The 57,671-nt window shown below is 53.9% G+C and carries 49 protein-coding genes (1 of these 49 running past the window's edge); 19 read left to right on the top strand and 30 right to left on the bottom strand.

Features of this window, described 5'->3' with window-relative positions; all coding sequences use genetic code 11:
- The 5 genes from EHN13_RS12420 to fbpC all read left to right on the top strand — a co-directional run.
- Positions 1-1,432 carry the 3' portion of an MASE1 domain-containing sensor histidine kinase gene (locus EHN13_RS12420; RefSeq protein WP_124021481.1) on the top strand. It extends 110 nt beyond the left edge of the window, so only the last 1,432 of its 1,542 coding nucleotides appear in the window; its start codon lies beyond the left edge, outside the window; it ends in the stop codon at positions 1,430-1,432.
- A gap of 84 nt (positions 1,433-1,516) precedes the next feature.
- Positions 1,517-2,809, top strand: a complete 1,293-nt coding sequence (gene uhpC / locus EHN13_RS12415) for an MFS transporter family glucose-6-phosphate receptor UhpC (protein ID WP_124021480.1) — start codon at positions 1,517-1,519, stop codon at positions 2,807-2,809.
- Positions 2,806-3,837: an ABC transporter substrate-binding protein gene (locus EHN13_RS12410; protein WP_101742682.1), complete on the top strand. Its 1,032-nt coding sequence runs from the start codon at positions 2,806-2,808 to the stop codon at positions 3,835-3,837. Before uhpC ends, EHN13_RS12410 begins: the two co-directional genes overlap by 4 nt.
- A gap of 69 nt (positions 3,838-3,906) precedes the next feature.
- Positions 3,907-5,985, top strand: a complete 2,079-nt coding sequence (locus tag EHN13_RS12405) for an ABC transporter permease (protein WP_124021479.1) — start codon at positions 3,907-3,909, stop codon at positions 5,983-5,985.
- Between the two features lie 11 nt (positions 5,986-5,996).
- The gene (gene fbpC, locus EHN13_RS12400) at positions 5,997-7,043 is read left to right on the top strand and encodes a ferric ABC transporter ATP-binding protein (RefSeq protein WP_124021478.1); all 1,047 of its coding nucleotides are present in this window, start codon (positions 5,997-5,999) and stop codon (positions 7,041-7,043) included.
- A 108-nt stretch (positions 7,044-7,151) separates the two neighbouring features.
- Here the strand turns inward: fbpC and mmuM are convergent, their stop codons facing one another.
- The 9 genes from mmuM to EHN13_RS12355 form a co-directional block, all read right to left on the bottom strand.
- Positions 7,152-8,084, bottom strand: coding sequence for a homocysteine S-methyltransferase (gene mmuM, locus EHN13_RS12395; RefSeq protein WP_124021477.1), 933 nt, complete (start codon positions 8,082-8,084; stop codon positions 7,152-7,154).
- A complete protein-coding gene (mmuP, locus tag EHN13_RS12390) occupies positions 8,071-9,474 on the bottom strand; it encodes an S-methylmethionine permease (protein WP_124021476.1) in 1,404 nt (467 codons plus the stop codon). The genes mmuM and mmuP overlap by 14 nt, the downstream gene beginning before the upstream one ends.
- Positions 9,475-9,749: 275 nt before the next feature.
- Positions 9,750-10,964 (bottom strand): 3-(3-hydroxy-phenyl)propionate transporter MhpT, encoded by a 1,215-nt coding sequence (gene mhpT, locus EHN13_RS12385; protein WP_101742739.1) that lies wholly within the window; start codon positions 10,962-10,964, stop codon positions 9,750-9,752.
- A gap of 68 nt (positions 10,965-11,032) precedes the next feature.
- The gene (mhpE, locus tag EHN13_RS12380) at positions 11,033-12,046 is read right to left on the bottom strand and encodes a 4-hydroxy-2-oxovalerate aldolase (RefSeq protein ID WP_115600878.1); all 1,014 of its coding nucleotides are present in this window, start codon (positions 12,044-12,046) and stop codon (positions 11,033-11,035) included.
- Positions 12,043-12,993 carry an acetaldehyde dehydrogenase gene (gene mhpF / locus EHN13_RS12375; protein ID WP_003838629.1) on the bottom strand — a complete coding sequence of 317 codons (951 nt, stop codon included), beginning with the start codon at positions 12,991-12,993 and terminating at the stop codon, positions 12,043-12,045. The genes mhpE and mhpF overlap by 4 nt, the downstream gene beginning before the upstream one ends.
- Positions 12,990-13,799: a 2-keto-4-pentenoate hydratase gene (gene mhpD, locus EHN13_RS12370; RefSeq protein ID WP_101742697.1), complete on the bottom strand. Its 810-nt coding sequence runs from the start codon at positions 13,797-13,799 to the stop codon at positions 12,990-12,992. The genes mhpF and mhpD overlap by 4 nt, the downstream gene beginning before the upstream one ends.
- A gap of 9 nt (positions 13,800-13,808) precedes the next feature.
- Positions 13,809-14,675: a 2-hydroxy-6-oxonona-2,4-dienedioate hydrolase gene (mhpC, locus tag EHN13_RS12365; protein WP_048212488.1), complete on the bottom strand. Its 867-nt coding sequence runs from the start codon at positions 14,673-14,675 to the stop codon at positions 13,809-13,811.
- Positions 14,676-14,703: 28 nt separating this feature from the next.
- Complete coding sequence (gene mhpB, locus EHN13_RS12360) at positions 14,704-15,648, bottom strand: 2,3-dihydroxyphenylpropionate/2,3-dihydroxicinnamic acid 1,2-dioxygenase (protein WP_124021475.1); 945 nt, start codon at positions 15,646-15,648, stop codon at positions 14,704-14,706.
- 1 nt (position 15,649) lies between these two features.
- Positions 15,650-17,314, bottom strand: a complete 1,665-nt coding sequence (locus EHN13_RS12355; RefSeq protein ID WP_124021474.1) for a bifunctional 3-(3-hydroxy-phenyl)propionate/3-hydroxycinnamic acid hydroxylase — start codon at positions 17,312-17,314, stop codon at positions 15,650-15,652.
- A 192-nt stretch (positions 17,315-17,506) separates the two neighbouring features.
- Here EHN13_RS12355 and EHN13_RS12350 point away from each other — a divergent pair, with 192 nt between their 5' ends.
- From EHN13_RS12350 to catA, 3 genes are all read left to right on the top strand, one after another.
- The gene (locus EHN13_RS12350; RefSeq protein ID WP_124021473.1) at positions 17,507-18,319 is read left to right on the top strand and encodes a DNA-binding transcriptional regulator; all 813 of its coding nucleotides are present in this window, start codon (positions 17,507-17,509) and stop codon (positions 18,317-18,319) included.
- A 135-nt stretch (positions 18,320-18,454) separates the two neighbouring features.
- Positions 18,455-18,766, top strand: a complete 312-nt coding sequence (locus EHN13_RS12345; RefSeq protein ID WP_061067382.1) for a putative quinol monooxygenase — start codon at positions 18,455-18,457, stop codon at positions 18,764-18,766.
- Between the two features lie 148 nt (positions 18,767-18,914).
- Positions 18,915-19,592, top strand: coding sequence for a type A chloramphenicol O-acetyltransferase (gene catA / locus EHN13_RS12340; RefSeq protein WP_048212492.1), 678 nt, complete (start codon positions 18,915-18,917; stop codon positions 19,590-19,592).
- 125 nt (positions 19,593-19,717) lie between these two features.
- Here the strand turns inward: catA and EHN13_RS12335 are convergent, their stop codons facing one another.
- The 4 genes from EHN13_RS12335 to EHN13_RS12320 all read right to left on the bottom strand — a co-directional run bounded on the left by EHN13_RS12335 (position 19,718) and on the right by EHN13_RS12320 (position 22,364).
- Entirely contained in the window at positions 19,718-20,170 is a 453-nt protein-coding gene (locus EHN13_RS12335) for an acyltransferase (protein ID WP_048212493.1), read from the bottom strand.
- Positions 20,171-20,407: 237 nt separating this feature from the next.
- Positions 20,408-21,124, bottom strand: coding sequence for a YebC/PmpR family DNA-binding transcriptional regulator (locus tag EHN13_RS12330; protein WP_048212494.1), 717 nt, complete (start codon positions 21,122-21,124; stop codon positions 20,408-20,410).
- A 431-nt stretch (positions 21,125-21,555) separates the two neighbouring features.
- The gene (locus tag EHN13_RS12325) at positions 21,556-22,032 is read right to left on the bottom strand and encodes a cold-shock protein (RefSeq protein WP_048212495.1); all 477 of its coding nucleotides are present in this window, start codon (positions 22,030-22,032) and stop codon (positions 21,556-21,558) included.
- A gap of 86 nt (positions 22,033-22,118) precedes the next feature.
- On the bottom strand, positions 22,119-22,364 hold the full coding sequence (locus tag EHN13_RS12320; RefSeq protein ID WP_048212496.1) for a YmjA family protein: 246 nt from the start codon (positions 22,362-22,364) through the stop codon (positions 22,119-22,121).
- A 406-nt stretch (positions 22,365-22,770) separates the two neighbouring features.
- Between EHN13_RS12320 and EHN13_RS12315 the strand changes: the two genes are divergently transcribed.
- Positions 22,771-23,547 (top strand): MBL fold metallo-hydrolase, encoded by a 777-nt coding sequence (locus tag EHN13_RS12315; protein WP_101742707.1) that lies wholly within the window; start codon positions 22,771-22,773, stop codon positions 23,545-23,547.
- An 18-nt stretch (positions 23,548-23,565) separates the two neighbouring features.
- On the top strand, positions 23,566-24,516 hold the full coding sequence (locus EHN13_RS12310) for a GlxA family transcriptional regulator (protein ID WP_124021472.1): 951 nt from the start codon (positions 23,566-23,568) through the stop codon (positions 24,514-24,516).
- Here the strand turns inward: EHN13_RS12310 and EHN13_RS12305 are convergent.
- Complete coding sequence (locus tag EHN13_RS12305) at positions 24,513-25,121, bottom strand: class I SAM-dependent DNA methyltransferase (protein WP_124021471.1); 609 nt, start codon at positions 25,119-25,121, stop codon at positions 24,513-24,515. The two genes, EHN13_RS12310 and EHN13_RS12305, sit on opposite strands and share 4 nt — an antisense overlap.
- A 154-nt stretch (positions 25,122-25,275) precedes the next feature.
- Here EHN13_RS12305 and EHN13_RS12300 point away from each other — a divergent pair, with 154 nt between their 5' ends.
- A complete protein-coding gene (locus EHN13_RS12300) occupies positions 25,276-26,370 on the top strand; it encodes a LacI family DNA-binding transcriptional regulator (RefSeq protein WP_124021522.1) in 1,095 nt (364 codons plus the stop codon).
- Positions 26,371-26,476: 106 nt separating this feature from the next.
- Positions 26,477-29,554 (top strand): beta-galactosidase, encoded by a 3,078-nt coding sequence (locus tag EHN13_RS12295; protein WP_124021470.1) that lies wholly within the window; start codon positions 26,477-26,479, stop codon positions 29,552-29,554.
- Positions 29,555-29,654: 100 nt separating this feature from the next.
- Here EHN13_RS12295 and prpE read toward each other — a convergent pair whose 3' ends face one another.
- The 4 genes from prpE to prpB form a co-directional block, all read right to left on the bottom strand.
- Entirely contained in the window at positions 29,655-31,541 is a 1,887-nt protein-coding gene (gene prpE, locus EHN13_RS12290) for a propionate--CoA ligase (RefSeq protein WP_124021469.1), read from the bottom strand.
- A 40-nt stretch (positions 31,542-31,581) separates the two neighbouring features.
- Positions 31,582-33,033 (bottom strand): bifunctional 2-methylcitrate dehydratase/aconitate hydratase, encoded by a 1,452-nt coding sequence (locus tag EHN13_RS12285; RefSeq protein ID WP_124021468.1) that lies wholly within the window; start codon positions 33,031-33,033, stop codon positions 31,582-31,584.
- A gap of 40 nt (positions 33,034-33,073) precedes the next feature.
- The gene (prpC, locus tag EHN13_RS12280) at positions 33,074-34,243 is read right to left on the bottom strand and encodes a bifunctional 2-methylcitrate synthase/citrate synthase (protein ID WP_048212504.1); all 1,170 of its coding nucleotides are present in this window, start codon (positions 34,241-34,243) and stop codon (positions 33,074-33,076) included.
- 80 nt (positions 34,244-34,323) lie between these two features.
- Positions 34,324-35,205: a methylisocitrate lyase gene (gene prpB, locus EHN13_RS12275; protein WP_124021467.1), complete on the bottom strand. Its 882-nt coding sequence runs from the start codon at positions 35,203-35,205 to the stop codon at positions 34,324-34,326.
- Positions 35,206-35,457: 252 nt separating this feature from the next.
- On the opposite strand from prpB, the gene prpR reads away from it, so the two are divergent.
- Complete coding sequence (gene prpR, locus EHN13_RS12270; protein WP_048212505.1) at positions 35,458-37,053, top strand: propionate catabolism operon regulatory protein PrpR; 1,596 nt, start codon at positions 35,458-35,460, stop codon at positions 37,051-37,053.
- A 48-nt stretch (positions 37,054-37,101) separates the two neighbouring features.
- Here prpR and yahO read toward each other — a convergent pair whose 3' ends face one another.
- The gene (gene yahO, locus EHN13_RS12265; RefSeq protein WP_003021310.1) at positions 37,102-37,377 is read right to left on the bottom strand and encodes a DUF1471 family periplasmic protein YahO; all 276 of its coding nucleotides are present in this window, start codon (positions 37,375-37,377) and stop codon (positions 37,102-37,104) included.
- A gap of 273 nt (positions 37,378-37,650) precedes the next feature.
- Here yahO and EHN13_RS12260 point away from each other — a divergent pair, with 273 nt between their 5' ends.
- The 3 genes from EHN13_RS12260 (at position 37,651) to EHN13_RS12250 (ending at position 41,086) form a co-directional block, all read left to right on the top strand.
- Positions 37,651-38,283 carry a LysE family transporter gene (locus EHN13_RS12260; protein ID WP_124021466.1) on the top strand — a complete coding sequence of 211 codons (633 nt, stop codon included), beginning with the start codon at positions 37,651-37,653 and terminating at the stop codon, positions 38,281-38,283.
- Positions 38,284-38,371: 88 nt separating this feature from the next.
- Positions 38,372-39,760: a diguanylate cyclase gene (locus tag EHN13_RS12255; protein WP_048212507.1), complete on the top strand. Its 1,389-nt coding sequence runs from the start codon at positions 38,372-38,374 to the stop codon at positions 39,758-39,760.
- 219 nt (positions 39,761-39,979) lie between these two features.
- Positions 39,980-41,086, top strand: coding sequence for a 4Fe-4S binding protein (locus EHN13_RS12250; RefSeq protein WP_124021465.1), 1,107 nt, complete (start codon positions 39,980-39,982; stop codon positions 41,084-41,086).
- A 73-nt stretch (positions 41,087-41,159) separates the two neighbouring features.
- On the opposite strand, the gene EHN13_RS12245 is transcribed toward EHN13_RS12250, so the two are convergent.
- Genes EHN13_RS12245 through EHN13_RS12225 form a run of 5 tightly spaced genes read right to left on the bottom strand, consistent with a single transcriptional unit; the run spans position 41,160 to position 45,905 of the window.
- A complete protein-coding gene (locus EHN13_RS12245) occupies positions 41,160-42,053 on the bottom strand; it encodes a MurR/RpiR family transcriptional regulator (RefSeq protein ID WP_005127925.1) in 894 nt (297 codons plus the stop codon).
- Between the two features lie 2 nt (positions 42,054-42,055).
- On the bottom strand, positions 42,056-43,003 hold the full coding sequence (locus EHN13_RS12240) for an ABC transporter substrate-binding protein (protein ID WP_061067372.1): 948 nt from the start codon (positions 43,001-43,003) through the stop codon (positions 42,056-42,058).
- 15 nt (positions 43,004-43,018) lie between these two features.
- Positions 43,019-44,071: a FecCD family ABC transporter permease gene (locus tag EHN13_RS12235; protein ID WP_124021464.1), complete on the bottom strand. Its 1,053-nt coding sequence runs from the start codon at positions 44,069-44,071 to the stop codon at positions 43,019-43,021.
- Entirely contained in the window at positions 44,068-45,081 is a 1,014-nt protein-coding gene (locus tag EHN13_RS12230) for a FecCD family ABC transporter permease (protein ID WP_115643818.1), read from the bottom strand. The genes EHN13_RS12235 and EHN13_RS12230 overlap by 4 nt, the downstream gene beginning before the upstream one ends.
- The gene (locus EHN13_RS12225) at positions 45,078-45,905 is read right to left on the bottom strand and encodes an ABC transporter ATP-binding protein (protein ID WP_061067369.1); all 828 of its coding nucleotides are present in this window, start codon (positions 45,903-45,905) and stop codon (positions 45,078-45,080) included. Before EHN13_RS12225 ends, EHN13_RS12230 begins: the two co-directional genes overlap by 4 nt.
- A 446-nt stretch (positions 45,906-46,351) precedes the next feature.
- On the opposite strand from EHN13_RS12225, the gene EHN13_RS12220 reads away from it, so the two are divergent.
- Together EHN13_RS12220 and EHN13_RS12215 are read left to right on the top strand one after the other, a co-directional pair.
- Positions 46,352-48,514 carry a TonB-dependent siderophore receptor gene (locus tag EHN13_RS12220; RefSeq protein ID WP_124021463.1) on the top strand — a complete coding sequence of 721 codons (2,163 nt, stop codon included), beginning with the start codon at positions 46,352-46,354 and terminating at the stop codon, positions 48,512-48,514.
- Positions 48,515-48,695: 181 nt separating this feature from the next.
- Positions 48,696-49,205, top strand: coding sequence for a hypothetical protein (locus EHN13_RS12215; RefSeq protein ID WP_048212514.1), 510 nt, complete (start codon positions 48,696-48,698; stop codon positions 49,203-49,205).
- 99 nt (positions 49,206-49,304) lie between these two features.
- On the opposite strand, the gene foxA is transcribed toward EHN13_RS12215, so the two are convergent.
- The 3 genes from foxA to EHN13_RS12200 form a co-directional block, all read right to left on the bottom strand.
- Complete coding sequence (gene foxA, locus EHN13_RS12210; RefSeq protein ID WP_124021462.1) at positions 49,305-51,413, bottom strand: ferrioxamine B receptor FoxA; 2,109 nt, start codon at positions 51,411-51,413, stop codon at positions 49,305-49,307.
- A gap of 121 nt (positions 51,414-51,534) precedes the next feature.
- Complete coding sequence (locus EHN13_RS12205) at positions 51,535-52,518, bottom strand: helix-turn-helix transcriptional regulator (RefSeq protein WP_124021461.1); 984 nt, start codon at positions 52,516-52,518, stop codon at positions 51,535-51,537.
- Positions 52,519-52,633: 115 nt separating this feature from the next.
- The gene (locus tag EHN13_RS12200) at positions 52,634-53,539 is read right to left on the bottom strand and encodes a LysR substrate-binding domain-containing protein (RefSeq protein WP_048212516.1); all 906 of its coding nucleotides are present in this window, start codon (positions 53,537-53,539) and stop codon (positions 52,634-52,636) included.
- 109 nt (positions 53,540-53,648) lie between these two features.
- On the opposite strand from EHN13_RS12200, the gene EHN13_RS12195 reads away from it, so the two are divergent.
- Complete coding sequence (locus EHN13_RS12195; protein WP_124021460.1) at positions 53,649-54,266, top strand: LysE family translocator; 618 nt, start codon at positions 53,649-53,651, stop codon at positions 54,264-54,266.
- A 405-nt stretch (positions 54,267-54,671) separates the two neighbouring features.
- On the opposite strand, the gene EHN13_RS12185 is transcribed toward EHN13_RS12195, so the two are convergent.
- The 3 genes from EHN13_RS12185 to EHN13_RS12175 form a co-directional block, all read right to left on the bottom strand.
- Positions 54,672-55,301, bottom strand: coding sequence for a DUF2913 family protein (locus tag EHN13_RS12185; protein ID WP_124021459.1), 630 nt, complete (start codon positions 55,299-55,301; stop codon positions 54,672-54,674).
- A gap of 306 nt (positions 55,302-55,607) precedes the next feature.
- Positions 55,608-56,969: a C4-dicarboxylate transporter DcuC gene (gene dcuC, locus EHN13_RS12180; protein WP_124021458.1), complete on the bottom strand. Its 1,362-nt coding sequence runs from the start codon at positions 56,967-56,969 to the stop codon at positions 55,608-55,610.
- The coding region (locus EHN13_RS12175) for a peptidase T (RefSeq protein WP_124021457.1) at positions 56,966-57,671 on the bottom strand (706 nt) is incomplete at its 5' end. The genes dcuC and EHN13_RS12175, both read right to left, overlap by 4 nt.

Here is a 57,671-nt window from a genome sequence, read left to right as displayed (position 1 = left end):
GCAGGCGGCATTATTTCTGCCGCATGGCGTGTATCTCGCGCTATTGATCCTGCTGTCTCGCCGCTACTGGCCCGCGCTGGTATTGCCGCCGGTATTGATCCTGTTCTGGCTGCACAACGAACAGTTACTCAACGGTTATCTTCTGCTGGCCGCACCGCTGATAAGCCTGATACCGGCCAGTATCGGTCAGTCATACTGGCACCGCTTCCCGCTTTACTGGCAGCGCTTAACGCTGCTGCTGGCCGCGGTGACGATCACTTCATTGCTCAATACCGCCCTGCTTTCACCGTTTATCCAAAGCCCGGCGATGTTGATTGGGCTGGCATCGTTTACCGGCGGCGTGCTGCTCACCCCGTTTGTCTATCTGATCTATGAATTTCTGCGCCAGCAGCACCGCTATCATTTGCTCGGATTGGATACCACCAATCCCCCGCTGCGCACCTCACTTATCATCTGGTGCAGCCTGTTTTTTATTATTGGCATCGGCACCCAGATGGTGCTGTCGCCGGAGATCGAGCGCCTGCTGCTGATCGTGGTGTTCTTACCGAACGTGGTGATGGCGTGGAAATTTGGCTGGCAGGGCGGCGTGTTGTCCGGATTGCTCGGCAGTATGATGATCACCATCGCCCGGCAAATCGGCGTCGGGTTCAGTAATTTACTGGAGCTGGAGATTTTCCTCGCCACCCAGGCGCTGCTCGGCATAGGGCTGGGGATCGCCATCAGCCGCCAGCAGCATCTGGCGCAAAACCTGCACCATTATCGCCAGCGTCTGGAAAGCGAACTGGCGGCGCGACGCGCGCTGACCGAACAACTGATCCGCACGGAAGAAAACACGCGCAAAAACCTGGCTAGGGAACTGCATGATGAAATTGGTCAGAACATCACCGCCATTCAAATTCAGTCTCAACTGGTTAAACGTTCGCAGGGTCCTGAGCAAACGCTCGACGCGGCAAATCAGATCAACGATCTTGCCCGGCGTATCCACCACTCGACCCGCCAGCTACTGCGCCAGCTACGCCCACCCGCGCTTGACGAGCTGTCTTTTAAAGATGCGCTGCACCATCTGGTGAATGAATTTGCCTTTGCCGAACGTGGTATTCACTGCCGGTTTGATTACCGACTGGCAAATACGCCTGAAAATGAAACGGTGCGCTTTACGCTGTACCGTCTGTTGCAGGAGTTACTCAATAACGTCTGTAAACATGCCGACGCCAGCGAAGTGTCGATTGCGCTGCGCCAACGGGATCACTGCCTGTTGCTGGAAGTCACGGACAACGGCGTGGGCATTCTACCGGAAAAAATTCCCGGTTTCGGTATCCAGGGAATGCGTGAGCGGGTCAGCGCGCTCGGCGGCGAGCTGACGCTCGAATCGAACAGCGGCACGCGGGTAATTGTTAACCTGCCCACAAATTTGCAACAAATCAGCCGCTAACCAGGAAAAAGTCTTAGCCACTCTGGACTTTCTCTCATCCCCTTTCGATTTCACTTTCTTATAGTCAGCAAAACGGAGACGGCTATGCGTACCGACATCAACCAACAATACCGGACGCTGCGTCCACAGCTGCTGATGTGCATGGTCATCGGGTACGCGGCGTTTTACCTAACGCGCAAAAGCGTTAACTACGTGCTCCCGGCACTGCAAATGGATCTGGGACTGGATAAAAGTGATATCGGTCTGTTGGGATCGCTGTTTTACCTGACCTATGGTCTGTCGAAATTTACCGCCGGACTGTGGCACGACAGCCACGGACAACGCGCATTTATGGGCATTGGCCTTTTCGCCACCGGTGTTTTGAATGTGCTGTTCGCCTTTGGTGAATCGCTGACGCTACTGCTGGTGGTCTGGACGCTGAACGGATTTTTTCAGGGCTGGGGCTGGCCGCCCTGCGCTCGCCTGCTGACCCACTGGTACTCGCGCAACGAACGTGGATTCTGGTGGGGCTGCTGGAATATGTCGATCAATATCGGTGGCGCCGTTATCCCACTGATTAGCGCCTTTGCCGCCCACTGGTGGGGCTGGCAGGCAGCGATGCTGGCACCGGGGATTATCAGCATGGCGTTAGGTATCTGGCTCACCCTGCAACTGAAAGGCACGCCCCGGGAAGAGGGATTACCGACGGTTGGGGAATGGCGGCATGATCCGCTGGAGCTGCGTCAGGAGCAGCAAAGCCCGCCGATGGGACTGTGGCAAATGTTGCGCACCACCATGCTGAAAAACCCGATGATCTGGCTGCTTGGCGTGTCGTATGTACTGGTTTATTTAATCCGCATTGCGCTCAACGACTGGGGCAATATCTGGCTGACAGAAAGCCACGGCGTGAATTTGCTCAGCGCCAATGCCACGGTGATGCTGTTTGAGGTCGGCGGCTTGCTCGGTGCGCTGTTTGCCGGATGGGGATCGGATCTGCTGTTCAGCGGTCAGCGTGCGCCGATGATTTTGCTGTTCACGCTGGGACTGATGGTCTCCGTCGCCGCGCTATGGCTGGCGCCGGTGCACCACTACGCGCTACTGGCTGTCTGTTTCTTTACCGTGGGCTTTTTTGTGTTTGGCCCGCAGATGCTGATTGGCCTCGCAGCGGTGGAGTGCGGACACAAAGCGGCGGCAGGTTCAATTACCGGTTTTCTCGGGCTGTTCGCCTATCTGGGGGCCGCGCTGGCGGGTTGGCCGCTGTCGCTGGTCATAGAACACTACGGCTGGTCGGGAATGTTCAGTTTGCTCTCGGTCGCCGCTGTCTTTATGGGTTTATTGCTGATGCCACTGCTCATTGCAGGCATTACCCCTTCTCTCAGTCAAAGGATAAAACAATGAAACTGACGCTTACCTCTACCCTGATTGCCTCCGCTCTGACGCTGGCGGCCTTCAGCAATGCAGCTCAGGCGCAGGGCCGCCTGGTGGTGTATTGCAGCGCCACTAACGAGATGTGCGAAACCGAAACCAAAGCCTTCGGTGAAAAATATGATGTGAAAACCTCATTCATTCGCAACGGCTCGGGCAGTACGCTGGCGAAAGTGGATGCCGAGAAGAAAAATCCGCAGGCGGATGTCTGGTACGGCGGTACGTTGGATCCGCAGTCCCAGGCCGGTGAAATGGGCCTGCTGCAGCCGTATAAATCATCCAATCTCGAACAGATCATGGAGAAATTCCGCGATCCCGCGAAGGTGAAAGGCAATCTCTCCTCGGCGGTTTACGTCGGTATTCTGGGCTTTGGCGTCAATACCCAGCGCCTGAAAGAGAAAAACCTGCCGGTGCCAAAATGCTGGAAGGATCTGACCAAACCGGAATACAAAGGTGAAATCCAGATTGCTGACCCGCAAAGCTCCGGTACCGCCTATACCGCGCTGGCGACTTTTGCCCAGTTGTGGGGTGAAGATCAGGCCTTTGACTACCTGAAACAGCTCAACGCCAACGTCTCTCAATACACTAAATCAGGCATTGCCCCAGCGCGTAACGCCGCTCGTGGCGAAACGGCGATTGGCATTGGCTTCCTGCACGACTACTCGCTGGAAAAAGAACAGGGCGCACCGCTGGAGCTGATTTCACCGTGCGAAGGTACCGGCTATGAGATCGGCGGCGTCAGCATTCTGAAAGGCGCGCGCAACCTCGATAACGCCAAACTGTTCGTTGACTGGGTACTGTCAAAAGATGCGCAGGAACTGGCGTGGAAGAAAGGGAAGTCCTATCAGATCCTGACCAACACCACCGCCGAGACGTCTCCTAACTCGCTGAAGCTCGACGATCTGAAGCTTATCAATTACGACATGGATAAGTACGGCTCGACCGACGTGCGTAAAGCGTTGATCAATAAGTGGGTCAGCGAAGTGAAGATGGGTAAATAAACCTACATCGGCGATCATTTTCCGGGTGCGGCGTAAATACCGCATCCGGCCTGGAATACCGGAACCGCTATGTCACACACACTTACACTCCATCCCGTGAAAAAACGGGATGCGATATTTCTTTGGGTTTTGCTTGGCTGGCTGGCGTTTGCCCTGTTACCAAGCTGGAGCCTGGATTACGGTCTGCTGGAGTCGACTGGCGAGGAAATACTCGCCGCCTACGGCTGGTCACAGTTCAATATCAGTTGGTTATGGTATCTGCTGCCGAGCCTGCTGCTGGTGCGTCCATTCCATGAAGCCAGGCGCGAACAGCGCGGCCGCCATTATCTTGATGCGGGCTGGGCTTTTTTCTGTATGGCGTTTATCGTCGCCAGCGCGACTCTTGAGGGGCGCGGCTTAGGCTATGCCACCATTGTGCTGTTTGTGGCACTTGGCGCGATCATGACCCTGGCGCTCACCCGTCTGGAATGGCTGGGCGGCGACCGCTTCGTCATCGGCTCGCTCACCGCGATTGTCGCCTTGATCGGTATTTTTATCGTCTGGCCGAGCATCGCCATTTTCATTCCGATGTTCACCAACGACGCCGGGGAATTTGCCCCGCTGGCGTTTATGAATGTGCTGTCGCAGGCACATATCATTCAGGTGATCCTCAACTCGATTATGCTGTCGATTGCCGTCGGCGTCGGCTGTACCTTCTTTGGTCTGGTACTGGCTATCTATACCACCCGTATCGCCAGACGCAGCGCTATTATCGGACGAATTTTCTCGATTCTGCCAATCGTCACCCCGCCGTTTGTCGTGGGTTTAGGCGTCACGCTAATGATGGGGCGCTCCGGCTACATCACCGAATTTATGGTCGAATGGTTTGGCTTAACCAACACCAACTGGCTGTACGGTTTTACCGGCATCTGGCTGGCGCAGGTGTTGGCCTTCACTCCGATGGCGTTTATGATCCTCGACGGAGCAATCAAAACCATTCATCCGTCGCTGGAAGAAGCGTCATACACCCTGCGTGCCAGCCGCTGGCAGACCTTTAACGGCGTGTTTGTCCCGCTGCTGAAACCCGCGCTGGCGAACGCCTTTTTGATTGTGGTTGTGCAGTCGCTGGCTGACTTTAGTAACCCACTGGTGCTCGGCGGTAACTTCGACGTGCTGGCAACGCAAATCTACTTCTACATCACCGGTTCGCAGCTCGACTATCAGGCCGCCAGTACGCTGGGTGCGTTCCTGCTGCTGTTCTCGCTGCTGGTGTTCTGCGTGCAATATATGTGGATTGGTAAACGCTCATACGTCACCGTTTCCGGTAAATCCTACCGGGGCGACGTGCAGCCACTGCCGGTGACGCTGGTGTGGAGCGTGGTCGCGCTGCTGGCGGTGTGGATTGCCTTTAACGCCCTGTTGTACGGCAGCATTTTCTACGGCAGTTTCACCGTTAACTGGGGCGTGGACTACACCCTGACGTTAGCGAACTTTACCAAACTGTTCGGTCAGGGGATGAGCGACGGCGCATGGCCTTCACTGCTCGACACCCTGCTCTACGCCGGGATTGCCGCGCCGATCACCGCCATCTTCGGCCTGCTGATCGCCTGGGTAGTGGTGCGCCAACAGTTTAAGGGCAAGAAGACCATCGAGTTCACCACCATGCTGTGCTTTGCCGTTCCAGGCACCGTCGCGGGCGTATCGTACATTCTGGCCTTTAACAGCGCCCCGGTGTACCTCACTGGTACGGCGGCGATTGTCATTATCTCGATGGTAATGCGTAACGTCCCGGTCGGTATTCGGGCGGGTATTGCGGGCTTAGGCCAGATCGATAAATCACTGGATGAAGCCTCGCTCAGCCTGCGCGCCGGTTCGCTGCGTACCATTACGCATATCCTGCTGCCGCTGCTGCGCCCGGCGATCCTTTCGGCGCTGATTTACAGCTTTGTGCGCGCCATTACCACCGTCAGCGCCATTGTGTTCCTCGTCACGCCGGATACCCGTGTAGCGACGGCCTACATCCTGAACCGCGTGGAAGATGGCGAATACGGTGTGGCGATTGCCTACGGTTCCATTCTGATCGTGGTGATGCTGGCGATTATTTTCATCTTTGACTGGCTGATCGGTGAATCACGTACCTCCCGTTCAAAAGCCAAAAACCAGGCGTAATGGAGCGCACTATGACTCAGAAAAATTTCGTTGAACTGCGCAACGTCACCAAACGATTTGGCAGTAATACGGTAATCGACAATATCAACCTCACCATCCCGCAGGGGCAAATGGTAACCCTGCTCGGCCCGTCCGGTTGTGGCAAAACCACCATTTTGCGCCTGGTCGCCGGGCTGGAAAAACCGAGCGAAGGGCAGATTTTCATTGATGACGAAGACGTCACTCATCGCTCTATTCAGCAACGTGATATCTGTATGGTGTTTCAGTCTTATGCCCTGTTCCCGCATATGTCGCTGGGAGAGAACGTTGGTTATGGCCTGAAGATGCTCGGCGTGTCGCGCGCAGAGGTGAAAGCTCGCGTCAAAGAGGCGCTGGCGATGGTGGATCTGGAAGGATTCGAAGACCGCTTTGTCGATCAGATATCCGGCGGTCAGCAACAGCGCGTGGCGCTGGCCCGCGCGTTGATCCTCAAACCGAAAGTGCTGCTGTTTGATGAGCCATTAAGTAACCTCGACGCCAACCTGCGTCGCAGCATGCGCGACAAGATCCGCGAACTGCAAAAGCAGTTTGATATCACCTCACTGTACGTCACCCACGATCAGAGCGAAGCCTTTGCGGTTTCTGATACCGTGCTGGTGATGAACAAGGGGCACATCATGCAGATCGGTTCACCGCAGGATCTCTATCGCCAGCCCGCCTCGCGCTTTATGGCAAGCTTTATGGGTGATGCCAACCTGTTCCCGGCCACCTTCAGTGACCAATACGTTGATATCTATGGCTATCACCTGCCGCGCCCGCTGCACTTTGGTACGCAAGGCGAAGGTATGGTCGGCGTGCGCCCGGAAGCGATCACGCTCAGCGATCGCGGCGAAGAGAGTCAGCGCTGCGTGATCCGCCACGTGGCCTATATGGGCCCCCAGTATGAAGTCACGGTGGAATGGCACGGGCAGGAGATCTTATTGCAGGTCAACGCTACGCGTTTACAGCCGGACGTCGGCGAGCAGTATTATCTCGAAATCCATCCGTACGGCATGTTTGTTCTGGCGGATGCGGCATAACGTTTTGTGGCATTGTAGGCCGGATAAGGCGCTTGCGCCGCCATCCGGCAATGCCTGATGCGCTGCGCTTATCAGGCCTACAGTGAACGATGTAGGCCCGATAAACTCTCAGCTTCGCGCTTTTAGCACGGCAATATCCGCAGGCGTGGTGCGACAGCACCCGCCAATCAACCGGGCGCCAGCGGCCTGCCACTGCGGCAGATAATCCGCCAGATGCGCACAATGCTCACCGTGATGATGCCAGGTTTTGCTCACGGCATCATACTGCTCGCCCGAGTTCGGATACACCACCAGCGGCAGCGCCGTTAAACCGTGTAAATGCTGCAACGCAGCGGTGGTGTTTTCCAGCGCAACGCAGTTAATACCTAGCGCCACCACCTGCGGATAACCCGCCAGCAACGCAACCACGTCACGCAGCGGCGTACCGTCGCTCAGGTGCTCGCTGTCGCGCAGGGTAAATGAGAACCACGCGCGCGCGCGCGGATATGCGGTCAATAGCTCAGCCAGCGCGCTAATTTCGGCAAAATTTGGCAGGGTTTCACAGGCCAGCAGATCGGCCCCGGCATCCAGTAACGCTTCCACGCGCGGGCGGTGAAACGCCTGAAACTCTTCAGCGCTACGTTGGTAATCTCCACGGTATTCAGAACCATCCGCCAGATACGCGCCGTAAGGCCCGACTGATCCAGCTACCAGCAGCGTGCCCGCCTGCGGGTTCTCGGCCAGATACGCTTCACGGGCTTTACGCGCCAGCTCCACGCTTTTACCAATTAGCGCTTTCGACTGCGCTTCATCCAGGCCACGGGCGGCAAACCCCGCCGGTGTCGCCTGGTAGCTGGCGGTAATCGCACACTGCGCCCCCGCCCGGTAGTAATCGAGATGGACTTCGCGGATAAGCTCCGGATTTTCGACCAGCACTTTGGCTGACCACAGGCTATCGGCTAAGTTACAGCCACGCGCTTCCAGCTCCGTCGCCATCGCACCATCGAGCAGCAGGAAATCCTGTTTTTCGAGGATGGCGCTTAACGGATTATTCTGCGACATGTTCGGGCTCCTGTTTGGCTTTACGCGATTGAGTAAGGAAATAAGCACCATAACACACTGCCACAAACGGTACCCCGCACCACAGCGCAATTCTCTGCGCTGAATCGAATGCCAGCCCGACGCAAGCCACCAGGCACAGCACAAATCCCAGTACCGGCACCAACGGATACCACGGCGCGCGATAATGCAATTCACTCAATGCCTTACCCTGCTGCAGATGACGGCGGCGAAAGACGAAGTGCGAAGCGCAAATGCTCAGCCACACCGCCACCACCGCGAACCCGGAGATTGCCGACAGCGCGACAAATACCGTGTCCGGGGCCACCACGCTGGAAAACAGTGCCAGCACACCGCCGAGCATACTGACCGACAGCGCCGTCAGCGGCACGCCGTTTTTCGTCACTCGGGAAAAACAGGCTGGCAGCGTGCGTTCATTCGCCAGCGACCACAGCATGCGCCCGGAGGCATACAGTCCGGAGTTCGCCGCGGAAAGAATGGCCGTCAGGATCACGAAGTTAAAAATATCGGCGGCGTACGGAATCCCCACCTTCTCAAACACCAGCACAAACGGGCTTTTCTCCACGCCCGCCTGCTGCATTGGGATCAGCGCCGCCAGCACAAACACGGTGCCGATAAAGAAAATAATCAGTCGCGCGATGGTGGTACGAATCGCCACCGGAATGACCTTGCGCGGGTTTTCTGTTTCTCCGGCGGCAATACCGATAAGCTCGGTTCCCGAAAAAGCAAAATTCACCGCCACCATCGTCATCAGGATCGGTAAGCCACCGTGTGGGAACCAGCCTTCCGCCGTGATATTACTCAGCCCCGGCGCGGGCGAGCCATCCTGCATCGGGATAAAACCAAAAATCGCCGCCCCGCCGAGGATGATAAAGGCGATGATGGTGACCACTTTCACCAGCGAGAACCAGAACTCCCCTTCGGCAAAAAAGCGCGTGGAGATGACGTTGAGGGCAAAAATAATCGCGCAAAACACCACGCACCAGACCCATACCGGTACCTGCGGAAACCAGTACTGCATACAGAATCCGGCGGCGGTAAAACTCGAACCCAGCGCCACAGTCCAGGTCAGCCAGTAGAGCCAGGCCACGGTATATCCCGTTGCAGGGCCAAGATAACGCGCAGCATAGACGTGAAACGCCCCGGTCTCCGGCATCGCGACCGACAGCTCGCCCAGACACTGCATAACCAACCAGACTACCAGCGCGCCAATCAGATAGGCCAGCAGCGTTCCCGCCGCCCCGGTGGTGGAGATGATGTACCCGGTATTGAAGAATAACCCTGTGCCAATCACGCCACCTAAGGAGAGCATAATCAGGTGACGCGTTTTCATTGTGCGCTTCAGTGGCGCATTTTGTTGTGTTGTTTGCATATAACCTTCTGAACGTATGGACATCTAAACATCCAAAGAAGGTTTGTTATACCGCGTTTGTTAACAGAATGCAAAGTCAACCCTGCACCAGGCGCAGATGCCCGCGCCGGGCGCTTAATGTCGGGTGGGGATTAATAATCAGATACAAAAAGGGTCGCCAGCTCATAACGCCTCCGTTGCCAGGCTTTATGTAAACTCTGGCAACGTCCTCACCGACTGGCGTTCACCCGGAAGTGGGAACCGTATCTCCCCCACTCATACCACCGAATGAGCGCTTAAGCACCGCTGGCCGGGACCGGCATCTGAGATTTGCGGTTCATCAGAATAAATACCGCCAGGCCCGCCACTAAAATACCCGGCGCAGAAGCTGCCATCACGCCTACCGTTCCGGTGCCGAGCGCTAACATTTTTCCTGCCAGCAACGGACCGCTCATCGCACCCAGACGCCCGACGGCGACAGCGGTACCCACGCCGGTGGCACGGATCTGCGTGCTGTAAAACAGCGGTGCCAGCGCATACAACACGCTTTGCCCCCCGGTGGCAAACATCCCCGCCACAAATCCCGCCATCAGCATGCCGCTCAATGACGATACTGTGCCCAGCGCCAGCAATGATGCCAGCATCCCGGTGTAGATCAAAAGTGACATGACCACCGGACGTAGTTTGTCCATCAACGCCCCGAGGATTAAGGTGCCGCTGGCCGCGCCAATTTGCAGGGCAAACATCACGCCCGCCGCCTGCGAGGGCTGAAAGCCCTGCTCCACCAGCAGCATCGGCAGCCAGTTGATCAGCATATACACCACCAGCAGGGTGAAGAAATAGCACAGCCACAGCAGCAGCGTGGCTGTCGCGGTGGTTGGTGCAAACAGAGCGCGCAGCGGCGCGGCGGCGACCTGCGTTTGTTGGGCATACACCTGCGACTCCGGCAGCCAGCGCATCAATAGCGGCACCAGCAGCAGCGGGATCACCCCACCAACCCAGAACACGGTTTGCCAGGCGGATGCCAGACCGCTAAACCCGAGCGCTGCCGCGAGCGCCGCGCCAATCGGCACACCGCAATACATCAGGCTCACCGCCGTACCGCGAAAACGCGGACCCGCCGCCTCAGAGGTCAGCGCGATCAGGTTCGGCAACGCCGCGCCCAGCCCGACGCCGGTCATCAGACGGGCAAACACCAGCGATGAGAAATCCCAGGATATCGCTGTTGCCAGCGAGAACAGACCGAACAGCGCCACGGAGGCAATAAGAATGCGTTTGCGGCCATAGCGATCGGCCAGCATGCCGCCCACCAGCGCGCCGGGCAGCAGCCCAAGAATGCCCGCGCTGAAGATCCAGCCCATCTGCATTTTATCTAATGCAAACGCATGGGCGATACCGACGGCAGCGATCCCGGCGGCCTGTAAATCCAGCCCTTCCATCAGGGCGACTAAAAAACACAGCCCGACGGTCAACGTCAGACGGGATGAGGATGTGGGGGTACGGGTAGTCATAAGATGTACCTCTGAGGTCACGATGCAGGTGAATCGCGGCTGATACGTTGCCAGCCGCGTAATCATTTTTATTTTCTGTTGCGCAGATCCAGCGCCACGTCGACGATCATATCTTCCTGGCCGCCCACCATCCGGCGTTTGCCCAGTTCAACCAGAATATCTACCGCGCTCAGGCCATAACGCGCCGCAGCCACTTCGCAGTGGCGCAGGAAGCTGGAGTACACTCCGGCATAGCCCAGCGCCAGCGTTTCGCGATCCACCCGCACCGGGCGGTCCTGTAACGGACGGACCAGATCGTCGGCGGCGTCCATCAGCGCATACAGATCGGTGCCGTGCTGCCAGCCAAGCTTATCCGCCGCGGCGATAAACACCTCCAGCGGCGCGTTGCCTGCGCCTGCGCCCATACCGGCCAGGCTGGCATCGATACGATCACAGCCCTCTTCTACCGCAGCAATCGAGTTCGCCACGCCAAGGCTCAGGTTGTGGTGGGCGTGCATCCCGGTTTCTGTTTCCGGCTTCAGCACCGCTTTCAGGGCGCGGAAGCGGTCACGGATATCAGACATGTTCATCGCCCCGCCGGAATCGACCACATAGATACAGGTCGCGCCGTAGTTTTCCATCTGCTTCGCCTGCTGTGCGAGGTTTTCCGGCGTGGTCATATGGCTCATCATCAGAAAGCCGACGGTGTCCATACCTAACTCGCGCGCATACTGAATATGCTGGGCCGACACGTCCGCTTCGGTGCAGTGGGTCGCCACGCGTACGACGCGCGCCCCAGCCTGATATGCATTTTTCAGGTCATGAATCGTGCCGATGCCCGGCAACAGCAGCGTGGCGATCTTAGCGTGCTTGACCACGTCCGCCGCCGCTTCAATCCACTCCAGGTCGCTGTGCGCGCCAAAGCCGTAGTTAAAACTGGAACCCTGCAGACCGTCGCCGTGCGCCACCTCAATGGAATCGACCCGTGCGTCGTCCAACGCTTTGGCAATCTGGCGCACGTTTTCCAGCGAATATTGATGACGAATGGCGTGCATACCGTCGCGCAGGGTCACGTCAGAGATATAGAGTTTTTTACCGTTCATGCTGCTTCTCCTGCCTGACGAGTGAGTGACTGCGCCATCTTCTCAGCGGTCGCCAGCGCACTGGAGGTCATAATATCGAGATTGCCCGCGTAGGCTGGCAGATAGTGCGCCGCGCCTTCCACTTCCAGATAGACGGCGGTTTTCAGCCCGGAGAACTGACCGATACCCGGCAGATTGACCGGTTTATCCTGCGGGATGACTTCAAACTGCACGCGCTGCTTCAGGCGATAGCCCGGTACGTACGCCTGTACCGCCGCCGCCATCTCATTAATCGATGCTTCAACTTCAACCTCAGAGGCCGCTTCGCTCAGCACATACACTGTGTCGCGCATCATCAGCGGCGGCTCGGCCGGGTTAAGGACGATAATCGCTTTACCTTTTGCCGCGCCGCCAACCACTTCAATCGCCTTCGAGGTGGTTTCGGTAAACTCATCGATATTAGCGCGCGTGCCTGGACCCGCAGATTTACTGGCGATCGAGGCGATAATTTCGGCGTAATGGACTTTTGCCACGCGAGAAACTGCCGCCACCATCGGGATAGTCGCCTGCCCGCCGCAGGTCACCATATTAACGTTCTGCTGATCAACGTTGGCCTCCAGATTCACCACCGGCACGCAGTACGGACCGATCGCCGCGGGCGTCAGGTCGATCAGGCGGATGGCTGGTTTAACGGCGCGCAGCGCGGCGTCGTTCTTCACATGCGCGCCTGCGCTGGTGGCATCAAAAACAATGTCGATATCGGCGAATTCCGGCATGGCGATAAGCCCTGTCACCCCTTCATGGGTGGTGGCAACGCCCATGCGTCGGGCACGCGCCAGACCATCAGAATCTGGATCGATACCGACCATCACCGCCATTTCCAGATGCTTCCCGTGACGCAGAATTTTTATCATCAAATCGGTACCGATGTTGCCGGAGCCGATAATGGCGACTTTACGCTTACTCATGACTGACTTCCTCTTGTAACCGCCGCTGAAAAAGTGGCGGCAACTGAACCAATACCGTCGATATGGGCCTCGAAACGATCGCCCGCATTCACCGCCACCATCGGGCCTAACGCTCCGGTGAGAATGATATCTCCGGCACGTAGCGGCTCGCCGAGGCTGGCCATTTTGCGCGCCAGCCAGACGGCGGCGTTGATCGGATGTCCCAGGCATTCGCTGCCGCGCCCGCTGGAAACCTCTTCGTTGTTGCGCGTCATTTTCATCGCGCAGTTTTTCAGATCTAATCCTGCCGGACGCTGTGCCGGGCCGCCGACCACATACACCCCGCAGGAGGCGTTATCCGCCACGGTATCAACAAACTTGATTGACCAGTCACGGATACGGCTGCCGACCACTTCCAGCGCGGGCAGCACCCACTCGATGGCGTTATACAGCTCGTCAAAAGTAGTGTCGGCATTGGGCAGATCGCGGTTCAGCACCAGCGCGATTTCCGCTTCAATACGCGGTTGCAGTACGCGCTCAAACGCAATGGTGTCGTTATCGCCGTAGCACATGTCGGCAAACAGCGTGCCGAAGTCCGGCTGATCGACGCCCAGTTGCTGCTGCACTTTCGGGTGCGTCAGCCCTACTTTGCGCCCGACCACGCGCCGCCCACGCGTCACCTCGTACTGCACGTTGATGCGTTGAATGGCGTAAGCCGCTTCGCCGTTGTCCACGCCGATCAGTTCACGCAGCGGGGCAATGGCTTCCCCTTTTTCCTCCGCCAGACGTAAATCGGCGGCTAACTGCTCAAGATTAAGATTGGTCATGTCCGTTCCTTAAGGGCGTGCGAGGAAATTCAACACCAGCTGATTAAAGGCATCCGCATGTTCCCACTGCGCCCAGTGTCCGCAGTCGCGGTAGATGTGCAGCTCAGAACCGGCAATCCCGGAGAGCAGGCGCAGACCAGCATCCATCGGCACGAAGCGGTCATTGCGTCCCCAGACAATCAGGGTCTGGGCTTTAATTTCCCCCAGGCGCGGGCCGAAGTCCGGGAACTGTTTCGGGTTGGCTTCGAGGCTTTTCACAAAGTTATCCAGGTGATCGCGGCGCGACAGCATATTGTTCAGACGCGCTTCAAACAGCGCCTCAGTGAGATCGCTGGTATCGAAGACAAAGATATCCATCATCAGCTTCAGGTTCTCGATAGTTGGCGCGCGGTACAGCTGATTCAGCCGCTTAATACCTTCGGTCGGCATCGGCGTAAACAGACTCATGCCGCCCGTCCCGCCGCCCATCAGCACCAGCTTGCCCACGCGCTCCGGCCAGCTCAGGGTGAACGCCACGGAACTGTGGCCGCCCATCGAGTTGCCCAGCAGGTGGATTTTCTGAATATCCAGTTGATCGACTACGCTTTTCAGGATGCGGGCGTTGAGATCGGATCGCGAACCGCGGTTAACGATCCCATCGCTTTTACCCCAGCCAGGACAATCCAGCAGGATCACCCGGTATCCGGCCTGTACCAGCGGATCAATATTGCGGCTGAAGTTTGCCCAGCCCGTCGCGCCAGGACCGGAGCCGTGCAGCAGCACGACGGTCTCTTCGCCCTGTCCACAGTCATTGAAATGCACGCGTAGTGTTTCGCCTGCTTCCTGCACCTCCAGAAAACGGCTGGTCGCGGCTTCGGTTTGCGGTTGGTAAGTCATGGTTTTCTCCTGCATATTCAGTTCTGTTTCAGTTCTGTGTGGTGGCGCTGAGGGAGCCGAATCCGGCGATCCACTCCGGGATCGGGCGGTAATAACGGCCTTCGCTGCGCCAGTTGCCAAAGGCAGAAATGGCAGCGAAGGCGGCAACCCAGGTTTTTACTTCGTGCGTTGATTTGCCCGCCATCGCGGACAACTCTTCGTTACTGACCGCGTCCAGCTCCTGCAAACGCCCCTGCTCAAGCAGGCTCATAAAGCGGTTATCCCAGACAGGGTTCAGCGGATGCAGCGTGTTTTGATCGGCCACGAACTTCTCGGCGGCGCTGATCACCCGCTGCTGGCGCAGCTCGCGCTCGTTTTCGGGCAGTTGTTTACCGCTGCCAAGCAGGCGGTCGCGCATATGAGCATCGGCCTTCGCCAGTTCCGGTACCGGCGGCTGATGCGACAGCCCGCCGGAGCCTAAAAACAGTACGCGTTTATTCAATGAGCTGGTGAAACGGCCAATCGCTTCACCGAGCATGCGGGTACGCTGAAAGCCTGGCAGCGGCGTGGCGACGCCGTTAATAAACACCGGCAGCACAGGCACCTTATCCAGACCGCCGAGCAAGAACTCCAGCGGCTGGGCGAAACCATGATCGACCTGCATGTTGTAGGACACGGCGAGATCGATGCCGCTTTTCATCACCGCGTGGGCGCAGGCTTCAGCGAGATCTGTCGGCACCGGCAGTTCCCCCGCCGCGCTGCCGAAATCGCCGATCGCCGTGGCTCCCACGCCTAAACAGAACGGCGGCATCACATCGTAAAAAAAACCGTTGTAGTGATCGGGGGCAAACAGCACCACCAGTTCAGGGTCAAACGCCGCAATGCGCACCCGGGCGCTGGCGATCACGCCGTTGACCTCGTCGAGCACAGCCTGTGCTGGGTCGACATAGCCCACCAGCGGCGAGTGGGAAAGACAGTGAAGATAAGCGTGCATATCAGGCCACCTTTTCAACAGGAATATCGGCAGTAGCGCGGGTAAGCGTCATCACCGACGCCAGTTTATTCAGGGTGCTGCCCAGAGTTTGCCCAATAGCGATGGCGGCCACAAAGCGGTCCGGGCGCATCACCACCAGCGAAGCGTTGTGCTGGGCAAACCACGTGCGCAGGCGGTTTTGCGTATCGCCAATGCGGATAACGCCGTCATAGTTATCCTGCTCGGTATGAATCTGCGTATCCGGCACCACCTGGATAAACCGCGTGCCCAACGCCTGCCACTGTTGGATCTGCGCCTCGCTCATGCCCCACAGCGGGTTACAACCCCAGCCAATCACCGCAAAATTCGGCCCGATGACATTGTCGAGCAGCGTCACTTCACCCGATTCCAGCGTCACCTTCGGCTGGATAAACATCTTGCCGACCGGAGACGTTTTCGCATCGCCTTCACGCACCAGCGCCCCGGAGTGGTACTGCGGCATCGGCTTAAAGCGCATTTCAAGGAAGTAGCGTTTGACCGGCGGAATGTAGTTCAGCAGCCAGGAAACCCCGTCGCGAACCGCACCGTGCCAGCGTTTTGGCGGTGCCAGTACGTTGCCTGCGGTCACCGAGAGATCGATCATTGCTTTGGCGTGGTCGCGGCGTTCCTGCTGGTAGGTATCCAGCAGCGCATCACCAGCTTTGCCCTTAATGACCAGCGCCAGTTTCCACGCCAGGTTGAAGGCATCGCGCATGCCGCTGTTGTACCCCTGCCCCTGCCAGACCGGCATAATGTGCGCCGCGTCGCCGGCCAGCAGCACGCGGTCAATGCGAAAACGTTCGGCCAGACGGGCGTTATGGGTATACACACGCTGGCGGATCAGTTCGACGTTATCCGGGTTCGGCAGCACTTTGCTCAGCAACTGGCGCATATTTTGCGGCTCACTGAGCTGCGCTTCGGTTTCCCCCGGCATCACCATAAATTCGAAACGGCGCACTGCATGCGGCAGCGCGGCGGAGACGTATGGGCGCACCGGATCGCAGCACAGATACACATGCGGTGTGCTGAGCGGATCGTTGGCGATATCCACCACAATCCACTGATTCGGCGCGGTTTTGCCTTCAAATGGCACATTCAGCGACCGTCTGACGTTACTGGCCCCGCCGTCGCAGGCCACCAGCCACTGGGCCTTCACCGTTTCACGTTGACCGTCCGGCGTTTTCAGATTCAGCGTCACTTCGCCGTTTTGCTGGCTGAAGGCCTCCAGTTCGCGGGAGAACAGGCAGCACACGTTGGGAAAACGCGACAGCCCTTCCAGCATCACCGCATCCACCTGTGGTTGAATAAACGCGTTACGGCGCGACCAGCCAAATTCGTCGGTCATCGGCTGGATATCAGCAAAGCAGCGGCCTTTCGGGGTGAGAAAGCGCATCGCGTGCCACGGCGTAGTATGCGGCAGCACGTTTTCGACCAGACCAACGGACTGCATGGTGCGCAGCGCTTCATCGTCAATCCCGATAGCGCGGGGATAGTCGATCAGCGTGTCGAGCTTCTCCACCACCAGCACTTCAATGCCCATCTGGCCCAGATAGTTGGCCATCATCAGCCCAACCGGACCGGCTCCGGCAATCGCGACCTGTACGGTGTGCTGCACAGCGGGTTGGATATCAGGGTTTATTGTTGTCATTTCAAAACCTCACGACTCGGACAAAACGCAATTGCAGACCCTGGCGAGGCGCAATTCATTTTGTTAAAAAGATGTAAACGATTTTTTTATTGTGCGGTCAGTATAGGAGTGAGTTTTTGCGCTACAATCAAAACATGCCTGGATGTGCACTAAGTGCACAACGTTGTTTTACCTGTAGATTTGTCAATAAATATGAAAAATGATGACGGTACTGAATACAAAACCGTACGCGGATTAACGCGCGGATTAATGTTATTAAATATGTTAAACCGGCTCGATGGTGGAGCCAGCGTTGGCCTGCTGGCTGAGCTGAGCGGCCTGCACCGCACTACGGTCAGGCGGCTGCTGGAAACGTTGCAGGATGAGGGTTACGTCCGACGCAGCCTGTCCGATGACAGCTTTCGCTTAACCATCAAGGTCCGTCAGCTTAGCGAGGGATTTCGTGACGAGCAGTGGATTTCTGCGCTGGCCGCCCCGCTGCTGGGGGATTTGCTGCGCGAGGTGATCTGGCCGACCGACGTTTCCACGCTGGATGTGGACGCGATGGTGGTACGTGAAACAACCCACCGCTTCAGCCGCCTGTCGTTTCACCGGGCGATGGTCGGGCGTCGTTTGCCATTGCTGAAAACCGCTTCCGGCCTGACCTGGCTGGCATTTAGCCCGGAGAATGAACGTCAGGAACTGATTGAAATGCTGGCCTCCCGACCAGGAGAAGAGTTCCAACTGGCGCGCGAACCCTTAAAGCTCGACACCATTTTGACCCGGGCGCGTAAAGACGGTTTTGGTCAGAACTATCGCGGCTGGGATCAGGAGGAGAAAATCGCTTCTATCGCCGTCCCCATCCGTAGCGGACAGCGGGTGATCGGCTGCCTGAATCTGGTGTATATGGCCAGCGCCATGACCATCGAACAGGCCGCAGAAAAGCATCTTCCGGCCTTACAAAGGGTGGCGAAACAGATTGAGGACGGCGTCGAGTCGCAGGAGATTTTGGTTGCCGGGAGGTGAAGTGGATCACAGTTATACGCATCATCTGATTAATAGCTGGAATGATTCACTCATCAGCCGATATCACGCGGTGTCATCTTGCTTTAATGATATCTTCATTGCAGAGTGTGCATTCATTTTTTGCCAGGAGGCTGCATGTTAAAGGTCATTGCCGAGGATTTCATCAAACCTGAGTATATTGAAACCGTTCTCCCGTTGTATCGTGAGCTAATATCGGCCACCAGGAAAGAACCGCGCTGCATTGCTTATGACCTCTATATTGATGAAAAAGATCCGGGCCATTTTATTTTCATCGAAGAATGGCCAGACCACGCGGCTCTCGATGAACATTGTGCCAGTGAGCATTTCCGGCGACTTGTGCCGTTAATCGATCAATACACGCGCAAAGAAGCACGTTACACACTGATGAATGACATCATAAATCCAGGGACGCAAAGTCTCTTATGAAGAGGCTTTAATCTTTCTTCCTGTATAAGGATACGCTACTCTCGCAAATGCGTTCGCTGGTAACATGCTTCGGGACATGCAGCCTGATTACGTCATGGAAAGACTTAGGCTAAAATATGATATTTGATTGCAAATCAAAGGATAAAAAGTGAAAAAAACAACTCCAGAATATACGGCTGTTGACTTGTCTCGTTGGCCAAGGAAAGAGCATTTTGAGGTATTTCAGTCTTTTGCTCAAAGTACAATTAACCAAACTGTTCTGTTAGACATTACCGCAGTACTAAAACATATAAAAGAGATTGGCTGGAAATTTTACCCTACTATGATTTCCCTCCTTGCTAAAGTTGTCAACAAGCATACTGAATTCCGTATGGCTATAAAGAACAATGAGCTTGTCATATGGAATGAAATTCATCCAAGCTATACCATTTTCCATAATGAAACTGAGACTTTTTCATCATTATGGAGCCGCTACGATGGCAATATTCATCACTTCCAAAACACTTATTCAGAAGACGTTGCACGCTATTGTAATAATCTTTCTTATTGGCCGAAGGGAGAGTCTCCGGAAAATGTATTTTTTGTATCGGCTATCCCTTGGGTAAGTTTTACCAGTTTTAATATCAACATTGCGAACATGCAGAACTTTTTTGCCCCCATGTTCACACTTGGGAAATACTATGAACAAGATGGGAAAGTAGTGTTACCTCTCGCCGTTCAGGTACATCACTCCGTGTGCGATGGCTTCCATTTAGCACGATTAATCAATGAACTACAGGAAATGAGTCATGACCTACGGCACCATTCAGAGGAACGCAACGTCTGATGCAGCAGACGTTTCTTTATATGGCGTGAGCAGCAAGAATAGTCGCCATGTCCGCAAACAAGAGGAGTCGACATGAACGGTCTGGGAAGAACATAAATTTGGGTTCGCAATGGCAAGGGTAATACTTAAAGCTTTCGCAAAAGTCTGGCCGGATTGCCAGCATACACGCCTTTTACCAGCACGGGCTTTATCACCACACTACCGGCACCAATCACCGCACCACTGCAAATTTCCGTTGTTAAAATTGTGGCTCCACTGCCCACCGTTACTGCGTTACCTAATACAATATTAATCCAGCTTTTTGCAGAAGCGTCAGGACTTCCGCTCTTGAAAAGATCGTTAGCAAAGGTCACACCATGCCCTATAAAGCAGTCCTCGCCTAAGGTAACGTTTTCACAGATGAAAGTATGGGACTGCACTTTAGTTCTGTCGCCTATGACGCATCCCTTTTGTATCTCAACAAATGGCCCGACAAACACATCATGGCCCAACTCGCATTCATAAAGATTCACTGGCATGACTATTGTGACATTTTCACCTTGTTTTACGTCACGAATACCACTTTCAATAATATTCATATCAGCACTGTCCTTACTCAAGATAATACGCTTCAGTATTGAAGACCTGAACTTGCAGGAGCGCCTTTGCCATTTATTATCAGATAGTTTAGGCCAGGAATTTCAATTGATGCGTTTCTTTTGGCGATAGTATTTTTATCTATTCGTTATAATCAACACATCTTATCAGACATGTTGATCATAACAAACTTACAATTTATAAAATCTGCCATAATGACAGATTTCTTTAATTTATAATCAGAGATTTGCAACGTTATGATATACTTTTTGAACATCATCATCATCTTCAAGGGCATCAACAAGTCCTTCAAAGATTTCTAAATCTTCTGGTGAAAGTTCAACTTCTGATTGAGCAATCATTTCTAATTCTGTGGTTGAGAATTCAGTAATCCCAGCTGCTTTGAGGGCTGCAATTCCTTTATGAAGATCTGTAGATTCAGTATAAATAATGATGTTGCCTTCTTCTTCGGTAACATCACGTACATCCACTTCAGCATCAAGTAAAATTTCAAAAATACGGTCAGGGTCTGTTCCCGCAAATACAATCACGCCAGTATTGTCAAACATATAGCTGACAGCACCCGCCGCGCCAATATTCCCGCCTTTTTTATTGAAGATTGAGCGAATATTAGCAATCGTGCGGTTAACGTTTGAAGTCAGGGTTTCAGCGATAATCATGGAACCACTTGGACCAAAGCCTTCATAACGCCCTTGCATGAACGTTTCGTCGCTGCCACCTTTGGCTTTATCAATAGCTTTATCAATAACGTGCTTTGGAACCTGGGCTTGTTTCGCACGTTCAATAACGAATTTTAAAGCTGTGTTTAATTCTGGGTCTGGTTCACCTTGTTTAGCCGCAGCATAGATTTCCACACCGAATTTGGAATATACTTTAGACGTTGCACCGTCTTTAGCCGTTTTTTTACCAACAATATTGGCCCATTTACGTCCCACTGGAATAGTCTCCTCGAAAATTTATTTACATGACAGGCAGCTTAATAAGCTGCCTGTTTTTCCCGCCATATTATATCACTATATGTAAATTCTCGTCTATGAGAAATAAAAACATCCAAACCTTACGGAGTGTTACTTTAATTTCATCAATAATTAACATTATGGATAAGTTACTACATTACTTTCTGCTGATTTTTCTATTTTTATTTTTAACACTGGCGCAGCAGCAATAATAGATAAGACAAGAGAATCAAAAGTAATAACCCCGGCAAAGTACCACTTTCACTTCTTATATAAAACGTTCACATCTGCTTCTGACACAAAGCAGCTTTTGCGCCCATATACCTACCCGATCTGACTGAATGCAAAAAAAACCGAAACCCTGCTTTTGAAAAGAGCAGCGTTTCGGCATTCATTCACTCTGAAGGACGTCAGACTTTCAGCAGCTTCACCGTCTCGTCGATGTCGATTTCATCTTCCGAGAAGATCAGCGTCGTGCCCTGGAAGGTAGTGATCGCCAGCTTTTTCAGTGTGCGCATTTCGCCAGGCTTCACGTCTGATTTCGGTCGTATGCTGTTCATCAGCACGCCGACAGACAGCACCGCGTTTTCTTTGTCGATACGGGTTTCAACCGGCACTTCTTCGCTGTACACCAGGTATGACTTGATCGCCGTGAGCTTCAGGCGCTCGCCCGCGATATAGATGTACTTGCTGTCGGGTATGACTTTCACCGCATAGGCAGACAGGCCTTTGTTGTTGGTGGTGGGTTCAAAAGTCACCGCCGCGTCTTTCTTGATCAGCTCAGGATTAGCAACCTTAATCACATGAAAATAGCGGTTGTCGCCGTTTTCATCTTTGATAAATCCAAAGCCTTTATCTTTAAACCACGTTGTGATTGTTCCGTTCATTGCTGTTTCCGCCTGATTAAACCGAATACTCGTAGAGTATACCTACTCAATTTGCGCGCAGTGTAAAACACAGGCCCCGTCTTTGGCTACTCGTTACCCCAGCGATTGAGGAACTCCGCAATGTCATCAATACGCTGTGCGTCGACGCCGGCGACAGTTGCCATCTCCTGCTGCGCGTCTTCGCTGATTTCTTCGTTGTTCATCAAACGGGTGATCAGCTGCTGGAAGTAGTGCGCCAGCGCATCGCGTTCGGCATCGTTCACCGGCTTTGCAGCCTCAGTCGCGTACTCATCAGCGATATCATAATATTTTAGCGGAATGTCGTTGTTCATCAGGTGCTCCGGGGTAAATGCGTGTGCCAGCAGTTGCCTGCCGCGTCTGGAGCGAATGATAGCATTGTTATTTCATGGTTCGCGATCTGTTTCCTGGCTGTAATGTGTTGCATAAATCAACAATATTGTCTGGAGCTACTTCGCATTTAATTAATTCTCCTGAATTAAAATGACTGTTTCTTTATTTAGCTCGGTATAATAGCCGCAGAGTAAATAATGCAGAAAAAAGGAAAGTATACGTTTATTAATTTAGATAATGAGACGGCGATTAAACGCCATAAATAACGTTCTCTGCAGGCTGGATGCGATTGGCCCAATCCCATCGTTAGTCGCCCATTTGCCCACATTCATCTTCTGGACAACACTCTACGATGATACCACTGACCCAACACGCAGAGCGCACACCATGAACATCACGCAAATCCGTAATGCCACACAGCACATCACCTTTGGTGGAATGACTTTTCTGGTCGATCCTATGCTGGCTGCGAAAGGCGCATATCCGGGTTTTGCCGGAACCGCACGAGCCGACATTCGCAACCCAACCGTCGATCTGCCCATCGACATCGATACCCTGCTTAATGTCGATGCGCTGATCGTGACCCATCTGCATGAAGATCACTGGGACGAGGTTGCCGCTCGTGTCGTGCCGAAAGACAAACCAATCTATGTGCAAAATGACCATGATGCACACGTACTGCGGGGGCAGGGTTTCACACAACTCACCGTGCTGACGCAAAATACCGTGGTCGGCGCTATCACTCTGCGTAAAACCGGTGGCCAGCACGGCTCAGATCGCGCCTATGCCATTCCACAAATGGCAGAACGCCTGGGTGATGCCTGTGGCGTTATCTTTATGCATCCGGCGGAAAAAACGCTGTATCTGATCGGGGACACCCTCTGGCGCGACGAGGTGGAAGCCAACATGCATACCTTCCAGCCAGGCGTGGTGGTTCTGAATGCGGGTTTTGCCCACGTCATCGGTTTTGGCCCAATTATCATGGGTGCGGAAGATGTGCTGAAAACCCACTTCACCTTACCCGAAGCACACATTGTGGCGACCCATATGGAGGCGATTAACCATTGTCTGTTGACCCGCGCGGCCCTGAAAGAGTACGCCCGCGACAACCAGATTGCGCAATATGTCAACGTGCCGGAAGATGGTGAAACCCTGGCATTTTAATCTCTACAAAGGAATCGTATGCAGCCGCTTAACGTCGCCATTGTTGCCGTGGAAGATTTCAGCCCGTTTCACTTCTCGGTGCCGTGTATCATTTTCAGTGACAAAATGGCGGTGAAAAAGCGCTTTGAGGTGCAGATGTGCGGCGAAAAACCGGGCATCATCTCCTCGCAGGATGGTTTCTCCATTACCGCAACCCACGGCTATGAAGCGGTGGAGGCTGCCGACATCGTGGTGATCCCCTGGTGGGGCACCACCGCGCATCGTCCACCACAAAGCCTGCTTGATGCGCTCAACCGCGCGCGACAAAACGGCGCGCAGATTGTCGGGCTGTGTCTGGGCGCGTTTGTCCTCGGCTATGCGGGGTTACTGGACGGTAAACGAGCGGCTACGCACTGGGAGTTCGAGCAGGATTTTCAGGCGCGCTTCCCGGCGGCCCAGTTGGATATCAACGCACTGTACGTGGATGACGACGGTATTATTACCTCAGCAGGTACCGCCGCCGCGCTGGATTGCTGTTTGTACGTAATTCGCCAGCGTTTTGGCAGCACGGTGGCGAATCAGATTGCCCGACGGATGATTGTGCCACCGCATCGTGAGGGCGGCCAGGCGCAGTTTATCGAACAACCGGTAGCGAAAAATACCCAGGATCAGCGCATTAACGCCCTGCTCGACTATTTGCGCCAGCATCTCCACGAACCGCATAATCTCGACGAGCTGGCACAGCGGGTGATGATGAGTCGTCGCACTCTAACCCGTCATTTTATGAAGGCCACCGGGTCAAGCGTGGCTGAATGGCTGATTACCGAGCGCCTACACCGCAGCCAGATCCTGCTGGAGTCCAGTCAGTTACCCGTTGAACGCATCGCCGAACAGGTAGGTTTTCTCTCCCCCGTCACCTGGCGGCAGCATTTTAAATCCCGCTTCGGCGTCAGCCCGGCTGAATGGCGTAAAACCTTTCGCGGCGATTAACCTCTTTTTTGCGCCAGCCAGATGGTGTGCCCGGTACAGTGCGGATCTTCCATCACCCTCTCAATCACTGTAAAACCGTGCATCGACAGCAATGCGTGATACTCATCAGGCGCGAGGCTGGCGTGAAACAGCGGCTCACCCTCAAATTCCCCCATCGCAATGCCGTTGTCCGTGCCGCTGGTAAACATCAGCGCGCTGCCGGGATGACTGAGCCGGTCAAAAATGGGGAACATCTTTTGCTGGTCCAACTGGGTTAAATGGAAAAAGCTGTCCCAGGCGATCAAACCGTCGAATGTCTCGTTAAGCGCCAGCTCACGCATATCCTGCTCCAGCCAGCGCTGTGCGGGAAAAGAGTGCCGCGCCCGCGCCAGCATTTCCGGGGAACCATCAACCCCCGTCAGCTGAAAACCTTGCTGGATAAAATAACCCGCAATCGGCTGACCGTTTCCGCAGCCAATATCCACAATATGGCCCTGCCCGCCCATCACCGCGATGAACTTATCCAGCCAGTTTTTTTCAAACAGCGCGCGCGAACGCTGGCGGGCAAAAGCCTCAGCATGGCGTCGGTAGATGGACAGAATATTATTTGCCGCAGAGTCGCTCACGATGTCCTCACTTTTTAATCTGATAAGTTTAACGACGATAAATCCTCCCGCACACGATCCGCAACCCTGGAATGCGCCTCGCAGAACCTATGCGTAAATCCCCCAAAATCGTCCCGCTGTGGCATCATAGCGCGCAGATAACATCATGACAGGGGTGATAAACGTGAAACCGGTAACGCTATACGATGTCGCAGACCATGCAGGCGTCTCTTACCAGACCGTCTCCCGCGTCGTGAATCAGGCCAGCCACGTTTCCGCAAAAACCCGACAGAAAGTTGAAGCCGCGATGGCGGAACTCAATTACATCCCCAACCGCGTCGCACAGCAACTGGCAGGCAAACAGACGCCGCTGATTGGCGTTGTAACGGCGAACCTTGCCCTGCATGCCCCCTCACAAATCGTTGCCGCCATAAAATCCCGCGCCGACCAGTCCGGTGCCAGCGTGGTGATCGCCATGGTCGAGCGCAGCGGCGTTGAGGCGTGTAAAACCGCGGTCCACAACCTGCTTTCTCAGCGCGTAACCGGGCTTATCATCAACTATCCGCTGGATGAAGAAGACGCCATTGCCATGGCCGCCGCCTGCGGTACAGTGCCGGTACTGTTTCTCGATGTCTCTGACCAGACGTCGATTAACAGCGTGATTTTCTCCCATGATGACGGTGCGCGACTCGGCGTTGAACATCTTGTACAGCATGGTCATCAGCGAATCGCCCTGCTGAGCGGGCCGCACACTTCAGTTTCGGCAAGGCTTCGCCGTGTGGGCTGGCATAAATATCTGGCGCACTACCAACTACGTCCCATTGTAGAACGTGAAGGTGACTGGAGCGCCATGTCCGGCTTTCATCAAACCATGCACATGCTTAACGACGGTATCATTCCAACCGCTATGCTGGTCGCTAACGATCAAATGGCGCTGGGCGCGATGCGCGCAATCAGCGAGTTCGGTCTGCGAGTTGCAGCGGACATCTCCGTGATCGGCTACGACGACACCGAAGACAGCGCCTGCTACATCCCGCCGCTGACCACCATCAGGCAGGATTTCCCCACTTTCGGACAGACCAGCGTTGACAGGCTGTTGCAGCTTACGCAGGGTATGTCCGCCCCCGGCAATCTGCTGCTGCCGGTCACGCTGGTCGAACGGAAAACCGTACTGCCGCCTGACGCACAAACCGCCACGCCTCAGGTGCTGGCGGAGTCGTTGATGCAACTGGCGCGTCAGGTCTCTCTGCTACCATCCGGCGAGCGCTAATTACTGTGAGTCAGTTCACCCATTAAACCCGCCCGGCTTTACAGCGTCTCACCGCAGGCCTTATGTTTATTAAATTGTGAGCGAATAACAAACATGAGATACCGCTATGACTCTGAGCTCGGACTCACTCGCCGCCGTACTGGCGCGCCGTGACTGGGAAAACCCCGGCGTCACACAGATAAACCGTCTGGAGGCACATCCGCCGTTTTTTAGCTGGCGCTGCGTGGATGATGCCCGTAACCACCGGCCTTCATCCCAACGAATTTCGTTAAACGGCGAGTGGCAGTTCGCCTGGTTTGCCACACCAAAGGCAGTGCCAGAAAGTTGGCTTGAGCATGATTTACCGCAGGCCGTTGCCCTCTGCGTGCCGTCTAACTGGCAGATGAGCGGTTATGATGCGCCAATCTACTCCAATATCACCTATCCATTCCCGGTCAATCCGCCCTCTGTTCCGACGCAGAACCCTACCGGATGTTACTCGCTCACATTTAGTGTCGAAGATGCATGGTTAGATGAGGGTCAGACGCGGATTATTTTTGACGGCGTGAACTCCGCGTTTCATCTGTGGTGCAACGGTCGTTGGGTCGGCTACGGTCAGGACAGCCGTCTGCCGTCTGAATTTGATCTTCGCGATTATCTGCTGCGCGGCGAAAACCGCCTGGCCGTCATGGTGCTGCGCTGGAGCGACGGCAGCTATCTGGAAGACCAGGATATGTGGCGCATGAGCGGTATTTTTCGCGACGTATCTTTGCTGCATAAGCCCACAACACAGATCCGTGACCTACGCATCAACACGCGCTTTAATGATGATTTCAGCCGCGCGTTGCTGGAAGCGGAAGTCCGGATAGCAGGCGACGAGCGTGAAGATGTACGCGTGACCCTGCAATTGTGGAACGGCGAAACGTTGGTTGGCGAGCTCACCTCACCGCCCGGCAGCGAGATTGTTGATGAACGCGGCGCTTATCACGACCGTACTACGCTGCGCCTCAACGTTGAACACCCGGCGCTGTGGAGTGCCGAAGCACCCAATCTGTACCGTGCCGTTGTGCAGCTACATACCGCTGACGGTACGCTGATTGAAGCCGAGGCCTGTGACGTCGGCTTTCGTCAGGTTTGCATTGAAAACGGACTGCTGTTACTCAATGGTAAGCCGCTGTTGATTCGCGGTACCAACCGTCATGAGCACCATCCGGTCAACGGTCAGGTGATGGACGAGGCAACGATGGTGCAGGATATTCTGCTGATGAAGCAGAACAACTTTAACGCCGTGCGTTGTTCGCATTACCCAAATCACCCGCTATGGTACACCCTGTGCGACCGCTACGGCCTGTATGTGGTGGATGAGGCCAATATCGAAACCCACGGTATGGTGCCCATGAATCGCCTGAGCGATGACCCAACATGGCTTCCCGCCATGAGCCAGCGCGTCACGCGCATGGTACAGCGTGACCGCAATCACCCAAGTATCATCATCTGGTCGTTGGGCAATGAATCCGGTCACGGCGCGAACCACGACGCGCTGTATCGTTGGCTGAAATCGGAAGATCCCTCTCGCCCGGTGCAGTACGAAGGTGGCGGCGCAGATACCGTAGCCACCGATATTATTTGCCCGATGTACGCCCGCGTCGATCAGGATCAGCCCTTCCCCGCCGTACCCAAATGGTCGATTAAAAAGTGGCTGTCGATGCCCGGCGAGCAGCGCCCGTTGATCCTCTGCGAATATGCTCACGCGATGGGTAACAGCCTCGGCGGCTATGCCAAATATTGGCAGGCATTCCGCCAGTATCCGCGTCTGCAAGGAGGATTCGTCTGGGACTGGGTCGATCAGTCGCTGATTAAATATGACGACAACGGTAATCCGTGGTCAGCCTACGGCGGGGATTTTGGTGACACACCAAACGACCGTCAGTTTTGCATGAACGGACTGGTGTTCGCCGATCGTACCCCGCACCCGGCGTTATATGAGGCCAAACACGCGCAGCAGTTTTTTCAGTTTACGCTGTTACCGGGTAACGAGCGCCAGATTGAAGTGACCAGTGAATATCTGTTCCGCCGCAGCGATAACGAAGTTCTGCACTGGTCTATTGCCCAGGACGGCAACCCGCTAGCCGCCGGAGAAATTGCTCTGAATATCGCCCCACAAGGCCGCCAGCGGATCACCCTGCCAGATGTCCCGATGCCGGAAACCGCAGGCCAGCTATGGCTGACGGTTCGCGTGGAACAACCCCAGGCTACTGCGTGGTCAGACGCCGGACATATCAGCGCCTGGCAGCAATGGAAGCTGGAAGATAAACTCAGTCTGGCGCTTAAACCTCGCGCCAGCACAGCGCCACAGCTGACGATCCGCGATGACACGTTTACGGTAATCGTCAGTGATAAACGCTGGGAATTCTGCCGCCGTACAGGCTTACTGACGCAATACTGGCTGGTCGAAAAAGCGCAGCTGTTAGCACCGTTAATCGATCAGTTTACCCGTGCGCCGCTGGATAACGACATCGGCATCAGCGAAGTAACGCGCATCGATCCTAATGCCTGGGTCGAACGCTGGAAGGCTGCGGGCCATTACCATGCTGAGCCATGGCTATTGCAATGCGAGGCCGAAGCGCTGTCGAACAGCATCCTTATCACCACCGCGCATGCCTGGCAGTATCGGGGCGAAACGCTGTTCATCAGCCGAAAAAGCTACCGTATTGACGGCAAGGGTGAAATGCAGATAACGGTGGATGTCGACATCGCCAGCGGTACGCCGCATCCGGCCCGTATCGGCCTGAGCTGCCAGCTGGCGCTGGTGGCTGAACGGGTAAACTGGTTAGGCCTTGGGCCGCATGAGAACTACCCGGACAGGCTGAACGCCGCTTGTTTCGACCGTTGGGATTTATCGCTCGATGAAATGTACACCCCGTATGTTTTCCCAAGTGAAAACGGCCTGCGCTGCGGGACACGCGAATTACGCTACGGGGATCATCTGTGGCGTGGTGACTTCCAGTTCAACATCAGCCGTTACAGCCAGAAGCAACTGATGGCAACCAGCCATCGCCATCTGCTGCAGCCTGAAGCCGGAACATGGCTCAACATTGACGGTTTCCATATGGGCGTCGGCGGGGATGATTCGTGGAGCCCTTCAGTGTCACCAGAATTTCAGTTGAGTGCAGGGCGTTATCATTATCAGCTGAGCTGGCGCTAATCACGTTGCTTTTGCCGGATGGCGCCGCTTCGCGGCTTATCTGGCCTACGGTGCGCGGTTTCGTAGGCCGGATAAGGCGAAGCCGCCACCCGGAAACGCCCTACTCCTCGATCGCCTGACGGATTTGCTGCAGCGACGCGGGATCGTCAATGGTGGTCAGATCGCCGGGATCGCGGCCTTCGCAGATCGCCTGGATCGTCCGTCTGAGCATTTTACCGGAACGTGTTTTCGGCAACTGCGACACAAACCAGACATGTGCCGGACGGCCAAAGTTGCCAATCTGGCTGTCCACCAGCGCCATAATCGCCTTTTCTTCCGAATGGGCGATGTCGCGGTCTTCCAGACTGTCGCTCTGCTTTGGAATGACAAACGCGACGGCCACCTGCCCTTTCAGCGCATCCTTCACGCCGACCACCGCCACTTCCGCAACGTTCGGATAGCTGGAAATACTCTCCTCGATCTCTCGCGTACCGAGTCGGTGTCCGGCGACGTTGATCACGTCATCCGTACGCCCCAGGATGAAGTAATAGCCATCGGCGTCGCGAATGCCCCAGTCAAAGGTGGCGTACACCTGGCGGGAGAACAGCGACCAGTAGGTATTCACAAAGCGTTCGTCATCGCCCCAGATGGTCTGAATACAGCCCGGCGGCAGCGGCCCTTCAATCACCAGCATGCCCTTCTCATTCGCCGCACAAGGTTCACCGGTCACCTCATTGAGCAGCTGTACGTTGTAGCCGTACATCGGCACGCCGGGACTGCCCAGACGCGATGGCCTGTCGTCCAGCCCGCGGGCAATTGCCATAATCGGCCAGCCGGATTCAGTCTGCCAGTAGTTGTCGATAACCGGGACGCCCAGCGTTTGGGTTACCCAACTGGCGGTTGGTTCGTCCAGCGGTTCCCCCGCCAGATACAGCACCTCCAGCGAGGAGAGATCGTGATTACGGATTTGCGCGGTCGGGAATTTCTTCAGCACACGGATAGCTGTCGGGGCCGAGAACATCCGGCTGACCTGATACTTCTCAACAATTTTCCACCACACGCCGCAGTCCGGATACGTTGGCAGACCTTCGTAAACTACCGTCGCCATCCCCGCCAGCAGCGGGGCATACACGATATACGAATGCCCAACTACCCAGCCGATATCCGACGCGCAGAAAAACACGCCGCCCGCTTTACCGCCGAAAATGGTGTCCATCGAGGTCGCCAGAGCCACCGCGTAACCGCCAACATCGCGTTGCACGCCTTTCGGTTTCCCGGTTGTCCCGGAGGTGTAGAGAATGCAGGAGGTTTCGTTTGATTCCAGCCAGACAACTGGTACCCGCGCGCCGAGATGCTGTTGGCGCAGCGCGGCAAAGTCGAGGTCACGTCCCTCGACCCGCGCCATTTTCGCCAAACCGCGGTCGACCAGCACCACATGACGCGGTCGGTGCTGCGCCTGTTCGATCGCATCATCGAGCAGCTTTTTATACGGCAAGATCTTGCCCCCGCGCGCCCCGGCATCCGCCGAGACGATAACCACCGGCCGGGCGTCGTCGATGCGCGCCGCCACGCTGTGTGAAGCAAACCCACCGAACACCACCGAATGAATTGCCCCAATGCGCGCGCAGGCCAGTAGCGTAATGTGCGCCTCGGCGATCATTGGCATATACACCAGCACCCGATCGCCACGCTGTACGCCCAGCGACAATAGCATCGCCGCCGCGACGTTCACTTCGTCATACAGCTGACGAAAGGTAAACGTGCGTTCTTCTTCGGTTTCGGATGACACCGCAATTAGCGCCAGCGCGTCAGGCTGTTTCTCCAGCCAGCGGTCGATGGCGTTATGGCACAGATTGGTCGTGCCGCCGCAAAACCAGCGGGCAAACGGCGGGTTGCTGTGGTCCAGTACCTGCGTATACGGCTGCTGCCAGTCAATACGCTGGGCCTGCTCGGCCCAGAACGACTCCGGTTGCGTTATAGAACGTTGATAAAACTCGCTATAAGACATAATGCTCTCCTGTTGAACTTACGCCTTGCTGCACGCTGGTTTAAATAATGAAGAGATCCATATACTCATTGACCGGCATCTGCTCCAGGCGAGTTCTGTCCAGGGAGACATCCAGGATGCGCTGCTGCTGACGGGTCGGGAACTGACGCGCCAGGTTGATTTTGAACTTCTCGACCAGCTTCGGCATGCCGTCAGCACGACGACGCGCATGGCCGATTGGGTATTCCACTACCACTTCTTCAAAGCGGGAGCCGTCGGTGAATTCCAGAGTGATGGCGTTGGCGATGGCGCGTTTTTCAGGGTCGTGGTAATCGGCGGTAAAGGCCGGATCTTCGAAGCAGTTGATCTTCTCACGCAGTGCATCAATGCGTTTGTCCTGCGCCACGCCGTCTTCGTAATCTGCCGCCGTTAAGCGTCCGAACAGCAGCGGGATCGCCACCATATACTGGATGCAGTGGTCCCTGTCCGCCGGGTTATTCAGCGGGCCTTTTTTATCGATGATGCGGATACAGGCTTCGTGCGTACGAATGGTGACTTTTTCAATATCCGCCGCCGTTTTACCCGCGGCCTGCAGTTGCTCGTACAGCGTCATGGCCGCTTCTACCGCGGTCTGCGAGTGGAACTCGGCCGGGAAGGAGATTTTAAACAGCACGTTTTCCATCACATAAGAGCCGTACGGGCGCTGGAAGCGGAACGATTCGCCTTTGAAGGAGACATCATAGAAGCCCCAGGTTTTCGCCGTCAGCGCAGACGGATACCCCATCTCACCGGTTTTCGCCATCAACGCCAGACGTACCGCGCGTGAGGTCGCATCGCCTGCGGCCCAGGATTTACGCGTGCCGGTATTTGGCGCATGGCGATAAGTACGCAGCGACTGGCCGTCGACCCACGCCAGCGACACGGCGTTGAGAATTTCATCCCGGTTCAGGCCAAGCATCTCAGCGACCACCGCCGTGGAGGCCACTTTTACCAGCAGGACGTGATCGAGACCAACGCGGTTAAACGAGTTTTCCAGCGCGATACAGCCCTGAATCTCATGAGCTTTAATCATACCGGTCAGCACCGTTTTCATGGTCAACGGCGCTTTCCCCACCGCCACCGCATTGCGTGACAGCCAGTCAGCCGTGGCCAGAATACCGCCGAGGTTATCAGAAGGATGACCCCACTCAGCGGCAAGCCAGGTATCATTGAAGTCCAGCCAGCGGATCATCGCACCGATGTTAAACGCCGCCTGCACCGGGTCGAGCTGGAACTGGGTGCCAGGTACGCGCACGCCGTTCGGTACCACTGTACCTGGGACGACCGGCCCCAGCAGTTTTTTACAGGCCGGATATTCCAGCGCTTCCAGGCCGCAGCCTAAGGTATCAAGCAGGCAATAATGCGCAGTGTCATACGCCACCTTCGAGGCGACCTCGTAGTTCATGACGTAATCAACGATATCAACGATTTCACGGTCAAATTCCGGGCGGACGTTCGAAATATGTGCGGACATAGGGTACATTTCCTGTTTTTTATCTTTAGAGGTTTTTGAATTAGCAACGTTTTTCAATCGGGACAAATTCGCGATCTTCCGGGCCGGTGTAATTGGCGGAAGGACGGATAATTTTATTGTCCTGGCGCTGTTCGATGATGTGCGCCGCCCAGCCGGTGACGCGGGCGATAACAAACAGCGGGGTGAACATTTCGGTGGGAACGCCCATCATGTTGTAAGAAACCGCCGAGAACCAGTCGAGGTTGGGGAACATCTTTTTCGTTTCCCACATTACGTCCTCCAGACGGTCGGCGATGTTGTACATTTTCAGCGAACCACCTTCCTGAGAAAGCTGTTTCGCCACGCGCTTGATCACCTGATGGCGCGGGTCGGCGATGGTGTAAACCGGATGACCAAAACCAATCACCACTTCTTTGTTTTCCACGCGTTTACGGATATCCGCTTCAGCTTCGTCCGGCGTTTCGTAGCGCTGTTGGATCTCCAGCGACACTTCATTCGCCCCGCCGTGTTTCGGTCCACGCAGTGCGCCAATCGCGCCGATAATCGCGGAATACATATCGGAGCCGGTTCCGGCAATCACGCGGCTGGTAAAGGTGGAGGCGTTAAATTCGTGTTCGGCGTACAGCACCAGCGAAATATGCATCGCTTTTTCCCAGCTTCGCGACGGTTTTTCGCCATGCAGCAGGTGCAGGAAGTGACCGCCAATGGAATCATCGTCAGTTTCCGGCTGAATACGCTCGCCGTTATGGCTGTAGTGATACCAGTACAAAAGGATTGAACTGAGCGACGCCAGTAGCTTGTCGGCAATATCGCGCGCGCCGGAGACGGTATGACCTTCTTTTTCCGGCAGCGTACAGCCCAGCGCGGAGACGCCGGTGCGCATCACGTCCATCGGATGCGAGGCGGCAGGCAGCGCTTCCAGCACGGTGCGCACATTAGCGGGCAGTCCGCGCAGCGCTTTTAGTTTGCTTTTATAGGCGGTGAGTTCATCGCGGGTGGGTAATTTCCCGTGGATCAGCAGATGCGCGACTTCTTCAAATTCGCACTGCTGCGCCAGGTCGAGAATATCGTAGCCACGATAGTGTAAATCGTTACCGCTTTTACCGACGGTACACAGCGCGGTATTTCCGGCGGTAACGCCTGACAGCGCAACCGATTTTTTAGGTTTAATGACATGGGTACTATTTTGCAGGATCGTTGTGTCGCTCATGTTGTCCTCGTCATTTTTATAATATGTAGGGTACAAATTTATTGCCGGATGGCGGCTGTGCCTTATCCGGCCTACGACGGTTACTTTTTGCTATACAACGCGTCGAGTTTCTCTTCGAACTGGTAGTAATTGATGCTTTCGTACAGTTCGTTACGCGTCTGCATAATGTCGATCACGCTCTTTTGCGTTCCTTCCTGACGCAGCACGTTGTAAACCTTTTCCGCTGCGCGGTTCATGGCGCGGAAAGCCGACAGCGGATACAGCGCCATCGCGACGTTTGCGCTGCGCAGTTCATCGATGGTGAACAGCGGCGTAGCGCCAAATTCAGTAATGTTGGCGAGGATCGGCACCTGCACCGCGTCGGCAAACTGGCGGTACATCGCAAGCTCGGTAATGGCTTCCGGGAACAGCATGTCAGCGCCCGCTTCGACGTACGCCTGGGCGCGATCGATGGCAGCCTCTAACCCTTCCACCGCCAACGCATCGGTTCGCGCCATAATGACAAAATTGGGATCGGTACGCGCATCCACCGCGGCGCGGATCCTGTCGACCATCTCTTCTTTAGAGACGATCGCTTTGTTCGGACGATGACCGCAGCGCTTGGCGCCGATCTGATCTTCAATATGCAGCGCGGCAGCCCCAGCTTTGGAAATCGACTTCACGGTACGCGCCACGTTGAACGCTGACGATCCAAACCCGATATCCGCATCCACCAGCAGCGGCAGCGGGCAAACGTCGGTGATACGGCGAATATCGGTCAGCACATCATCAAGGGTAGAAATACCAAGATCCGGCAGACCCAGAGACCCTGCCGCGACGCCGCCGCCGGAGAGATAAATCGCCTGATACCCGGCGCGTTGGGCCAGCAGAGCGTGATTGGCGTTGATGGTGCCCACGATTTGTAATGGATTTTCTTTGCTGAGCGCGGCGCGAAACGCCAGCCCTGGGGAGTGTAGAGACATATCCCGTCCTCTTGTTATCAACTTGTTAGCATTAGTTGATTTACCTAAAGCAAGGGGTATGCCAAAGACCTTAATTTTTCATCAATTTATATATTCACCTTTAAAAACAATGCATTAAAATCAATTTCTGTATCTTTGTTGTACAAAAGCGTGTCAGCTATCGTTTCATGAAACTGGCCTTAACGTTTCATTGCAACATTTATGAAACACAACTAAACCCTAATACTCGGTTCCTTACTTTTTGGGTTGGTTATGGCTGATACGTATCTTCCGCCGCGGGTGAACGACGACAAACCGGTTATCTGGACCGTTTCGGTCACCCGCCTGTTCGAACTGTTTCGCGACATCAGCCTGGAGTTCGACCACCTGGCGACCATCACCCCTATTCAGTTGGGTTTTGAAAAAGCGGTGACGTATATCCGCAAGAAGCTGGCGAGCGAGCGTTGTGATGCGATCATTGCGGCGGGCTCCAACGGTGCCTATCTGAAAAGCCGCTTATCAATTCCGGTTATTCTGATTAAACCCAGCGGCTTCGATGTGCTACAGGCATTGGCGAAAGCGGGAAAACTCACATCATCGATTGGCGTCATTACCTATCAGGAAACCATTCCTGCGCTTCTCGCCTTTCAAAAAACCTTTAATTTGCAGCTTGAACAGCGCAGCTATATCACTGAAGAAGATGCTCGTGGGCAAATCAACGAACTGAAGGCCAGCGGTACGCAAGCGGTAGTCGGCGCGGGGCTGATTACCGACCTGGCGGAAGAAGCGGGTATGACCGGCATCTTTATCTATTCAGCGGCTACCGTGCGCCAGGCCTTTGTCGATGCGCTGGATATGACGCGCCTGACGCTACGGCGAAACGGTCAATACGCTTCTGGCGATACGATGCGCACCCGCTACGCGCTCGGTGATATGCGCGGTCACTCTGCGCAGATGGAACAGGTACGGCACACCATAATGCTCTACGCCCGTTCTCGCGCACCGGTGTTGATTCAGGGCGAAACGGGCACGGGTAAAGAGCTGGCGGCGCAGGCCATTCATCGTGAATATTTCACCCGTCAGGAGAATCGACGCGGTAAACCCTCACCACCGTTTGTCGCCGTCAACTGCGGGGCAATCACCGAATCCTTACTGGAAGCGGAGTTGTTTGGCTATGAAGATGGCGCTTTTACCGGCTCACGGCGCGGCGGACGCGCGGGTCTGTTTGAAATCGCCCACGGCGGAACACTGTTTCTTGATGAGATAGGCGAAATGCCGCTGCCGTTACAAACCCGACTGCTACGCGTGCTGGAGGAAAAAGAGGTTACCCGGGTCGGTGGGCACCAGCCGATTCCGGTCGATGTGCGGGTGATTAGCGCCACCCACTGCAATCTGGAGCAGGAGATGAAACAAGGCGAGTTTCGTACCGATTTGTTTTATCGCCTGAGCATTCTGCGCCTCAAGCTGCCGCCGCTACGCGAGCGGTTGCCCGATATCCTGCCGCTGGCGGAAGGCTTTTTAAAACAGTCACTGGCGGAATTAGATGTGCCGTTTTCTGAGCCTGTGCGCAAAGGACTAGGGCTCAGCCAACATATGCTGCTGAATTACGGCTGGCCGGGGAATATTCGTGAGCTGCGCAATATGATGGAGCGTCTGGCATTATTTTTAAGCGTCGAGCCACAACCAGAACTTAACGTCCATTTCTTGCAGCAATTATTGCCAGAACTGGCGATTGTCGCCGAAATACCCCAGATATCATCATCACTGACGCCACAACAGGTGCTGGCACAATTCAATGGTGATAAAACAGCGGCGGCACGATATCTCGGTATCAGCCGAACCACGTTTTGGCGCAGGTTAAAAGAATAACCCGCCAGTACAGAGGCTGGCGGGTATTTTATCTTTCAATGCAGCGTATTATTTTTTCTTGTAGATATTGGCTGTGCCATGGATTTTATTATCCGTTTGACCGGAAGTTAATACCACAACATCGGCGCCTTTCTCTTCGGCTTTCTTCAGCAGCTCTTCTTTAGCATCTGCGACAGAAACTTCATTACTCGTTGAGATATCACCGATTTTTGTGTACTGCGACTCAACCTTTTCAAACTCAAGTTTTGTCATAAATTCCGCAGCATATGCGTTGGTCACGACAAAAGCTAATGCACCAATAAGTACTTTAATTCCAGTTTTCATAGACCAGCTCCAGGTTTTGTTATGACGCCATCATCGATCCCTGAACATGAGATAACGCGATTCAAGGATGATTAATAACTAGTCCAGCCTGGATAAAAAATCCACACTCAGCAGAAATATATAGAAATTTTGCGGCACAGAAAAAACCAGCCATCGCGTATCCGCATTTCAACCGGTTCAAAGTTTCAATAGCCAGTGTGAGTTAATCCTCAGAACAGCCAGCTCGTTGAAATTATAGTGTTAACTTTATGAATATTTGAGGAATGGTTGTCTATGGAACCGCTACACGCCGTCGTACTCACCGTCAGCCTGTTTGTTTTAACCTTTTTCAACCCCGGGGCGAACCTGTTTGTGGTGGTGCAAACTAGCCTGGCATCCGGACGGCGCGCGGGGGTGATGACCGGTCTGGGGGTCGCCTTAGGTGATGCGTTTTACTCCGGCCTTGGGCTTTTTGGTATGGCAACGCTAATCACCCAGTGTGAAGAGATATTTTCATTGATTAAGATTGTCGGCGGAGCCTATTTGCTGTGGTTTGCCTGGAACAGCATCCGCCATCAGGCCACGCCGCACATGCCCACGCTACAGCAGCCGATTTCCGCCCCCTGGTATGTATTCTTTCGTCGCGGGCTGTTAACAGATTTATCGAATCCGCAAACCGTATTGTTTTTTATTAGTATTTTCTCGGTCACCTTAAGCGCAGAAACCCCGACCTGGGCCAGGCTGATGGCATGGGCAGGCATTGTGCTTTCTTCTGTTATCTGGCGTATTTTTCTCAGCCAGGCGTTTTCTCTTCCTGCAGTACGCCGTGCATATGGTCGCATTCAGCGCGTTGCCAGCCGGGTAATTGGCGCCATTATCGGCGTCTTCGCCTTAAGGCTGATTTATGAAGGTATTCGCCATCGTTAATGCGTAAAGAGAGTTTCACTTGACCATCGTGACGTAATTGTCCGTAATACCGCCTGAATTTTTCAATCACATTTTGAGTGGCTGTGAGATGGAACAGGTTGATCCCGTAAACGACACATTACTCCTTACAGAATGGCGGGCGCTAATACGCCAGACATCCCCTGACGTTCATACGATCCTCACAGGGTTAAGCGACGATGAGATCCGCCATTTAGTGACCGTTTTTTATGACTACATGCTCTCTCATGCGGAGAGCGCGTTGTTTCTGAATACGGAGCAGGTCAGTACGCGACTGAGCGGCAGTATGTTTGACTGGTTGCGCAGCGTGCTCGGCAGCGCATATGAAGACCTCCCGCTCTTGCTGGCAAAACAGCGTGAAATTGGTGTGGTACACGCCCGTATCGGCCTGCCTATCGATCTGGTTAACCGCGGTGCACGTAAGCTAAAAGAAGAGCTGTATCAGTTGCTGAAAAGTAAGGCCGACTACTCTGTCAGCCTGTTGAGCGATGCTATCTGTTTCAGCAGTCTGGCGATGGACACCGCGCTGGAGGCCATGACCGTTTCCTACTCTCCAAGCTATCAAAACTCGCTGCACACGCAGGAGCAGTATCGGCTGCAGACCATTTACGACGACGTCAACGTCGAGCGCGAACGGCAAATCCGTTCGTTTACCGATTGGGAAAATCAGTTTATCTACAACATTGCGACCGGCTTACCGTCCGGTGATCTGGTGTTCCTGGCGGACTCAGATTTTGGTATGTGGTTCTCCCATAAAGGAAAACACATTCTTGGCAGCGGTAATCTGCTGGCAGAAATGGAATCCGTGATCGCTGAAATCGATAACCGTCTGACACAGGCACTCTCGAATCAGCAACAACCTGGCGAAACCGAGCGGATGAGCTTATTGCAGGATATCCGACAGCTCTCGGCCAAAATCCATTTTCTCCTCGCCTCAATGTTTGAAGCGCTGGTCAAACAGGAAAATGGCAAAGACTCGCTGACCCAGCTCCTTAATCGCCGCTTTATTCCGACGATTATGCGCCGTGAAATCTCGCTGGCGTTACATTCACGAAGGCCCTTTACCCTGGCAATGCTGGACATTGATTATTTTAAGCAGATCAACGACAGCTACGGACATAACACTGGCGATATGACGCTGAAAAACGTCGCGGCCGTTATTTATGAGCACATCCGCAGTAGCGATTACGTATTCCGTTATGGTGGTGAAGAGTTTATGATCCTGCTCGTCGAATCAGACGAATCGCAAGCCTCTATTATTCTGGAAACACTGCGCAAGAAAATTGCCGAGCTGCGTATCGCCGCTTCCATGACTGAATCCTTCTCTATTACCGTCAGTATCGGCGTTGCCGAATATGACTATCACCCCGACTACAAACAACTGGTTGATAAAGCCGATCGCGCGCTCTATCTGGCGAAAAGCCATGGCCGTAACCGCGTAGAAACGTACCGGGAATGACTGTCGTCCCTCACAGATAAATAAATACCCCGTTCAGGGTATTTATCTGACCTGTGATAAATATCGTGCTGTTATTTTTATACATGCCCATTAGCGTGATAAAAATGGCAGCCAATTAATAAGATGCAAATCAAATACACTATATCTTTATAGCGGTAGCATATCCCGGTGATGAGTCTTCCTGAATGCAGGGGGAAATATGAGGGATAATAAAAGATCATGAACGGGAAGAAGAAAACGCGCTGGCAGCGCCGCCCTGGTACCGTCGGAGGAAAACTGCCGTGGAATGACTGGCGCAATGCCAGTAGCTGGAGAAAAGCCACCCAGTTTCTCCTGTTGGCTATCAATATCTATATTGGCGTGACGTTCTGGTATTGGGTTCGCTATTTCGAAACAGCCGGTGCCAGCGTTTATATATCAAGACCAGGCGGTATTGAGGGATGGCTTCCCATTGCCGGTCTGATGAATATCAGATACACACTGGAAACCGGCTTTCTTCCCCCTATTCACGCCGCTTCCATGCTGCTGCTTGTTGCCTTTATCCTGATGAGTCTGCTGTTAAAAAAAGCGTTCTGCTCGTGGTTGTGCCCGGTGGGTACGCTGTCTGAGCTGATAGGGAATCTGGGCAAAAAAATAACGGGTCGCAACTTCACCCTGCCGCGCTGGCTGGACCTCCCTTTGCTGAGCCTGAAATATCTGCTGCTGAGTTTCTTTCTGTATATCGCCCTGTCGATGCCAGCACAGAGGATTCAGTATTTTCTGATGTCAGCCTACGGCATGATTATCGACGTTAAGATGCTCGATTTCTTTCGTAATATCGGCACGACGACGCTCATCGTAGTGGCGGTTATCAGCATCATGAGCCTGTTTATTCGCAATGCGTGGTGTCGTTATCTGTGCCCTTATGGCGCACTGCTTGGCCTGTTCTCTTTGCTGTCGCCGTTTAAGATCCGCCGTAATGCCGACAGTTGCATCGATTGCGGCAAATGCGCAAAGAACTGCCCGTCGAATATTCCGGTCGATCGCTTAATTCAGGTACGCACCGTTGAGTGCACAGGATGTATGACCTGTGTGGAATCCTGTCCGGTAGCCTCGACGCTGACTATGTCACTGAAGACACCGCCTGGCGCACAATCAGGGCATAGCGCAGCGCCGACACCATGGTGGCGACAAGGTAGGTTATCAGGGTGGACAATGACGCTACTGCTGCTCGGTATTCTGTTTGCCGCCGTAGGTTATGCGGTGTACGCCAACGTCTGGCAGACGCCGGTGCCGGATCATATGTATTTCCAGCTGATCCCGAAGGCCAGAATGATCGGCCATTAATGGTTTGATCTGTCTGCCTTTATGCCGGGTGGCGACGTCCCACTACCCGGCCTACACATCGGGTATAACCGGTTTATTTCTTCGCCCCGGATTTACCAATGCCCCGATACAGTTCGTTAATCCGTTTCACGGACTTAATTGAACGTTGCGGCGCAGTCGAAGCAACGGACAGGACGATCATTTCCAGACACACCAGCACCGTACCGTGAAGCGGCATTTTCCCATTCTCGCCGCCGCGTGGCACGTTAATCACCACATCCGCTTCTTTACTAAAACGGGAATCCAGCGCGTTCGTCAGTAAAATAACCGGGACACCCAACCGCCTGGCCTCGCGAATGGTCGTCAGCCCTTCCCGATGCGGTGATTTCTGCGCCATCATGATCAGCACATCTCCCCGCTGCAATGCGATCAGTTGCTCTGCGAGGTTAATCCCGGTGCGATTAAATGCTACCGCAGGCAGGCCAATACGGCTGAGCAGACGAGCGGTATAATCCGCCAATACGCCGGATGCGCCAATACCAAAAATCCCCACCTGACGGGCTTCTACCAATAACGCCACCGCCTGGGCAATCGCATAGCGGTTTTGCGGTGTAGAAAGAGCTTCACAGGTACGCTGATGCCCCTGCAGGACGAAATCAATGCTTGAGTTCACATCGCAAGAGAGCGTATTCACCGTGGTGGTCATCTTCTCTTCTGAGGTCACGCCAGGACCAAACCAGTGCTCAATGGTCTGCTTTAAATCGCGCAACCCGGCAAACCCCAGCGCCTGAATTGCCCTGACCACCGTCGCGTCAGAGGTTTGCGTGGCGGCAGCGATTTCTATCGCCGTAAACTCCAGCACCACTTCGCGGTTTTCGTTGATATAACGCGCCACGGCCTGCATACGTGGCGAGAGTAAATGCGCCCGGGCGCGAAAACGGTCACCATAGACATCAATACGGTTTTTGGCTTTTTTCGCCGTCAGCATGGTTATTTAGCCTCCGGTAGCCATCGTCCGGCGATGTGCGTTTGCACCTGCGCCACCATCAGACTGAGCGAGGCATAGGAATTGGATATCGCCTCTTCACGGGAGAGTAAAACGTAATGTCCGCGCTGGCAGGCGGTCAGGAACTCACACCAGCCAGGCATCACCGCATCCATCGCCGCGATTTCATCCTGCGGTTTACCGCCGGTATCGCCACGCCAGGTCGCGAAGACAAAATCGGCATCCAGTTCAGGCAGACGTTCCGCACTGACATCAATGCGCCCACCCGGCGGAATGCTGTCGATAAGCTTCGGGAAGGTGAAGCCAGCATCGCGTAAAACTCGCCCCAGGGAGTGATAGGTGTGTAACGCGTTGATTTTTCCCTGATTGGCCTGTATTACCGCCACAGAGATGTGCTGCGTATCTACTGTCCGCTTGAGCTGGGCAATTTCTTCACGGTAGCGCCGTTCCAGCAATGCCAGCCGGTTCTGCGTACCTGTAAGCTGCGCCAGCTTGCGGTAGATTTCCGGCGCACCGCCATCAAGATGATCGATGCTGACCGTCGGCGCTATTTTTTCCAGTTGCTCAATCGGCGTGTTACGGCTGGGTTCGGTGATGATTAAATCCGGTTTCGCGGCGACAATGGCTTCAATATCAATATCCGCCGTGCCGATATACGCAATCGACGAGTTATCAAAATCAACCCCTGTCAACAGCGCACCTGAGCGCAGAAAATGGCTGCCATCCGGGCGTGTTCGGCCGTGACTGGCCACCGGAGGCACGCCCAGCTCGATCAGCGGAATAGTGATGTCGAGATCGTGCAATGACACAATGCGCTGCGGATGTAGCGGCACGTTCACCACTCGCCCGAGATCGTCAGTAAATGACTGAACAGGCACCGCCGCCTGGGCGGTGCAGCCGACCAGCAGCAGCAATGAAAAGATTAAACGCATATACCCTCTTAACAATTACAAACGATCCCGGCGACGCCAGAGCAACAGTAAAAAGAACGGTCCACCGACCAGGGCAATGACGATCCCGGCGGGGATTTGCAGTGGGGCAAACGCCAGACGCCCCACGGTATCGGTGACCAGCACCAGCAATGCACCGATCAACGTACTTCCCCACAGCAGCGCTGTTTGTCCGCCACGCAGCCAGAATCGTGCCATGTGTGGCGCCATTAACCCGACAAAACCGAGGCTGCCCACGCAGGCAACACTGGCGGCGGTGAGTACAACCGGCGCGAGAAAACGCAACAACGCCAGTCGGGGTAAACGTACACCCAGCCCCGTTGCCGTCGCATTGCCAAGTAGCGCCACATCTGAAGCTCTCGCCGTGGCAAATAAGATGATGGCCGCAGGCAACGTCCAGGCCAGTGCCACCAGCAGTAGCGGCCAGGTGGCGGCATGAAGGCTGCCCGCCAGCCAGACCAGTGCAGTCTGAACGTCACGGACATCCGCGGTGGTCATAAATACGCCCATTCCCGCGGCAAAGAACCACGACACGCCAATGCCTATCAACACGAAGCGAGGCCGGGAGAAATCACGGGCCAGCAGCATCACCAGTGCAGCGACCAGTGCGCCACCGGCCATTCCCGCCAGGGGCCGCCAGACCAGACTTGCGGACGGGAAAAATAGCACCAGGGCCAGCACCACCACGCAACTCCCTTCTTTGACACCGATAAGCCCGGGATCGGCCAACCCGTTGCGGGTGATAGATTGCATCGCCGCCCCAGCCAATCCGAGCATCGCACCGCACAGAAGCGCCATCAGCAGTCGCGGCAGTCGTACATCCCAAACGACATACTGTTGCTGAGCCGTCAACGCCTGAGGGTCAAACACCGCCCTTCCGATAGCGGAAGCCGGAACCGGGAGCGAACCCTGCATCACGCCGAACAGCAGTAATGCGATTGCCAGCACCGTCAGGCTGAGGCTGTACAGCACGGTTTTGGGACGAATGACACGAGAAAATCCCCCCACCCGCCATGCACGAAGCCCTGCACGCTGCAGCATATCGTTCATTTCAAAAACCTCGACGCAATGAAAATAAACGCCGGCGCGCCCACCAGGGCGGTCATGATCCCTGTAGCCAGCTCCTGCGGAGCCAGCACCGTGCGGGCGGCAATATCCGCCAGCAGCAGCAGCGCCGCACCCAGCAATGCCGACGTCGGTAGCATCTGACGAATATCTTCTGTTACCAGACGGCGGGTAACGTTAGGCACTAACAGACCGATAAACCCCAGCGGCCCCACGACAGAGACTGCCGCACCGCACAACAGCGCAATGGCTACCATCGCCAGCAAGCGTATGCGCAGAATGTTCACCCCTAACCCACAGGCCATACGGTCGCCGAGAGCCAGAATATTCAGGCCCGGCGCGATAGCGAGCGCCAAAACCATACCAGCTAGCGACGGAGGAACGGCGCTTTTGACTGCTTCCCAGTGCAGACCAGAAAGATCGCCCACCAGCCAGGTGCGCATTGCCAACAGGGTTTGTTCATCCAGAATCAGGATGGCCGCAGTAAGCGATGACACCATGGCCGACAGCGCCACGCCGCACAGCGTAACCTTCAGCGGCGTTAACCCCCCCCGTCCGGCGGAAGAAAGCGCGATGACCAACGAGAACAACGCCGCTGCGCCTCCAGCCGCCAGCAATGGCTGGCTTACCCCCGTCACGCCAAGCGCGGTGCACAACACAACGACAAAAGCAGCCCCGGCGTTCAGTCCCAGAATATGCGGCTCTCCCAGCGGATTACGAATCAACGCCTGCAACAGCACACCCGCCACACCTAACGCTGCGCCGACCAGCATCGCCGCCGTCATGCGCAGCAGACGTAAGGAGACAATAATCCGGTGGTCGAAATCTTTCGCGTCAAAGTGGAACAGCGCCTGCACGACGGTCTGCGGGCTGATAGCGCGTGCGCCAACACCCAGATGCACCACCGCCAGAACACACAACAGCAGCGTTAACACGGGGAGTGCCAGCATAAACCGGCCACGGCGACGAGCCAGTGTGCTTGTCATGACCGTCATTGCTCTTGCCCGCCCGGCGCGCGGAACGGCATAAAGAACGGTTTGCCGGTGAGAGGATTCACCGACATCTGCACGTCGACGTCAAACACGTGCTTAATCAACTCGGGCGTGCAGTTTTCGCCATCATGCACGACGCCCTGCAACGTCCCCTGTTTGAGGAACACCAGCATGTCCCCGTAATTCACGGCAAAATTCAGGTCATGCAGGACCACGATCACTGTACGACCATGATGGCGAGTCAGTGAATGCAACAGTTCAAGGATCTCTACCTGATAGCGCAGATCGAGAAACGTAGTCGGCTCATCTAACAAGATGACCGGCGTTTGCTGTGCCAGCGCCATCGCAATCCAGCAGCGCTGACGTTGCCCACCGGAAAGGCTCTCCACCGGCAAATGCGCAAAATCAGCAGTTCCGGTTAACTGGAGCGCCTGCTCCACGGCACGTTCGTCATCGTCCGTCCATTGCGAAAGCATGTTCTGCCAGGGAAAACGCCCACGCGATACCAGTTCGAAAACGGTAAGTCCTTCTGGCACCAATGGGGATTGCGGCAGGATGCCGAGCTGGCGTGAAACCGCTTTGGTGGGCTGTTGATGAATGGCTTTGCCATCCAGCAATACGCTGCCGCCGTGCGGTTTCAACATCCGAGCCATGGTGCTTAACAACGTTGATTTACCCGAGCCGTTCGCCCCCACCAGCACCGTCATTTTGCCTTGCGGAATAGTGAGACAGATATCGTGGACAATGGTGTTATGGCGATAACCCGCAGAAAGCTGTTGTAGTTCAATGCCCGTTCTGTGGGCGGTATTTTCCACATGCTGTGGCATGTTCACTCCTGCGCCGCCGCATGGCAAAGCCTGCATGCGTAATTCTCTAAATAAAAATAAAACTCATTCTCTTTGTGATCTTGCTGGCTTGCACTGTAGTAGTCAAGCAATTACACCCTGTAGTTACATCACCTGTCGCCAACAACTAAAGCACAAATAAAAAACACTGAAAAATCAATAAAAATCATTCTTTTTCAATATATTAAAAATTAAATACCCGTAAATAAATGACGGTTAAATTGCGGCGAATCGTCTGTAGTTTCTTTTTCATTTTTACGTTTACTACTACAAACGCCCATGATTGAATGATTCTCAATTACACATCTGACGCCAGTAACGCCGGCTTACAGATGGATAAATGCAGGGCTGGCAAGCCGGGCAATGAATTGAATCAACCTGTTTCCCTGCCCATTTTTGGCAGGGTCTTTTGCGGAATAAATAAAATAATGGCTGAGTTAACGACTTACTTTTCGGGGATGAAAGGGCGGGCATTGTGCTCTGCTCTCTTTCTGGGCATGACAACAACACCTACGGTATTCGCAGCGGAGAAAGAGACGACTCCGCCTAAAGGGGAAGATACCATCACCGTTCGGGCAGATGCGTCGTCTGCCGATCAGGCCGTAACATCGGGTTATCAACCGCTGAGCTCGTCCACCGCGACGCTGACATCCATGCCATTGTTGGATATCCCACAAGTGGTGAACACTGTCAGCGATAAAGTGCTGGAAGATCAGCATGTCACGACGCTGGACGAAGCGCTGTATAACGTCAGTAACGTTGTGCAAACCAACACATTAGGTGGCACACAGGATGCGTTTGTCCGCCGTGGCTTCGGCGCAAACCGTGACGGCTCGGTGATGACCAACGGTCTGAAAACCGTGTTGCCGCGCAGCTTTAACGCCGCAACCTCACGCGTGGAAGTGCTGAAAGGCCCGGCCTCAACCCTGTACGGGATTCTCGATCCCGGCGGCCTGATTAACGTCGTCACCAAACGTCCGGAAACGCAGTTTGGCGGGTCGATTTCAGCAACCTCCAGCAGTTTTGGCGGCGGTACGGGGCAGTTTGACGTGACCGGGCCGATTGAAGGTACGCCGTTGGCGTATCGTCTGATTGGCGAGTACCAACACGAGGACTACTGGCGCAACTTTGGCACCAATCAGAGCAGCTTTATCTCCCCTTCTCTGACCTGGTTTGGCGACAACGCCACCGTCAGCGTGCTCTATTCACACCGCGACTACAAAGCGCCGTTCGATCGCGGCACCATTTTCGATCTCAACACCAAACACGCGGTGAATGTGGATCGCAAAACCCGCTTTGATGAGCCGTTTAATATCACCGACGGCAAATCGGATCTGGCACAGTTGAATGCCGAATACCGCTTCAACAGCGAATGGACAGCGAAATTCGACTACAGCTTTAGCCAGGATAAATACAGCGATAATCAGGCTCGCGTAATGGCGTATGATTCTGCAACCGGAAATCTGACCCGCCGTGTCGATGCCACTCAAGGCTCCACCCAGCGCATGCATGCCACACGTGCCGATTTACAGGGCAACGTCGATATCGCTGGCTTTTATAACGAGATCCTCACCGGCCTCTCTTATGAGAACTACGATCTGCTACGCACCGACATGATCCGCTGCAAGAACGTAAAAGGGTTCAATATTTATAATCCTGTCTACGGTACGTTGGATAAATGTACTAACGTTTCTGCCGCTGATAGCGATCAGACTATTCAACAAGAGAGCTATTCTGCGTATGTGCAGGACGCGCTGTACCTGACCGATAAATGGATCGCCGTCGCCGGGATGCGTTATCAGTACTACACCGAATACGCTGGCAAAGGGCGTCCGTTCAACGTCAACACCGACAGTACCGACCAACAGTGGGTGCCCAAATTCGGTATGGTTTACAAACTGACGCCGTCGGTATCGCTGTTCGGTAACGTGTCGCGATCCTTCATGCCGCAATATTCTATCGCCAGTTATATTGGCGAACTGCCACCTGAAACCTCAACGGCTTATGAAGTGGGGGCAAAATTCGATATCTTTGACGGTATCACCGCCAATATTGCCCTGTTTGATATTGATAAACGCAATGTGCTGTACAACGAAATGATCAATGGCGAAACCGTGGCGAAAACGGCGGGTCGCGTGCGTTCACAAGGCGTGGAAGTGGATGTCGCCGGTTCGTTGACCACCAACACCAATATTATCGCCAGCTACGGTTATACCGCCGCGAAAGTGACGGAAGATCCTGATTACAAAGGTAAGCCGCTGCCTAATGTACCGAAGCATACCGGCTCATTATTCCTCACCTACGATATTCAGAATGCCTTTATGGGCAATACCCTGACGATTGGCGGTGGGGGTCATGGGGTGAGTCGCCGTTCCGCAACCAATGGCGCAGACTATTATCTGCCAGGCTATTTTGTCGCCGATGCCTTTGCCGCTTATAAGATGAAGCTGCAATATCCGGTCACATTGCAGCTCAATGTGAAAAACCTGTTTGATAAGACCTATTACACCTCATCCATTGCCACCAATAATCTGGGTAATCAGATCGGCGACCCACGAGAAGTGCAGTTCACGGTGAAAATGGAATTCTGATCCTCTTCATCCATTAACCCTGCCAATTCTGGCAGGGTTTCCCGCTTATTCCGCCATTTTAAGATAATTGCACTTGTGCTGTCGTCGCCCCGTTTATACAACCCTAAAGATCACCTGTAATTTGATGACTTTTATTTTGTTATGGGCGACTGGGGACCACAATAATGAATGGGATAACATCATGACTAAAACAAAACTGACGCTGCTATTACCTTTATTTTTAGCTGGCTGTTCAATGAGTGACGGAGAATTAAGAAATGCTTATGCTCAGCATTATCAGCAACCCGCCGCCTATGTCGATATCTATAAGCAGAAAATAGCCGGGATGGATATTAATGCACTGGCACAATATGCCGCCGCAGAAGATAAGAAAAAAATGCGTGGTCAGCCAAGACTGAAGATCGACGAATTCATTACCATTGAGAACGTGCAGGCGAAAGGGAATCGGGTGGTCTACGATTATACGCTGTCCGAGAGCTGGCTGGCGCTTTCCGCAGATAAACAGCGCGAGAAGCAGAGCAATATGAATAAAGATTTGATCTACCGAACCTGTTCGCTGGAAACGGTACGTCTGGCGCAGGCAAAAGGGCTGGAAGAAGAACATAACTATTACCGCCAGTATCCTGACAAGTTAGCCTTCACCCTGAGAACCAGCGCACAGATTTGTATGCAAAACGGTTTTACCAAATAGCCGCAATCCACTATGCCTGATGCGCTGCGCTTATCAGGCCTACAATTTGCACGCTGCCGTATGCCGGATAAGGCGCCAGCGCCGCATCCGGCTTAAGCATCAGAACTTCCACGAAACGCTGCCAACAATGCTGCGCTCGGCACCGAAATAACAGTATGAGAGCGAATTACAGGCTGCAACGTAACGCTTGTCGGTCAGATTGTTGACGTTCAACTGCGTGCTCAAACCTTTAATACCAATATTCGTTAAGTCGTAGCCAATCGCCAGATCCACCAGCGTATACGATGGCAGGGTGTGAGTATTCTGGCGATCGCTGGTAATACCGTTGACGTAACGCACGCCTGAGCCCAACGTTAGCCCCGCCAGTGGGCCATTTTTCACATCGTAGCTTAACCAGGTGCTGGCCTGATTGCGCGGCGCATAAACGGCACGCTTGCCCTGCTCTTCCGGGCTGCTTTTCTTATAGCGAATGTCGGTATAGGTATACGCCGCCTGCAAACGGAAACTGTCCGTCAGTTGGCTAATAGCTTCCAGCTCTACCCCTTCAGATTCAATTTCGCCAATCGAACGGTACGGATCGGTCGGCTCTTCTTTGGTGGCAATATTGGTCTGATTAATGCGGAACACCGACGCGCTAAACTGGCTATTCAACCCTTCCGGTTCATATTTCAGCCCGGCTTCCCACTGCTTGCCTTTCATCGGTTCCAACAGGTTACCGTTCTCATCAGCAAAACTGGTTGGCGTAAAGGCGGTGGAATAGCTGATGTACGGCGCAACGCCGTTATCGAACAAATAAAGCAGAGCCGCGCGACTGCTGAAGTTATTTTTGTCCAGATCGCTGCGAGTGCCGTTTTGCTTATCAATATTAGATATGCTCACCTGATCGTAGCGGCCACCGAGCGTTATACGGAAGCGATCCCATGACATCTGATCCTGCAAATAGTAGCCCGTCTGGCGCAACTTGTGTTTCTCGCGCGCATACATATTGATGTAATCAGGCTTCGCGCCGTACACCGGGTTAAAGGCGTCAATCGGCGGGAACGCCCCGTAGTAGCCGGTGGTATTGTTGCTGCGATCCTGATAGTCGATCCCCACCAGCAGACGATGGTTTACCTGCCAGGTATCAAAGCTGCCGTCGAGCTGGTTATCCAGCGTAATCGCCGACATTTTTTCATCGGAGCCGGAGTAGCCGCGATTAAGCTCGGTTTCATTCAACCAGCCCGCCGCATACACCTGGTTCAGCTCAACGTCGGTATGCAGATAGCGTAGCTTTTGCCGTACCGACCAACCGCTATCAAACATATGCTCAATGTTGTAGCCCACCATGTTTTCACGGCGATCGTATTTGTCATAATCATCCTCGCCTTTGTAAAAGGTATTGGAGATCTTTTGCCCGTAATGCGGAACCACGGTGCCGTCATACGGCAGACCGGAGTGGCTTCCGCCTTCCGGGTCACGGTGCAGATAGGCCATCAGATCCAGACGCGTCTGGTCGGTGATACGCCAGGTCAGGCTCGGCATCAGCGCGTAACGTTCTTCCTTCAAGGGACCAAACTGCGAGTCCGCATAACGCGTCATTCCACTCAGTCGTGCGGCGACGCGATCGTTATCATCCAGCGCCCCGGTGACGTCAAACGCTGCGCCGCGCTGGTTATTGTTGCCAGCAAACAGCTCCACTTCTCCGCCCGCATCAAACGACGGTTTACGCGATGTCAGCGCCACGATCCCGCCCGGAGAGGAACGGCCGTACAGCACGGAAGCCGGGCCGCGCACCACTTCAATATTGTCGAGAAACCACGGATCGACCACCAGCGAACTGTGCGAGTTAGTGTCGCCCATCATTTTCAGACCGTCGAGATAGACGTTGTCCAGACTACCATCGGAGAAACCGCGCAGCACAATGTAGTCAAAGCGGTTGGAGGCACCAATCTGATTGCTGTACACCCCAGGTGTGTAGCTAACAGCCTGCCGCACGCTGGTTGCGCCCTGCTCTTCAAACTGTTCACGGGTAACGATCGATACCGACTGCGGTGTTTCGATATCCGGTGTGGCAAGCTTGGTCGCCCCACTCTGCATTTGCGAAGTGACAACCACCGTATCGTTTTTTGTTGTTTCCTGCGCCAGCAGAGGAAAAGCCACACTGCCGGTCACCCATCCTATCAGCAGCGCCAACCGAGTCTTCGCGAACATGAACATCTCCCAAGGCATATCTATCTGTAAATGAGAATTATTGCCATTTTTGTATCAGGAGTCGCTATGCCGAATGCCAGGTTGCGTATGCGCAGCGCCAAATTATGAATCAGCTTCGCGCATAAAACGGGAAAATGGATTAGCAAAGTTTGAGAACATCACCAGGCGGGAAGCCATAGCGACGACGAAAAGCGGTAGAGAAGTTAGTTGCGTGCTGATAACCCGACATCCAGGCCGCCTGCTGTACGCTGTATCCTTCCAGTAAATAGCCGCGCGCACGTTCCAGACGGCAGTCGCGCAGGTAGTCAAAGACGGAACAGCCATATGCCGCACGGAACTTGCTGCGCAAACTGCTGGGGCTCATCGCTGCGCGCTGCGCCAGCTCGTTAAGCGTGTAGTCATTTTCAGGGGATTGCTCCAACAGACGGCGCACCCTTTCCAGCCGCTGCTGTTCGCCACTGGCGGCGAGGCATTTGCCGCTTTCCACCTGACAAACGCTGAGACCGTGACCAAATAATTGTAATATCAGCCCTTCCAGCATCAGCTGACGAGAAACATGGCTAATCGTACTCTGCTGCGCGTACTGCAGTCCGCTGAGTAAAAACCCTGGCACCTGCCAGATAAGCGTCGGCGTCTGGCACCTTTCCCACTCGCGCATCAACGATTCAAGCAACCCCGTGCGATACGCGCCGTCGGGATACAAACCGAGCGATAATGTCCGGAGTTTACAATCAGCATGATGACGGGCACGCATCGTCTGGTGCTCACTCAGGCGTGAGCTAAACGCCATGCCGGAGCGCACCACATGTTCCTGCCCGTTGAGCGTCAGTATCACGCAACCTTCCAGCACCACCAGCATATACAAGGGGCTACTGTGCCGGGAGGTAGTTTCATACGGTTGCAGCACCTGTACATCAGAGTGTGTGACGCACATCCCGCAAGGGAGCATCATCTCCTCTACTTCCCCTTGCAATACAGCACTGGAACACGGAAGACCCGTTTTTTGCGCCAGCAACGGAAAACGGTAATCGATCCCGTAACGCTCACCAAAGTCCCTAAACTCACTGACGGAGAAGGTGCGGGTAAAACGTCCGGATGTATTCTGGATGGTGGTGTTGTTCATGCTGTCTTCTGCACAAGAAATGGAATTTGCAACGTACGATGGGTGGCAACATTACCATTACCCGCACAACACAACAATAATAATGAGAATTGTTATCAATATGGTGTTCTGCGGGTTACTCCAGCCAGAGCAGTTCTGCTATGTCAGCCTCAGGCGCAGATTCTTTTAACCAGCGATACAGCAACTCAATATTTCGAAGCCGGGTTGACGCTTTTGGCCAGACGAGATAATAACCGTCCCCTGTCGCGACCACCTGTTTAAACGGTAACGCCAGCATCCCACTCTCAATAGCCGTCAGGCTTAATAGCAGATCGGCGACCGCTACCCCATGCCCGCTCATTGCCGCAAGACTCCCCTGCTCCAGGGTGTCGAACACGTTGCCACGTGCCAGGTTCAACGCAGGAAACGCCCCGGTACGCTGCAGCCAGCGACGCCAGTCGCGGCGATCGGCGGAAGGATGAATCAATTCACAGGCGGCGATATCACTTTGCGCCTGAGCCTGCAACGCAGGCGCACAGACCGGGATTAGCCACTCCTGAAACAGCAAACGACTGTCCGTGTCCTCGCCAAAATAACCATTCCCCAACAGGATTGCACAGTCATACGGTTCGCGACTGAATGCGACGGAATCGGTGTCCATCCACACGCTGGAGATTTCAATCACCGGCGTTGGATGGGCTTCCCGGAAATGCCGCAGCACATCCAGCAGCCAGCGCATGGTCAACGTTGAGGGTGCTTTCAACCGCAGCTCATGACTGCTGCTACGAAAAGCATGGCAGGCATGTTCTAAACTCTGAAACCCGGCCGTCAGCTGTTGCGCTAACCCCTGCCCTGAAGGCGTTATCTCAATACGGGGGCCGCTACGAACAAACAGTTCGCAGCCAAACCAGGCTTCCAGTGTGCGAATATGACGGCTTACCGCACCAGGCGTGACGTTCAGTTGAATAGCCGCTTTACTAAAGGACCCCAGGCGGGCAGCAGCTTCGAAAGCTCTCAGGGCATACAGCGGGGGTAGCGTCATCATCGGCTTCTATGTTGAGTTTTACTCACAGTAGAGCGCAGTTTTATTCGTTTTTCAATGTGACACGCAAGCGGAATACTGATGAAAAATAACGTCAGGATCATCAGATATGAATCTCGCTTTACTGGCTGTATACAGCCTCTCGGTGCTAACACTGTTGCTAACGCCTGGTCCTGTTGTGGCACTGATTACCGCGACGGCGGTACAGTACGGCTATCGCCAGGCCTTTATGACGCTATGCGGAACTAACGGTGCTTCATTGCTCTTGCTTGCGCTCGCTGCGCTGATGCTGGCGGGGGTGGTATCACTCTCTCCTCTGCTGCTGTGTGTGTTGGGTCTCGCCGGATCGCTGTATATCGGCTATAGCGCGTTTTGCAGTCTGTGGGCAAGAAATCAAGCCGCCTGCGAAGACTCTCGCCAGCCGTCTCATGGGGGATTTATCAACGGTTTTCTGATTGGCGTATCAAACCCGAAAGATATTCTGTTTTTCGTTTCATTCTTTCCACAGTTCATCACCATTACACATAATTTCGCCACCAGCATGCTGATACTCACGCTGGTATGGATCATTTTTGACGTTGCCGTTCTGTCATTTTATATCGTGATTTTCAAACGCTGGATGCCCACGCGGTTTGTCAGATACAGCGTTTTTATCTCATCCCTGTTCCTGCTGGCGGTAGCGGTGTTTGGCATTATCTATAACACCAATGCAATACGAATGTTGTAGCCCGCATAATCAGGTCATGATGATTTTACCGATGTCTGATGTAATTTATCGGTGTTAATATTCAGCACATCAGAGAATATATACCGTAATATTTCCCCGACTTTCTGCCGGAACTCTGACCCAGGATAATGCGTCAACCGTGATAATCGCCATTTCATTTTCCAACCTTAGCAGGGGAGTCTTGTCGTCAGGAACAGATGAACTTTCGCATATTTCGATTACCCCTCGAAAAGCGATGAACACACGGTCAGGAACATCAGATAACTTTATCCATTCAGTCGTGATCGTTAACTTTCGCGTAAACATCCCCGCTCCCTCTATCGCGATTTATATCTCAGAATGTAAAATCTGGCTACAACAACGTATTATGACTGGCAAATTTTATTTATGTATCGCCAGTGTTCATCACCCATCCAGATTAAAATAAAAGTAGTAAAACTCATTTGAAGTATGCTTTACAAACTCAACCGGAAGATTATTTTTGATGAACAGCGACTTTGCAAATTCGACATCACCATAAACCCGAAGACAGAAAGGTTTTAATATCTCGCCCTGAGTACCAAAGCACTCCTGAAGTCGGGTGTCATCCATAAAAATAAAATTGCCTTTGCGAACCTTAACATCTTCACTCAAATCACGCCATTTCCCGGGTGTGAGAAGAAAACTCTCCCAGCCATTATTCCTTAGATTTTCAATAACATGAGTAAATTTAAAATAGTAACTCTGCATTGTGACATCACCACTTGATGTAGCATATAAATACTCTATCTTAAATTTAAGTTGGGCATTAATGCTTTTCCTTTTCCCCTCTTCTATTAACCACTGAAGTTCGTTGGCGATAGTTTTTGAAAATATCCTCCTTTTTTTCGCAATCGCCAGCCAGTTCATAATGAAGAGATGTTCTGATATTTTAGAGTAAACCTTCTGGTCCTGTATTGCGATACCCACGGCAACTAACGCACTCCAGGTAAACGTTTCAAGTTCATCCTGGTAATTGTGCCTCGATGCGCTGATCTTTCCTAAATCACTGACCACTTAAAACCCACCCAGATAAATCGTTATCACATTTGGACTTGGCATCACTTCATTTAAAAAACTACTACAATTAAAACCAGCATAATATGATCCAGATTAATTAATTCTCACGTATAAAAAACGCCAGATTAACATATTACCTTCCTTAATCATTCATCTATATACGACACCGTGGTAAAACAATAAGAATAATGCGATAAAGATGAAAACAAATAATAACTCATGACAACCAGTTTTATTTGAGATTATAAATAACATTATCAAGCAAACCTCCGCGCCCCGGAGGTTTGCTTGCAGCAGTTACGACTAATAGAAAATACCGATAATCAAAGTATGGGTGACAAAGCCCACAATAAGCGGCACAGCAGTACGTTTAACTACATCGAAAGGTGTAATTTTTGCCCCACTTGAAACCGCAATAACAACACCGGATACCGGCGAAATAGCCCGCCCCATATGTGATGCCTGCTGCATAGGTAGGATCATAGCAACCGCGTTAGCGCCCATGCTCGCGGCAATTTGTGGGATTAACTCAACAAATGCCAGGAATGGCGCATTCCCCGAGCCCATAATAATTGCTGCCGCAAGCGTCACCAGCGCAAAGACGACGGCCATCGCAAAGGGTCGTAATCCGACATGTTCTGCCATCAAAATTAACTGATCAATGGCACCAATGACTTTGATGCCATGCGCGAAAACTCCGGCTGCGACCAGCAGGCCCACAACACCGGTAAACGCCGCGCCCATTCCTTTCAGAAAATGGCTGAACCCTTCACACACCGACTTTAAATCACGCGCTCGTATCCATTCAATCAGCATACAAATAGCCATTGCGATAAGCACGATGGTGATTATGTTTAGATTAATTCCACTGACAAACATCGCGGATGATCCTACCGCCATCAGTATAGGCAGCATGGGAAGCACAGCATAAAAAGCCGGCGCCTTTCCTGAATCGACAATCTCAGCGCTCCCGATTTCCCGAGGTAACGTCCCCGCGTTGCGATCGCAATGACGTTGCCAGAAAAAATGGCAAACGCCGACAACCAGTACGGTTGCAAGCGCTGCTGGCCCCTGGTGGTAAACAACGTATTCCACCACATCCATATTGACTGCTTTCGCTCCCCTGATGGCATCAATCGCTGTTGGGGTGTATGCCACCCCCAGCGAGGTGGCGATGACCCCGGCGGCCGAAGCCGCAGAGAGCCCCAGGCCCAGCATAATCGGGAACATTGTCCCCATCAGTAACACGGCAAGCCCGGTCGCTGAAGGGATGGCCAGTTGCAGGAGACTGGCAAGCAGGTAGGAAAAAAACAGCAGAATATAAGGAGATCGCAGTGCCCGTAACGGTTTCGTCACCACGCGCACCACCGCTTCATTTGCCCCGATATGATCCATGTAGTGAGCAAATCCCATCAACGCCATGATCATCAGACCGAGATCGGCTGCACGTGTGCTGAACAGATCGCGCATAACTTCAAATGGATCGAGAAAAGCAATCCCGGTACTGGCAACCCCCTTCGGCAATACGGAGCCCCATCCGGTTAATCCGGTACAAATCATTAGCACCAGACCCGCGATAAATAACACGGGTTCGGCCCGGTACCCCTTCAGGATCAGACGAGCGACCACAACGATAACCAGAAGGGCAATTATTACCTGAATCATGACTGAGTTCTCCCTTCGGCGAACTCAGCGTAGGTTTCTTCAATAACTGCGACTACAACATCACTGGCTGCCCGTAGCGATCGCACCGGCAAGTATTCATAAATTGAATGGAAATTATGCGCACCGGTAAAAATATTCGGACACGGTAACCCTTTCTGCGACAGAACCGCGCCATCATACCCGCCACGCATGGCGACAGGTTGCGGAGTGATTCCGCATTTCTGATAAGCACGCATAGCAATATCAATAGGATAATGCGAATCGCCCTGCAGGCTATTAAACACATTCGCATAGCGATCGGTTAAATGGCAGACCACGCTATTTTCGCCCCATAGTGCACAGGCACTTACTGCAAGCTGGCGAATAAATGCCATACGGGACTTATAACCTTCTTCACTAAAGTCGCGAATATCCAGTTTCAGTACGGTACGGGCACTGTTACCCTGCAGCTGTTTTACCCAGTAATATCCTTCACGACCTTCCGTATATTCAGGTGCTTCTCCGCCCGGCAGCATCGCGATAAACTTATGCGCCATCAGCAGAGAATTCTTCAGTTTACCTTTAGCTGACATTGGGTGCGCAGATTGACCGGTGAAGATAATTTCCGCATCGCCTGCATTCCAGTTTTCATAGACAAACTCACCTATGCCGCAGCAATCCAGGGTATAGCCAAAATTTGCGCCAAACGCGGCAACATCAAAA

It is taken from the genome of Citrobacter youngae (assembly GCF_003818115.1).
GTDB lineage: Bacteria > Pseudomonadota > Gammaproteobacteria > Enterobacterales > Enterobacteriaceae > Citrobacter > Citrobacter youngae.
This window is presented reverse-complemented; position numbering and strand designations above follow the sequence as displayed.

Coding starts and splice junctions, on each gene's coding strand:
- uhpC (WP_124021480.1), top strand. CDS start 1,517: ATGCGTACCGACATCAACCAACAATACCGGACGCTGCGTCCACAGCTG.
- EHN13_RS12410 (WP_101742682.1), top strand. CDS start 2,806: ATGAAACTGACGCTTACCTCTACCCTGATTGCCTCCGCTCTGACGCTG.
- EHN13_RS12405 (WP_124021479.1), top strand. CDS start 3,907: ATGTCACACACACTTACACTCCATCCCGTGAAAAAACGGGATGCGATA.
- fbpC (WP_124021478.1), top strand. CDS start 5,997: ATGACTCAGAAAAATTTCGTTGAACTGCGCAACGTCACCAAACGATTT.
- mmuM (WP_124021477.1), bottom strand. CDS start 8,084: ATGTCGCAGAATAATCCGTTAAGCGCCATCCTCGAAAAACAGGATTTC.
- mmuP (WP_124021476.1), bottom strand. CDS start 9,474: ATGCAAACAACACAACAAAATGCGCCACTGAAGCGCACAATGAAAACG.
- mhpT (WP_101742739.1), bottom strand. CDS start 10,964: ATGACTACCCGTACCCCCACATCCTCATCCCGTCTGACGTTGACCGTC.
- mhpE (WP_115600878.1), bottom strand. CDS start 12,046: ATGAACGGTAAAAAACTCTATATCTCTGACGTGACCCTGCGCGACGGT.
- mhpF (WP_003838629.1), bottom strand. CDS start 12,993: ATGAGTAAGCGTAAAGTCGCCATTATCGGCTCCGGCAACATCGGTACC.
- mhpD (WP_101742697.1), bottom strand. CDS start 13,799: ATGACCAATCTTAATCTTGAGCAGTTAGCCGCCGATTTACGTCTGGCG.
- mhpC (WP_048212488.1), bottom strand. CDS start 14,675: ATGACTTACCAACCGCAAACCGAAGCCGCGACCAGCCGTTTTCTGGAG.
- mhpB (WP_124021475.1), bottom strand. CDS start 15,648: ATGCACGCTTATCTTCACTGTCTTTCCCACTCGCCGCTGGTGGGCTAT.
- EHN13_RS12355 (WP_124021474.1), bottom strand. CDS start 17,314: ATGACAACAATAAACCCTGATATCCAACCCGCTGTGCAGCACACCGTA.
- EHN13_RS12350 (WP_124021473.1), top strand. CDS start 17,507: ATGAAAAATGATGACGGTACTGAATACAAAACCGTACGCGGATTAACG.
- EHN13_RS12345 (WP_061067382.1), top strand. CDS start 18,455: ATGTTAAAGGTCATTGCCGAGGATTTCATCAAACCTGAGTATATTGAA.
- EHN13_RS12335 (WP_048212493.1), bottom strand. CDS start 20,170: ATGAATATTATTGAAAGTGGTATTCGTGACGTAAAACAAGGTGAAAAT.
- EHN13_RS12325 (WP_048212495.1), bottom strand. CDS start 22,032: ATGAACGGAACAATCACAACGTGGTTTAAAGATAAAGGCTTTGGATTT.
- EHN13_RS12320 (WP_048212496.1), bottom strand. CDS start 22,364: ATGAACAACGACATTCCGCTAAAATATTATGATATCGCTGATGAGTAC.
- EHN13_RS12315 (WP_101742707.1), top strand. CDS start 22,771: ATGAACATCACGCAAATCCGTAATGCCACACAGCACATCACCTTTGGT.
- EHN13_RS12310 (WP_124021472.1), top strand. CDS start 23,566: ATGCAGCCGCTTAACGTCGCCATTGTTGCCGTGGAAGATTTCAGCCCG.
- EHN13_RS12295 (WP_124021470.1), top strand. CDS start 26,477: ATGACTCTGAGCTCGGACTCACTCGCCGCCGTACTGGCGCGCCGTGAC.
- prpE (WP_124021469.1), bottom strand. CDS start 31,541: ATGTCTTATAGCGAGTTTTATCAACGTTCTATAACGCAACCGGAGTCG.
- EHN13_RS12285 (WP_124021468.1), bottom strand. CDS start 33,033: ATGTCCGCACATATTTCGAACGTCCGCCCGGAATTTGACCGTGAAATC.
- prpC (WP_048212504.1), bottom strand. CDS start 34,243: ATGAGCGACACAACGATCCTGCAAAATAGTACCCATGTCATTAAACCT.
- prpB (WP_124021467.1), bottom strand. CDS start 35,205: ATGTCTCTACACTCCCCAGGGCTGGCGTTTCGCGCCGCGCTCAGCAAA.
- prpR (WP_048212505.1), top strand. CDS start 35,458: ATGGCTGATACGTATCTTCCGCCGCGGGTGAACGACGACAAACCGGTT.
- yahO (WP_003021310.1), bottom strand. CDS start 37,377: ATGAAAACTGGAATTAAAGTACTTATTGGTGCATTAGCTTTTGTCGTG.
- EHN13_RS12260 (WP_124021466.1), top strand. CDS start 37,651: ATGGAACCGCTACACGCCGTCGTACTCACCGTCAGCCTGTTTGTTTTA.
- EHN13_RS12255 (WP_048212507.1), top strand. CDS start 38,372: ATGGAACAGGTTGATCCCGTAAACGACACATTACTCCTTACAGAATGG.
- EHN13_RS12250 (WP_124021465.1), top strand. CDS start 39,980: ATGAACGGGAAGAAGAAAACGCGCTGGCAGCGCCGCCCTGGTACCGTC.
- EHN13_RS12245 (WP_005127925.1), bottom strand. CDS start 42,053: ATGCTGACGGCGAAAAAAGCCAAAAACCGTATTGATGTCTATGGTGAC.
- EHN13_RS12240 (WP_061067372.1), bottom strand. CDS start 43,003: ATGCGTTTAATCTTTTCATTGCTGCTGCTGGTCGGCTGCACCGCCCAG.
- EHN13_RS12235 (WP_124021464.1), bottom strand. CDS start 44,071: ATGAACGATATGCTGCAGCGTGCAGGGCTTCGTGCATGGCGGGTGGGG.
- EHN13_RS12230 (WP_115643818.1), bottom strand. CDS start 45,081: ATGACGGTCATGACAAGCACACTGGCTCGTCGCCGTGGCCGGTTTATG.
- EHN13_RS12225 (WP_061067369.1), bottom strand. CDS start 45,905: ATGCCACAGCATGTGGAAAATACCGCCCACAGAACGGGCATTGAACTA.
- EHN13_RS12220 (WP_124021463.1), top strand. CDS start 46,352: ATGGCTGAGTTAACGACTTACTTTTCGGGGATGAAAGGGCGGGCATTG.
- EHN13_RS12215 (WP_048212514.1), top strand. CDS start 48,696: ATGACTAAAACAAAACTGACGCTGCTATTACCTTTATTTTTAGCTGGC.
- foxA (WP_124021462.1), bottom strand. CDS start 51,413: ATGCCTTGGGAGATGTTCATGTTCGCGAAGACTCGGTTGGCGCTGCTG.
- EHN13_RS12205 (WP_124021461.1), bottom strand. CDS start 52,518: ATGAACAACACCACCATCCAGAATACATCCGGACGTTTTACCCGCACC.
- EHN13_RS12200 (WP_048212516.1), bottom strand. CDS start 53,539: ATGACGCTACCCCCGCTGTATGCCCTGAGAGCTTTCGAAGCTGCTGCC.
- EHN13_RS12195 (WP_124021460.1), top strand. CDS start 53,649: ATGAATCTCGCTTTACTGGCTGTATACAGCCTCTCGGTGCTAACACTG.
- dcuC (WP_124021458.1), bottom strand. CDS start 56,969: ATGATTCAGGTAATAATTGCCCTTCTGGTTATCGTTGTGGTCGCTCGT.